This window comes from Rathayibacter sp. AY2B5 (assembly GCF_002931645.1).
Lineage (GTDB): Bacteria > Actinomycetota > Actinomycetes > Actinomycetales > Microbacteriaceae > Rathayibacter.
The window spans coordinates 1-56,150 of the sequence record NZ_PSUE01000016.1; the positions used below are offsets into that span (position 1 = coordinate 1).

The window sequence follows — 56,150 nt, forward strand, 5'->3', positions numbered from 1 at the left end:
GCCCCGGCCGCCGCGCCCGCCGCCCGCCCGACGGCCCCGGCCCGGCCCGCCTCCGTGCCGGCCGCCGCCGCGCTCCCCGTCATCGCGAAGCCGCCGATCCGCAAGCTCGCGAAGGACCTCGACGTCGACCTCCTCGAGGTGCAGGCCACCGGCCTCGCCGGCGAGGTCACCCGCGACGACGTCATCCGCCACGCCTCCCAGGCCAGCGTCTTCCGCAACATCCAGACCCCCGCCTGGGGCGACGACCGCGAGGAGCGCATCCCCGTGCGCGGCGTCCGCAAGGCGATCGCCGCCGCGATGTCGACGAGCGCGTTCACCGCGCCCCACGTCAGCGTCTTCGTCGACGTCGACGCGACCCGCACCATGGAGTTCGTCAAGCGCCTCAAGAACTCGCCCGACTTCGCCGGCGTCAAGGTCTCGCCGCTGCTCATCATGGCCAAGGCCATCATCTGGGCCGTCCGCCGCAACCCCACCGTCAACTCCGCCTGGACCGACACCGAGATCGTCGTCCGCCACTACGTCAACCTCGGCATCGCTGCGGCCACCCCGCGCGGACTGCTCGTCCCCAACGTCAAGGACGCCCAGTCGATGAGCCTCCTCGAACTGGCCCAGGCCCTCGAGAAGCTCACCCTCGACGCCCGCGACGGCAAGACCACCGCCGCCGACATGCAGAACGGCACCATCACCATCACCAACATCGGCGTCTTCGGGATGGACACGGGCACCCCGATCCTGAACCCCGGCGAAGTCGCGATCATCGCCCTCGGCACGATCAAGCAGAAGCCCTGGGTCGTCGACGGCGAGGTCCGCCCCCGCTTCGTCACCACGGTCGGCGGCTCCTTCGACCACCGCGTCGTCGACGGCGACGTCGTCAGCCGCTTCGTCGCCGACGTCGCCAGCGTGCTGGAGGAACCGGCGCTGCTCTTGGATTGAGCGGGCGGTGCTCGATCGAGCGGATTCCTCCTTCGTCGTCATCCGCTCCGCGGTCGGCTGTACGAGGTGGGGGCGTGTCGTGGAGCGGGGAGAGCGGGGGAACGGGGCAGCGGTCAGCGGGGGGAGACGGCGAAGGAGTGCAGGGCGAGGGCGTCGCTCAGGCGGGCGGCGACGCGGGCGCCGCGGACGCTGGTGCCCTGGGGGTCCAGCGGCGGGCTGACGACGGCGGCGCCGAGGCGACCGGGAGCGGAGAGGACGAGGGCGCCCGAGACGCTCGACTTGGCGGGGACGCCGACCGCGCGCATCCAGCGGCCCGAGCCGTCGTAGACACCGCACGTCGCCATGACCGCGACCACGTCGCGCGCGACCGACGCCGGCACGACCCGCTCGCCGGTCCCCGGGTGCACGCCGCCGAACGCGAGGGTCGCGCCCATCGCGGCCAGGTCGCGGACGTCGACCAGCACGGCGCACGCCCGGGCGTACGCGGAGACGGCGTCGTCGGCGCTGCGGTGCAGGGTGCCCTCCGCGCGCATCAGGTGCGCGAGGGCGTGGTTCCGGTCGCCGAGGAGGTGCTCGTCGGCGGCGACGCTCTCGTCGACGGAGAGCGGGCGGCCGGCGAAGGCGGAGAGGCCGCGGAGGATCCGCTCGCTCCGGCCGTCGGCGTCGCCCCCGTCGACAAGGGCGGCGGTCAGCAGCGCTCCCGCGTTGACCATCGGGTTCGGCGGACGCCCGGTGCCGCTCTCGAGCTTGAGGGCGTCGAAGGCCTCGCCGGTGGGCTCGATGCCGACGCGGTCGAGCGCGTCACCGCCGGTGTCGAGGAGCGCGAGCGCGAACAGGAACGGCTTCACGGCCGACTGGATGCTGAACCGCTCCTCCGCGTCGGCGCTCGCGCGGACGGACCCGTCGGGCAGGACGAGCGCGATCGCGCAGAGACCCGGGTCGGCGTCCGCGAGCGCGGGGATGCTGTCGTCGACCTCGCCCCCGTCGTCCGGCAGCACCTCCCGGCGCAGCGCCTCGAGGTCGAAGGCCAGGGGATCGGGGAGGGGGCTCATCCGTCCACTCTGTCAGGGCGGGGAGCCCGTCGCGTCCCGGGCCTCAGACGAGCCCGAACTCCGCGTCCAGCGCGTCCAGCTCCGCGGCGAACGACGCGCGCAGACTCTCCTTCTCATCGGCGGGCAGCCAGGAGGCCTCCGCTCCGGTGAGCGCCATCGCGCGCAGCTGTGCGGCGGTCGCACCGATCGGGCCGGCGGCGAGGCGGTACTCGTCGGCGAGCGTGGTCGGGAACACCCCGGGATCGTCGGAGCAGGGCACGACCCGCAATCCCGCGTCGAGCATCGCCCGGATGGACGCGCGCCGCCAGGGCCGCCAGGAGCGGCGCGAGGTCGTCGAGGCGACGGTGAACACGACGCCCTGCTCGCGGACGCGCTCGACGACGGCGGGGTCCTCGAGGACGAAGTAGCCGTGGTCGATCCGGTCGCAGCCCAGCAGATCGAGGCAGGTCGTCGTGTTGGCCGCGGTCGGGGCGTGCTCGGAGGAGTGGGCGGTCCGGCCCAGGCCGGCCTCCCCGGCGAGGCGGTAGGCGTCGGCGAAGCGCTCGGGCGGACCCGCCGTCTCGAGGTTGTCGAGCCCGATCCCCGCCACGTACTCGTGGGGGTGGCGGACGACCTCGCGGACCAGCTCGAGCGCCTCCTCCCCGCTGTGGCCCGCGGCCTGAGCCGGGACGGTTCGCGACGGGGCCCGCGGGACCGCGCGGCTCCGGGAGGCCGGACGCGGTCCCGCGGGTCGGACGCCGCTATGCCATGAGCGCGACCGCCGTCCACGAGACGGGCGGGAGGGTCAGCGTCAGCACGCCGTCCTCGAGCGTCGCCGGGGCCTCGCGCAGGCGCACGCGGTTCTGGTCGTCACGCGTGTTCTTCGCGTAGGGGTCCTCGTCGAACAGGGCCAGCGCCTCCGCGATGCTCGACACTCCGAGGCCGCTGACGTCGACGGTGACCTCGATCGGCTCCGTCTGCGACCGGTTCACCAGGAAGACGGCCGCGCGGCCCTCGTCGACGGTGGCGACGGAGTCGATGAGCGGAGCGTCGCCGTGACGGGCGGTCGAGTAGGTCCCCACGTCGATCCGGGGGCGCAGCACCGAGCCGGAGGCCAGGCGTGCAGTGGTCGAGAACGGGAAGAACGTGGTCTGGCGCCACGCGGCTCCGCCCGGCTCGGTCATGATCGGCGCGATCACGTTGACGAGCTGCGCGAGGGAGGCGGAGGTGACCCGGTCGGAGTTCTTCAGCAGCGTGATCATCAGGTTGCCGAGGACGACGGCGTCGGCGACGGAGTAGACGTCCTCGAGCAGGCGCGGGGCGTAGGCCCACTCGCGGGTGCTCTGGTCGCCCTCGGCGTCGGCCTTCTCCTTCGCCTGCCACTCCTCGAGGTACCAGACGTTCCACTCGTCGAAGGAGAGCTTGATGTCCTTCGTCTTCTTGAGCTTGAACTTCACGTGGTCCACGGTCGCCGCGACGGTGGCGATGAAGTACTCCATGTCGAGGGAGGAGGCGAGGAAGGAGCCGAGGTCTCCGTCGTACTCCTGGTAGTAGGCGTGGCACGAGACGTACTCGACGTCGTCGTACGCGTGCTCGAGGACCACGCGCTCCCACTCGCCGAAGGTCGGCATCGACGAGCTCGACGAGCCGCAGACGACCAGCTCGAGCGAGGGGTCGGCGATCTTGAGGGCCTTGGCGGTGCGGGAGGCGAGCTTGCCGTAGTCGTCGGCGCTCATGTGGCCGACCTGCCAGGGACCGTCCATCTCGTTCCCGAGGCACCACATGCGGATGTCGTAGGGCTCGGTCCCGCCGTTGGCGATGCGCTGGTCGGCGAGAGCGGTGCCGGCCGGTCCGTTGGCGTACTCGAGGACGTCGAGCGCCTCGAGGACGCCGCGGGTGCCGAGGTTGACGGCGTACATGATCTCGCTGCCGGTCAGCTCCGCCCACTTCGCGAAGTCGTCCAGCCCGACCTCGTTGGTCTCGAGCGAGTGCCAGGCCAGGTCGCGGCGGCGGGGGCGCTCGGAGCGCGGGCCGACGCCGTCCTCCCAGCGGTAGCCCGAGACGAAGTTGCCGCCGGGGTAGCGGATCGTCGTGGTGCCCAGCTCCTTGACCAGCTCGACCACGTCGAGGCGGAAGCCGTCCTCGTTCGAGGCGGGGTGGCCGGGCTCGTAGATGCCGTCGTACACGCAGCGGCCGAGGTGCTCGACGAACGAGCCGAAGAGGCGCGGAGTGACGGGGGCGACGACCGCGGCGGGGTCGAGGCTGATGCGCGCGGTGGCGGCGGTGGCGTCGGTCATGAGGGCCTTTCGGGCTTCGGGCTCCCGCAGCGGGCTCGGCGGCGAGCGGTCTTTCTAACGTTGTACACGATGGTCCGCCCCGGCTCGGCCGCTGTCAAGAGCGGCACGGGGCCCACCCGCCTCGCTGCGTGCCGCTGCCGAGGTCGGCCGACCTCCTCGCGCGTCGGCCCTCCCCGCCGCCGCTCAGCGCACCTGTGCTCGACTGGGCGGGTGCCCTCCTCCGATGCCGTCACCGACGCCTGCTCCGAGCTCGCCGACCGCGCCGACGCCCTCGCGGCATCGCATCCCCGCCCGCGCGCGTTCCTCGCGGCCGTCGCGAAGGACGTCGCCGGCATCCGCAGCGCCCCGCTCGGCGCCCTCGACCTGGCGCACGGCGGCCGCAACCGGGTCCGGGGGAAGGGCTTCCGCCGCCCCTACGACGACGGCACCCGCGGCCAGGCCCGCCACTTCGCCGGCGTCGCGGGCGCCACGCTGTACCTCGGCGGCCCGCTCGCGCACCTGTTCCTCCGGACCGTCGGCGGCGACGTCCGCGGCTCGGCCGACGACCGGCTGACGACGCGGGCCGTGGAGTGGAGTCGGCTCCTCCGCCGCGGCGAGCTGGCCGTCGAGGACGCGGGAGCGTGGATCCGCCGCGAGATCTGCGGCAGCGGGACCTGCGCCTAGGCCCCGGCCGACGCCCGGCCGACCGGCGGGTCCTCCGCGATCGGACGGCCCGCGGTCGACTCCCGGGCGACCACGGTGAACGCCGCCTCGTGGAGCGTCCCCGGGCCGGTGCGGGTGCCCTCGATCCGGGCCTGCAGCACCTCGACCGCGGTCCGCGCGATCTCGTCGCGCCCCGAGTCCACACTGGAGAGGCTGGGGGAGGAGTAGCCCGCCTCGTCGATGTCGTCGAAGCCGATCACCGCCACCTCCTCGGGCACGCGGACCCCCGCCTCCTGGAGCGCGCGGACCGCGCCGAGTGCGAGGGTGTCGTTGAGTGCGAACACGGCGTCGAAGTCGAGCCCGGAGGCGAGCACGCGGCGCATCGCCTCGGCGCCGCCGGAGCGCCGCCACGGGCCCGAGACGCCGATCATCCGCTCGTCGTAGGCGATGCCGGCCTCGGCGAGCGCGGCGCGGTAGCCCTCGAGGCGGAGCGACGCCGAGCTGACGGCGGCGTCGGGGTGCGTCCCGAGCGCCACGATCCGGCGCCTTCCGGAGGCGAGCAGGTGCGCGGTGGCAGCGTGCGCCGCCGCCGTGTTCTGCATGGTGACGTGGTCGACCAGCCCGGTGAAGATCCGCTCGCCGAGCAGCACCAGGGGGAAGCCGACCGCGAGCGCGTCCTCGTCGGCGAGGCCCAGCGGGCTGAAGAGCAGCCCGTCGGTGAGCTGCCGGCGCTCGCTCGCCAGCACGCTCCGCTCGCGCTCGGGGTCGCCGCCGGTCTGCTCGATCAGCACCGTCAGCCCGCGCTCGTCGGCGGCGCGCATCACGCTGTCGGCGAGCTCGGCGAAGTAGGGGAGGCTCAGCTCCGGCAGGGCGAGGCCTATCACGCCTGTACGGCCGCGGCGCAGGCTCCGCGCGGAGAGGTTGGGGCGGTAGCCCAGCTGCGCGATGGCCGCCTGCACCCGGGAGCGGGTGGCCGGGCGCACGTGCGGATAGTCGTTGATCACGTTCGAGACGGTCTTGATCGAGACGTCGGCGGCGCGGGCGACGTCGTGCAGCGTGACGGCCACGGTCCTCCCTCCGCTCGGCCCTCACGCTACCCCGGGGCTCCGCTCCGGCCTGTCGCGGATCGACGCCGGGGCGGCGTGCGGGCGGGGCGCGCCGCCGGAGCAGGACGCGCCCCACGGCCGATCAGGTGTACCAGCTGGGCTCGGGGACGGTGTCGAGCAGGGCGAAGACGCCGACCTCGCGGCGCTTGTAGGGCAGCGGATCGTGCAGGGAGTGGGTGCGGAGGTTCCGCCAGTAGAGGTCGAGTCCGACCGAGCTGGCGGAGGCGCGGGCGCCGGTCAGCTCGAAGACGCGGGTCGCCGTCGCGAGGCCGTCCTCCACGATCCGCGCCTTGGCCGCGGCGATCCGCACGGCGATCTCGCCGCGGCGCCGAGGCGTCAGCTCCTCGCGCGGAGCGTGCAGCGCGGCCGAGAGCGCGGCCCCCGTCGCGTCGATCAGCGCCTCGTCGGCCCAGAGCCGGGACTGCAGGTCGCCGTATCCCTCGAGCACGTACCACTCGTCGCCGGCGCGCTCCTTGTCGTCGCCGCCGTACGGCCAGGCCCGGGTGCGCTCGCGGGTGTACTGCGCCGCGCGCTCGAGCGCTCCCTGCGCGATGCCGAGGTAGAACTCGGCGAAGACCTGCTGGATGACGGGCACGTTGAGGGTGTTGTAGACGAGCGGACGGTAGACCTTGTCGACGAAGCCGGCCGCCGCCGCCCACGGCACGCGGACGCCGCGGATCTCGACGGAGCCGGACTCGGTGAGCCGCTGGCCGAGGCTGTCCCAGTCGCGGCCGAAGACGATCCCCTCCTGATCGGTGGGGACGATCGCGAAGAGGTGGGTGTCCGTCCCCTCGAGCACCCCCTCGAGCACGGTCAGGTCGCTGACCACGCCGCCGGTCGAGAACGACTTGCGGCCGGTGAAGACCAGCTCGTCGCCCTCCTCCCGCACGGTGAGGTCGGAGTCGCGCGGGTTCACCGCGCCTCCGTAGAGGAGGTCCCCCTCGGTCGCGAGCTGCTCGACCGCGATGATCTGCTCAGGGGTCCCCACGAGGCGGGCCGCCCAGGCCCAGAGGTAGTGGTAGCCGAGCAGCTGGCCGATCGAGCCGTCGCCGCGCGCGACGGTGCGGACGACGCGGAGGGCGGTGGTCCACTCCTGGGCACCGCCGCCGTGCTCGGCGGGCCCGAGCAGCGTGACGAGGCCGGCCGCCTTGAGCAGGGCGACCTCGGCGAAGGGGGCGGCGCCGGCGCGGTCGCGCTCGAGGGCGTCGGTCGCGAGCACGGCGGCGACCTCCTCGGCGCGGACGAGCCAGGCGTCAGGGGAGTCGGGCCGGGGTGCGGCCGACCAGTGCTCGGCGGCGGCGCCGATCGTCGTCGCGGCGTCGGCGCCGGCGGTCGTGGGTGCGGTGGTGGTCACGGTGTCCTCGTCTCGTCGGGGGCGGTGTGCAGCGACTGTGCCAGGGGCGAGGTGTCCGGAGCGAGGCGCGTGTCGCCCCGTGTCCGCGTGTGTCCGTGGATGACCGGCGGGCGCCTCTGCACGATTTTGACAATCGTTATCAATAGCCGTTAGCGTGGGGGCACCCGCCCGGCCCCTGACCCAGATCGGCTCACCGTGAAGACCCGCCTCCTCGCCCTCACCGCCCTCCTCGGCGGCACCGCGCTCGCCCTGAGCGGCTGCTCCGGAGCGGGCAGCGCCTCCGACAGCTCCTCCGCCGCCGCCGCGGGCGGGCCCGTGAAGGTCGTCGCGTCGACGAACGTCTACGGCGACCTCGTCTCGAGCATCGGCGGCGACCTGGTCGAGGTGACCAGCATCATCGACAGCCCGGACAAGGACCCGCACGAGTACGAGGCCACCGCCCGCGACCAGCTCGCGGTGTCCGGCGCGACCCTCGTGATCGAGAACGGCGGCGGCTACGACCACTTCCTCGACACCATGATCAGCGCGGCCGGCACCGAGGCCCCCGTCATCACGGCCACCGTGATCGCCGGCCTGGAGGACGTCCACGACCACGCGGAGGAGGAGTCGGAGGGCGGGCACGAGCACGCGGAGTTCAACGAGCACGTCTGGTACGACCTCTCGGTGATGAAGGAGGTCGCGGGGCGGATCGGCGACGAGCTCGCCGCGCTCGACCCCGACAACGCCTCCGCCTACTCCGCCAATCTCGCCACCCTCGACGAGGGGCTCGACGCCCTGATCGCCCGCGAGGGCGAGCTGAAGGGCACGCTCTCCGGCCGCTCCATCGCGATCACCGAGCCCGTCCCGCTGTACATGACCGATGCGCTCGGCCTGACCGACGCGACTCCCGAGGCCTTCAGCGAGGCGGTCGAGGAGGGCACCGACGTCCCCGCGACCACGCTCCAGGAGACGCTGGCGCTGTTCTCCGGCGAGGCCGTGGACGCGCTGATCTACAACGAGCAGACCGAGGGCGCGCAGACGGACGCGGTGCTCGACGCCGCGAAGGCCGCCGGGATCCCGGCCGTCCCCGTCACCGAGACGCTGCCCGAGGGCGACGACTACACCGGCTGGATGACCGCCAACCTCGACGCGATCGAGGGAGCCCTCTCCCAGTGAGCCACGACTCCCCGACCAGGCCCGTCTCCCCGGAGGCGGGCCCTTCGGCGTCCGTGCTGCGGCTGCGCGGCGCCGGCCTCCGCTTCGGCGACCGCGAGCTGTGGAGCGGCGTCGACCTCGACGTGCGCGCCGGCGAGTTCGTCGCGGTGCTCGGCGCGAACGGCTCCGGCAAGACGAGCCTCCTGCGCGCGGTGCTCGGCCAGCAGCAGCTGAGCGCGGGGGAGCTGCAGGTGCTCGGCGAGCCCGTGCACCGCGGCAACCGGCGCATCGGCTACATCCCGCAGCAGAAGCTCGCCGACGAGGGCACTCCGCTGCGCGCCCGCGATCTGCTCGGGCTCGGGATCGACGGCCACCGGTTCGGCCTGCCCCTGCCCTCCCGCTCCCGGCGCGCAGCCGTCGACGCGCTGCTCGAGGCCGTCGGCGCCACCGCCTTCGCCGACGCCCCCATCGGCAGCCTGTCCGGCGGCGAGCAGCAGCGCGTCCGCGTCGGCCAGGCGCTCGCGGGCGACCCGGCGCTCCTGCTCTGCGACGAGCCGCTGATCGCGCTCGACCTCGCCCACCAGCGGGCGGTCAGCGAGCTGATCGACCGGCACCGCCGCGAGCGGAACCTCGGCGTCCTCTTCGTCACGCACGACGTGAATCCGGTGCTCGGCATGGTGGACCGCGTGCTCTACCTCGCCGGCGGCCGGTTCCGGATCGGCACCCCCGACGAGGTCCTGCGCTCGGAGGTGCTCAGCGAGCTCTACGATGCACCCGTCGACGTGATCCGCGCCCGGGGCCGGGTCATCGTGGTCGGCGCACCCGACCACTCGCACGTGCACGAGCACGAGGAGGGGCAGTCGTGACGGACGTCTGGTCGCAGATCTTCGACTTCTCGGACTACGGAGCGCTGCTGTCGCTCCTGATGAACTCGGTGATCGCCGGCGCGGTCCTCGGAGTGGTCGGCGGGCTCATCGGCGTCTTCGTGATGTCGCGCGACATGGCCTTCGCGGTCCACGGCATCAGCGAGCTCTCGTTCGCGGGGGCGTCCGCGGGGCTGCTGCTGGGCGTCGGCGTCGTCGAGGGATCGATCGTCGGCTCGCTGATCGCGGCGGTCCTGATCGGCGTGCTCGGCTCGCGCGCCCGCGACCGCAACTCGATCATCGCGGTTCTGATGCCGTTCGGACTCGGCATCGGCATCCTCTGCCTGGCCCTCTACCCGGGCCGCAGCGCGAACAAGTTCGGCCTGCTCACGGGTCAGATCGTCGCGGTCGACGACCCGCAGCTCGGGTGGCTGATCGGCATCTCGGTGGTCGTCCTCGTCGGTCTCGCGCTGATCTGGCGCCCCCTCACCTTCGCGAGCGTCGACGCCGACGTGGCGGCCGCGCGCGGCATCCCCACCCGGGCGCTCTCGATCGCGTTCATGCTCCTGCTCGGCCTCGCGGTCGCCGTCTCGGTGCAGATCGTCGGCTCGCTGCTCGTGCTCGCGATCCTGGTGACGCCGGCGGCCGCGGCGCTGCGCCTCTCCGCCTCGCCGGTGGTCGTGCCGCTGCTGAGCGTGCTCTTCGCCGTCGGCGCGCTGGTGGGCGGCATCCTGCTCGCGCTGGGTGGATCGATCCCGATCAGCCCCTACGTGACGACGATCTCGTTCGCGATCTACGCGGTCTGCCGGATCATCGGCAGCAAGGGCGTCCGGCGCTCCCGGCTGGCCGTCGGCGGGGGGCGGTAGCGTGGCCCGGGTCGTGCGGAGTGGAGGTGGTCCAGTGGTCAAGCGCAACACGTGGCAGCGCGAGGCGGTGCGCGAGGCCCTCGGGCGTCGCGAGGACTTCGTCAGCGCCCAGGGCCTGCACAGTGCGCTGCACGCCTCCGGCTCGCCGATCGGGCTCGCGACGGTCTACCGCGCGCTCTCGGACCTGGCCGTGGAGGGCGAGGCCGACTCGCTGCAGTCGCCCGAGGGCGAGAGCCTCTACCGCGCCTGCACGCCGGGGACGCACCACCACCACCTGATCTGCCGCCGCTGCGGGCTGACGGTCGAGATCGCGGCCGACGAGGTCGAGGAGTGGGCGCGCTCGGTCGCGTCGCAGAACGGATTCACGGACGCGCACCACGTCGTGGACGTCTTCGGGCTCTGCGCGGCCTGCACCACGGAACTCGCCGAGGCCTGACGCCGGTCGGGCCGGGAGCCCGTCCGCGGGCGCCCCTCGATCCTGGTCCGGCTCAGGCCGGAAGGAACACGCCGATCGACCGGTCCTTCACCACGGAGCCGGCGGGCAGCACCCGCCCGCTCATCGCGAGGTAGACGCCCGGCGGCAGCAGCTGCACGGCGGCCACCGCGGTGCCGAGGTTGAACGCGGCGTCGCTGTCGAGCATCCGTGCGGGCTGCATCGCGCCGGTGAGGACGACCACCCGATCTTGGACGACGCCGAGGGCCTCGGCCGTCGCGGTCATCGTGTCGGTGCCGTGGGTGAGGACGATCCGGTCCTCCTCGGCGGCGAGCACCCGCTCGCGGATGAGGGCCCGATCGGCGTCGTCGAGCTCGAGGCTGTCCTTGGCGAGGACCTCCTCGACGCGGAACTCGAGCGTGGTGAGCACCGGGGCGAGCAGGCGCGGCACCATCGGGGCGCCGATCTCGAGCTCGCCGGCGAGCGAGTACTCCTTGTCGACGGTGCCACCGGTGGTGAGGACGAGGATGCGGTCAGTCACGCGATCAGACTAGGCGCCGCCTCCGACACCGGCACGTTCGTGCGCAGTGGCCGCGCCACGGCGGCGGCGGCGGCCCGCATCGGGAACGATGGGGCGCATGACATCCTCCTCCCCGTCCCTCCTCCGCACCGGCGCCAAGGTGCTCCTCGGCTCCGCCCTCCTCTTCGCGGGGGTGAGCCACCTCACCCGCAAGCGGGAGGAGTTCCAGGCGCAGGTGCCCGAGTGGGTGCCGCTGGACAAGGACGCGGTCGTGCTCGCCTCGGGCGTGGTCGAGATCGGGCTCGGCGCCTCGCTGGTGCTCGCGCGCCGCCGGGCGCCGCTGGTCGGGGCCGCGGCCGCCGCCTTCTTCACCGCGATCTTCCCGGGCAACGTCTCGCAGTGGGTGACGCGGACGAGCGCCTTCGGCCTCGACACCGACCGCAAGCGCGCCGTGCGCCTCGCGTTCCAGCCGCTGCTGGTGGCGTGGGCGCTCTGGTCGACCCGTCGTCCGCGGGGCTGATCCCACTCGGCTGATGCCGCTCGGTGGGCGGCACGGCGCCGGCCGCGAGCGCGTGCCGCCCGCCTCGGAGGATCCTCCTCAGCCGCCGCCCTGCTGCGCCTCGGCCAGCAGCGGCGCGAGCAGCTCCTCGATCCGGCGCCGCGCCCCCTCGGCGTCACCCGCGGCGATCGCCTCGACCAGCTCGGCGTGCTGGCGGGCGTGCACGTCCTCCTCGCCGACGACGTCCTCCTCCAGCACCGACTCGAACATGCCGGTGAGGCCGTCGTAGAGCTCGACGAACAGGTCGTTGTGGGTCGCGACGACGACGGCCCGGTGCAGCGCGGTGTCCGCGGCGATCCGCTCGGCGAGCTCCGGCGCCTCCCACGAGCGGGCCCGGCGGGCCAGCAGGGCGCGGAGGGCGGCGACGTCCTCCCCGGTGCGGCGCTCGGCCGCCAGCGCGGCCGTCGCCCCGTCGATCGCGAACCGCAGCTCGAGGCCCTCCCGGCGGGCGGCGCTCGGGATGCGGCGGCGCAGCGACTCGGCGAGCTGCGAGCGCGCGGTGACGAACGTGCCGCGCCCCTGCTCCCGCCGCACGAGGCCCGCCTGCACGAGGGCCTGGACGGCCTCGCGGACGGAGTTGCGTCCGGCGCCGGTCCAGCGGGCGAGCTCGGCCTCCACCGGGATCCGCTCGCCGACGGCCCAGCGGCCGGAGCGGATCTCCTCGTGGAACAGCGCCGTGACGTGGTCGATCACGCTCTCGCGCTGGAACGGCGCCGCGGGGCTAGACTCGCCAGGATTCATCCCATCATCCTATCTCTCGGGGACTCCATGACCGCAGCACCGACGCTCCGCGCCACCGCCCTCCTGGCCCTCGCCGCCATCGCGATCACCGCGCTGAACCTCCGCACCGCCGTCACCGGCTTCAGCCCGCTGCTCGACACGATCGGCGCCGATCTCGGCTTCGGGCCCTCGCTCTACGGGGCGCTGGGGACGATCGTCACCGCCTCCTTCGCCGTCTTCGGCTTCGTCGCCGCGGCCGTCTCGCGCCGGATCGGCCTGGAGCGCACGCTCGCGATCGCGACGCTGGTGACCACGCTGGGCATCGCCCTCCGCGCGCTGAGCCCGAACCCGGTCGCTCTGGTGCTCTCGACCGTCGTCGCCTTCGCGGGCGTGGGCACCACGAACGTGCTCATCGTGCCGATCGTGAAGCGGTACTTCGCCGAGCGGATCAAGACGGTCAGCTCGCTCTACCTGGCGCTGCTGCAGGTGGGCCAGTTCGTCGCTCCGCTGGTCGCGGTGCCGCTGGCCTCGACGGCGGGGTGGCGCTGGGCGATCGGGATCTGGGCCGTGATGACGGCCGCGGCCTGCCTGCTCTGGGCGGCGCTCGCGGCCCGCGGAGGAGGCGGGGCGGCTCCGGCCGCCGCCGGCGGCCGCGTGGACGGGGCGTGGCGCACGCCGCTGCTCTGGGCGATGGTGCTGATGCTCGGGATGACCGGTCTGCACACCTACGGGATCATCACCTGGCTGCCGACGATCCTCGTCGACGCGGGCGCGGATCCGGCGCAGGGCGGGGCGCTGCTGGCGCTGTTCTCGGTGTTCGGCCTCGCCGCCGCGTTCGTGGTGCCGCCGCTGACGCTGGGCATGCGCAACCCGGTCGTGGTCGTGGTGGTGTGCTGCGCGCTGCTCGCGGTCGGCTACGCCGGCCTCGTCGTCGCTCCGCTGGAGGGAGCCGTGGCGTGGGTGGTCTGCCTCGGGCTCGGCGTCAGCACGTTCCCGATGACGCTGACGCTCGTGAACGCGCGGACGCGGACGACCACCGGCTCCTCGACCCTCTCCGGCGCCACGCAGGGGCTCGGCTACGGGCTCGCCTGCCTCGGTCCGCTGCTGATCGGCGTGCTCTACGAGGCGCAGGGGGACTGGGGCGGCGCGTACGCGCTGCTGTTCGCCGGAGTGGCGGTGCTGCTGGTCAGCGGGATCGTCGCGTGCCGTCCGCGGTTCCTCGAGGACGAGGCGGCGCTCCGCCGGGCCTGAGCGGTGGCGCTCAGCGCGACGCGGCCGGAGCGAGCGCGGAGACGATCCGCGCCAGCCCGAAGCGCCAGGCGCTCTCCACATCGCCGCCGAGGGTGAAGGCGCCGGTGATCTCCATCCCGATGAACCCCGTCGCCCAGGCGGTCAGCATGCGCGCCGCCTCGAGGGCGTCCTCCTCGCCCGCCAGCTGCGCGGCGAGGTCCAGGAGGCGGGCGCTCGCCGCGTCGCGGTACTCCTGGGCGGCGACGGGCATGCCGGGAGCGGGGGCCGTCACGAGGAGGAACGCGGCCGGCCGGTCTCTGGCCGGAGCTCCTGGCCGAGCTGCGCGCGATGGGCCGCACCCTCGACGACGAGCGCGGCGTCGTGCTGACCCACGGCGACTCCGACCACGTGGGCTTCGCCGAGCGCCTGCGCCGCGATCACGGCGTGCCGGTCCACGTGCACGCCGCCGACGCCGAGCGGGCGAAGGGCGGGGCGAAGCCGAGGACCGCGACACCGCGGCTGCGCGTCCTGCCGCTCCTCGGCTTCGCGGCCTACGCGCTGCGGAAGGGCATCGCGACGGTCCCGCCGCTCACCGAGGTCGTCGAGGTGCACGACGGGCAGACGCTCGACCTGCCGGGCGCTCCCCGCGTGATCGCGCTCCCGGGCCACTCCCCGGGGAGCATCGCCGTGCACGTGCCGCTGGCCGACGCGGTCTTCGTCGGCGACGGGCTGACCACCCGCCACGTGCTCACCGGCCGCACGGGTCCGCAGCCCGCGCCGTTCACCGACGAGCCGGAGCAGGCGCTCGCGTCGCTCCGGGTGCTCCTGCCCACCGGGGCGCGCTGGGTGGTCCCGGGACACGGGGCGCCGTGGAGCGGCGGGATCGAGGCGGCGGTCCGGCTGGTCGAGAGCGCCTGAGGCGCGGAGCCGTTCAGGAGGCGGGGACGAGCTTCCAGCGGTCGGCGAGGATCTCGAGGCCCTTGTCGAAGGTCGCCGACCACGCCGTGACGTCGTGGGCGCTGTCCGGCACCTCGAGGTAGGTGGCGCTCATGCCGGCGGCGACGGCCGCGGCGTAGACGGTCTTCGCCCCGGGGAGGAACGAGGTGTCCTCGGCGCCGACTCCGAAGATCGCGACGGTGCCGGTGTAGGGGGCGTTCGCCGCGAGGACGTTCACCGGCTTCGCGGCCTCGTAGGCGGCCTGGTCGCCGCCGAACCCCTGCGCGACCGTCGCCGCCTCGCTGCCGAGGGTCGGCGCGAGCTCGCCCGAGGCGTCGACGATGTTGCCGAAGAGCGACGGGTGGCCGGCGCCGAGCTGGATCGAGCAGGTCCCGCCCTGCGAGAGGCCGCCGATCGCCCAGTGCTGCGCGTCGCCGAGCACCGGCAGGTTGGCGCGGATCCAGTTCGGGACGTCGACGGTGAGGTAGGTGGCCGACTTCCCGAGCGGCGAGTCGACGCACATCGGGTTCCTGTCCGGATCGCCCAGCTGGTCGGGCGACACGACGATCGGCGCGAGGCCGGCGTGCGCGGCGGCGTAGGCGTCGAGGGTCTGCTGGAACTTCTCGGTCGAGAGCGGATCGGAGGGCGACCCCGGCTGCCCCGAGAGCATGATCATCACCGGCAGCAGCGGCGGGGTCGCGGTGAGGGCCGCGGGCGGGAGGTAGACCACGGCGTCGCGGGCCGGGAAGCCCGACGCGGTGGCGGGGATGGCGACCGTCGAGACCGAGCCGACGGCGGGCATCCCGGCCGGGGCCGTCCAGGTCGCGAGGTCCGAGTGCGGTCCGTCCGCGGCGGCGACCGGCACGGAGGAGTCGGAGTACGCGCTGATCCCGAGCGCGCTGCGCACCGTGGGGTACTGGCCGAAGTCGATGTTGACGGTCATCGCGGCCGCCACGACGACGAGCACTCCGGCCGCGAGCGACGCGAGCACCCCGCGCGCGCGCCGGCGGGCGATCGCGTGTCCGAGGACGACCAGGGCGACGCCCAGCCCGCCGATCCCCAGGCCGATCGCGACCCGGGTGACCGGCGTGAAGTCGACGCCGAACGGGCCGTCGGGCCCGTCGACGAGGGCGGCCAGGGCGGCGCCGCCGATCAGGCCCAGGAGGAGGACCGCGACGGCGATCCCGCCGCGCCGGGAGCGCCCGCGGCGGGGAGCGCGGACGTGGGCGGCGAGCAGGAGGAGGAGCGCTCCGATCGCGAGCACGTAGACGGCGACGACGAGGGGGCCGGAGACGAGGCTCAGGTCGAGGAGAGAGGTCATGCGTCGATCCGGTCTGTGGGTGCTCGGGCGGGCGTCAGTCTGGCGGCGGTCTCTGGAGGAGAGCCGGGAGCTGTCGGGAGCGATTCTCCTCCCCGGGCGCGGATCCACCGAGCTCTCCACCGATCGGGCGCAACCCCGCGCGCCGCGCCGCCGCTCCCGCCTAGCGTGGGACTCCCGACGCACACCGCGCCCTCACGAAGGAGCCCGCACCATGACGCAGCACCCCCGCCTCGAGACCTCCTCCCGCGAGGCCCGCGCATGAGCCGCGGAGTCGCCGTCGTCACGGGCGGCACGGCCGGGCTCGGACGCGCCACGGTCCGCGAGCTCGCCTCCCGCGGCTGGGACGTCGCCGTGCTGGCGCGCGGCGAGGACGGACTGGCGGCCACGGTCGCCGAGATCGAGCAGAAGGGCCGGCGCGGGCTGGGCATCCCGACCGACGTGGCCGACCGCGAGGCCGTCGAGTCGGCGGCCGACCGGGTCGAGGCCGAGCTCGGCCCGATCGAGCTGTGGGTCAACGACGCGATGGTCGGCGTCTTCGGCGAGTTCCTCTCGACCGAGCCCGCCGACTTCGAGCGCGCCGTGGGCGTCAACTTCTTCGGCTTCGTCAACGGCACCCGCGCAGCCCTCTCCCGGATGACCCCGCGCGACCGCGGGCACGTCATCCAGGTCGGCTCCGCCCTCGCGCACCGGGGCATCCCGCTTCAGGCCGCGTACTGCGCCTCCAAGTTCGGCGCCCGAGGCTTCAGCGAGGCCGTCACCGCGGAGCTGCTGCACGCGAAGAGCCGCGTGCGCCTGTCCGAGGTCGACATGCCGGCGCTCAACACCATCCAGTTCAACTGGGTGAAGTCGCAGCTGCCGCACCACCCGCAGCCCGTGCCGCCGATCTACGAGCCCGAGGTGGGCGCGATCGCGATCGCCGACGTGGCCGACAAGCCGCGCCGCCGCACCTGGGTCGGCGAGCCGACCGCGGGCACCATCCTCGGCGACCGCTTCGCCGGGCGCTTCATGGACTGGTACCTCGCCCGCAGCGCCTTCGACGGTCAGCAGGCCCCCGACAAGACGGAGCCGATGCTGCCGAACAACGTCTACGAGCCGGTCCCCGGCGATCACGGCGCCCGCGGCCTCTTCAGCGACCGCGCGCACACCATGACGCCCCAGATCTGGATGATCCGCCACCGCGCCCTGAGCTACGCGGGGGCCGCCGCGGCCCTCGCCGCCGGCGCCGCGGGCGTCGTCTCGGCCCTGCGGAGGAAGTGACCGTGGTCGACGCCGTCGTCATCGGGGCGGGGCCCAACGGCCTCGCCGCCGCGGTCACGCTCGCGCGGGCCGGGCTCTCGGTCACCGTGCTCGAGCGCAACGAGACGATCGGCGGCGGCGCGCGCACGGCGGAGCTGACGCTGCCCGGCTTCCACCACGACGTCTGCTCGGCGGTGCACCCGATGGCGCTCGCGTCCGGCTTCTTCCGCGCCTTCGGGCTCGACCGGCGCATCGAGCTGGTCGTCCCCGAGATCTCGTACGCGCATCCTCTCGACGGCGGCCGCGCGGGCATCGCCTACCGCGACCTCGACCGCACGGTCGAGGCGCTGGGGCGCGACGGAGCGGCGTGGCGCGCCCTGATGGGACCTCTCTCCGAGCGGGCCGACCGCGTCGCGGGCTTCACCAACGACGCGCTGCTGCGGATCCCGACGGACCCGAGCGTGCTGATCCGCTTCGGACTGCGGGTGCTCGAGCAGGGCACCCCGGTGTGGAATCTGCGCTTCCGCGAGGACGTCGCCCCGGCGATGTTCTCCGGGGTCGCCGCGCACTCGATCCGCCCGATGCCGAGCCCGTCGACGGCCGCGGCCGCCCTGGCGCTCGGCGCCTACGCCCACGCGCGCGGCTGGCCGGTGCCGATCGGAGGCAGCCAGTCGATCGTCGACGCGCTCGCCGACGACCTCCGGGCGCACGGCGGCACCATCGAGACCGGCGTCGAGGTGACCTCGCTCTCCGAGCTGCCCCCGGCCCGCGCCGTGCTCGTCGACGGCACGCCGACGGCGCTGCTCGCGATGGCGGGGGACCGGCTGCCCCCGGCGTACGCCGCGGCCCTCCAGCGCTTCCGCTACGGCAACGGCGTGGCCAAGGTCGACTTCGCCCTCGACGGGCCGGTGCCGTGGACGAACCCGGAGCTCGCCGGCGCAGGCACGTTGCACGTGGGAGGCAGCCGCGCCGAGATCGCGGCCGCCGAGCGCGACGTGAAGCGCGGCCGGCACAGCCGCAGCCCCTACGTGCTGGTGGCGCAGCCCTCGATCGTCGATCCGACCCGGGCGCCCGAGGGCAAGCACGTCCTCTGGGCGTACACGCACGTCCCCCGGTACTCGCCCGCCGACCAGCAGGAGGCGATCACCGCCCAGATCGAGCGCTTCGCCCCCGGGTTCCGCGACCGCGTGATCGGCGCCTCCTCGATGACCGCCCGCGACATGCAGGCCTACAACCCGAACTACCTGGGCGGCGACATCGCCGCCGGCGCCGCGAGCGTCGCGCAGCTGCTCTCGCGCCCGGTCCCCACGACCGACCCGTGGCGGACGCCCGCGAAGGGGCTCTACCTCTGCTCCTCGTCCACCCCGCCCGGGCCGGGCGTGCACGGCATGGCCGGCTGGCACGCCGCCCGCAGCGCGCTGCGGCACGAGTTCGGGGTGCGCGAGTCGCCCGACCTGTCGCCGGAGGCGCGCCCGGCCTGAGCCGCCGCTGTTGCGCTGCGCCCGTCGCCGCCCCCGGCCTGCCAGGCTGAGGGACGGCGCCGCCACGCGCCCCACCACCACTCGAAGGAGCCCGCGATGTCCCGCACCACCCGCGTCGTCCACTGCCCGCCCGAGTCCGTCTTCGCGGTGCTCGCCTCCGGCTGGCTGTTCCCGAGCTGGGTCGTCGGCGCGTCGCGGATGCGGAAGGTCGACGCCGACTTCCCGCACGTGGGCTCGCAGCTGCACCACTCCTTCGGCCTCTGGCCGCTCGTGATCGACGACCGCACCACGGTCCTCGAGTGGGACCCGCCGCGCCGGATGGTCATCCAGGCCGCCGGCTGGCCGCTCGGCGAGGCCCGGGTGCGCGTCGAGGTCGAGCCGCACGCGCGCGGCGCGAAGGTGCGGATGCACGAGGCGCCCGTGAAGGGCCCGGGCACGCTCGTCCCGAAGCCGCTGATGCACTCGTTCCTCTGGATCCGCAACCGCGAGGCCGTGCGCCGGCTCGCCCACATGGCAGAGGCGGGAGCCGCGGGCCGCACGCTCGCGCCCGCCTCGCTCCCCTCGCCCGCCGACCGCGCCGGGATCGACCGGCCGAAGCACGTCTGGGCGCGCCTGACCGGAGCGATCGGGTCGATCGCGGTCGGAACGCTCGTGGTCCGCGGCGTCCTCGCGGCCGTGCGGCGCGCCCGGAGCTGACGGGCCCGGACCCGACGGCGCCCGGAGTCGGCGGCGCCCCGGAGACGACGGCGCCCGGGTCGGACGCCGCTCGGCTCGGACGCCGCCCGGGTCAGACGATCCGCTCGACCAGCCGCACGTGCTGCACCGCGACGCGCTTCGGCTCGCCCGCGAAGGCGGCGTCGCGCTCGGGCGAGGCCAGGTACGCCCGCTCGACCTCGGCGAACGTGTCGGCGTCGCCGGCCGTGCTGACCGCCCAGACGAACTCGTTCACCTCGCGGTCGGCGTAGGCGAACTCGATCCGGAAGCCGTGGGCCTCGCGCGCCGGCACGATCCGCTCGGGGAACCAGGCGAGGAAGTCGTCCATCACCCCGTCCATCAGCTCGTAGCGTCGGAGTTGGATCGTCCTGGTCTCGGCTGCAGCGCTCATGCTGCGACGGTACCCGCCCGGCGGCCGCGCCGTCGCCGCGCTACGCTCGCCGCCGACAGCCCCACGCCGAGGAGGACAGCACGGACCCCCGCCACCGCTCCCTCGCGCTGCTCGTCGCCGGCTGCTTCTTCATGGAGAACCTCGACGCCACGATCGTGACGACCGCCGCGCCCGCGATCGCCGCCGACCTGGGCGTCGACTCCGCCGCGGTCTCGATCACCGTCACCGCGTTCCTCCTCACCGTCGCCGTCCTCATTCCGGCCTCGGGCTGGCTCAGCGAGCGCTTCGGCGTGCGCCGCGTCTTCACCACCGCGATCGCCGTCTTCACCCTCGCCTCCCTGCTCTGCGCGCTCAGCCCCACGCTGCCGCTTCTGGTCGGCGCCCGGGTCCTGCAGGGCGTCGGCGGCGCGCTGATGGTGCCGGTCGGCCGGCTCGCGGTGCTGCGGGCGACTCCGCGGGAGGGGATCATCCACGCCATCGCGATCCTGGTCTGGCCGGGACTGGTCGCCCCCGTGATCGCGCCGTTCCTCGGCGGGCTGCTCACCACCGTCGCCTCCTGGCACTGGATCTTCCTGATCAACCTGCCCCTCGGGGTCGTCGCGTTCGCGATCGCGCGCCGGATCGTCCCCGCCACCTCCGAGAGCGCGCCGACCCCGCTCGACGTCACGGGGCTGGTGCTCGTCGCGGTCGGGCTCGGCGCGCTGGTCGGAGCGGCGGGGCTCCTCACCGGCTCCGAGCTGGACGGGCGGGCGGTGGCGCCGCTGCTCGTCGGCGCGGTCGTGACGGCGCTCGCCGTGCGGCACCTGCGCCGCGCCGAGCATCCGCTCGTGCGGCTCGACGCCTTCCGCTTCCGCACCTTCCGGGTCGCCAACGCGAGCGGATCGCTCTACCGGGCGACCGTGAACGCGGTGCCGTTCCTGCTCCCGCTGCTGTTCCAGGACGCGTTCGGCTGGAGCCCGGTGCAGGCCGGCTCCGTGGTGCTGGCGCTCTTCGTCGGCAACCTGGCGATCAAGCCGGCCACGACTCCTCTGCTGCGGCGCCTCGGCTTCCGCGGGGTGCTGGTCGCGGCGAGCGCGGTGGGGGCGGCGTGCATGGCGGCGATGGCGTTCCTCGAGCCGGCGACTCCGGTGGCGCTCGTGGTGGCGCTGCTGGTGCTGAGCGGAGTGGCCCGCTCGGCGGGCTTCACGGCCTACAACACCGTCACGTTCGCCGAGGTCCCGCAGGAGGGGATGTCGGGCGCGAACACCCTCAACGCCACCACGCAGCAGATCGCGGCCGGCCTCGGAGTCGCGGTGGGCGCGGTGGCGCTCGCCGTCGGCACCGCGATCGGGCCCGGCCTCGTCCCCTACCGCGTCGCCTTCCTCGCCCTCGCGGTGCTGACCCTCGTGCCGCTCGCCGCCGCCGCCCGGCTCCCGCGCGACTCCGGGAGCGCCCTCACCGCCTGACCCGCGCGGGCGTCAGGCGAGGCCGAGCGCGATGCCGTCGAGGATGTCGTGCGCGGTCGAGTGGACCCGGTCGACGCCCGGCGACGCCTCGTGGACCGCGCGGAGGACCTCGCCCCAGACCAGCGCGCCGGCCGCCAGCACGTCCTCGCGCCCCGGGCGCACCCAGGGGAGGGCCGCCGTCCCCTCCGGAGACAGCGCGGCGAGCTCGTCGCAGGCGGCGAGGACGTCGGAGAGGGGGAGGGACGTCTCGAGCGCGGCGTGGTCGGTGCTGCGGAGGACGTGCGCGGTGATCGTGAGCACGGTCGCGGCGACGCCGACGACGCTCCGGGCCTGCGAGAGGTCGACGGAGGAGGCGGCCAGCGCGGCGGCCACGTCCGCCCGCATCGCCGCGCGCTCGCCCTCCGTCGGTGCGGCGGCCCGGCGGTGGCGCTCGGTCAGGCGGACGCTGCCGACGTCCATCGAGTGCGCCTGCTCCGGCTCCGCTCCGCCGAGCACGAGCTCGGTCGAGCCGCCGCCGAGGTCGACGACCAGCACGGGCCGGGCGGAGTCGACGGCCGAGACCGCGCCGCGGAAGGAGAGCCGCGCCTCCTCCTCGCCGGAGATCGTCTCCGGGGTGACGCCGAGGATCCGCTCGACGGCGGCGAGGAAGTCCTCGCGGTCGGCCGCGTCGCGGGTGGCCGAGGTGGCGACGAAGCGGAGGCGCTCGGCGCCGGCCTCCTGCGCGGCGGCCGCGTACTCGCGGGTGACGGCGAGGGTCCGCTCGAGCGCGGCCGGATCGAAGCGGCCGGTGCGGTCGACCCCGCGGCCCAGCCGCACGAGCTCGGTGCGGCGCTGGACGTCCCGGAGGCGGCCGCCCTCCACGTCGGCGATCAGCAGGCGGAGGGAGTTGGTGCCGCAGTCGAGCGCCGCGACGCGCGTGGGGGAGGACATCCGCCCATTCTGCCCGCGCGGCCCGGGCCGGAGGCGGGCGATAGCCTGGGGGAGAGACGAAGGAGCCGCCCGTGCACGAACACCACGTCCGCGTCCACCGCAGCGACGAGGAGCTCCCGCGACACGGGCAGCTCGCCCACGCGATCGCCGAGGTCGCCGCCGATCCGGTCGAGATCGACGACGAGGTCGCCGAGATGGTGGTCAACCGGGTCATCGACAACGCCGCCGTCGCCACCGCGTCGCTCCTGCGCCGCCCGGTCGTCGCCGCCCGCGCGCAGGCTCTCGCGCACCCCGCCTCCATCGGCGGCCAGGGCTCGGTCGTCCTCGGCGTCGACCCGGCCCGCCGGGTCTCGCCCGAGTGGGCGGCCTGGGCCAACGGGGTCGCCGTGCGCGAGCTCGACTACCACGACACGTTCCTGGCGGCCGAGTACTCGCACCCGGGCGACAACATCCCTCCGCTGATCGCCGTCGCCCAGCACGCGGGCATCGGCGGGGCGCAGCTCGTCCGCGGCATCGTCACCGGATACGAGGTCCAGGTCGACCTGGTGCGCGCGATCAGCCTGCACCGGCACAAGATCGACCACGTCGCGCATCTCGGCCCCTCGGCCGCGGCCGGGATCGGCACGCTGCTCGGCCTCGACGTCGCGACGATCGAGCAGGCCGTCGCGCAGGCCCTGCACACGACGACCGCCACGCGGCAGTCGCGCAAGGGCGAGATCTCGAGCTGGAAGGCGTACGCGCCGGCCTTCGCGGGGAAGATGGCGATCGAGGCGGTCGACCGGGCGATGCGCGGTGAGACCAGCCCGTCGCCGATCTACGAGGGCGAGGACGGCGTCATCGCCTGGATGCTCGACGGCGCCGACGCGAGCTACGACGTCCCGCTGCCCGACCGCGGCGAGGCCAAGCGCGCGATCCTCGACACGTACACGAAGGAGCACTCGGCCGAGTACCAGGCGCAGGCGCTGATCGACCTCGCCCGCCGCCTGCACCGCACGCACCCCGAGGCCGCCGATCCCGAGCGCGTCGAGCGGATCGTCCTGCACACCTCGCACCACACGCACTTCGTGATCGGCTCGGGCGCGAACGACCCGCAGAAGTACGACCCGGCCGCGTCCCGCGAGACGCTGGACCACTCCGTGCCGTACATCTTCACGGTGGCGCTGCAGGACGGCGCCTGGCACCACGTGCACAGCTACGCCCCCGAGCGGGCCGCCCGCGCCGACACGATCGCGCTCTGGCACCGGGTCACGACGCAGGAGGACGCGGAGTGGACGCGCCGCTACCACTCCACCGATCCGGGCGAGAAGGCGTTCGGCGCCCGCGTCGAGATCCTGATGACGGACGGCACGACGATCGTCGACGAGATCGCGGTGGCGGACGCGCACCCGCTGGGCGCGCACCCGTTCAGCCGAGAGCAGTACGTGTCGAAGTTCCGCACGCTCGCCGCCGACGTGCTCGAGGAGTCCGAGATCGAGCGCTTCCTCGACCTCGCGCAGCGCCTGCCCGAGCTGACCCCGGAGGAGGTCGGCCGCCTCAGCGTGATCGCCGCCCCCGGCGTCCTCGCCTCGATCGAGCCCCCGCGCGGCCTGTTCTGATCCCTCCGCGGGAGCGTCGTCCGCACGCACGGTGACGCGCGCACGGACGGCCTCCCGCGGCGGGGAGCGCCGTCGTCAGGCGGTCTGCTCGGCGACCCAGTCCTGGATCTCGGCGATGAAGCGCCGGCGCGAGAAGACCCGGGTGCGAGCCCGGAAGGAGTCGACGTCGAGCGCGAGCGCACGGCGCAGCAGGTCGCTCCAGTCGGGATCGCCCTCGAGGTCGGCGATGACGCCCCCGCCGGCGAGGGACACGCTCTCGCGCACTCCGCCGATGTCGGTCCCGATGACCGGCGTCCCGCACGCCATCGCCTCGACGGGCATGATCCCGAAGTCCTCGACGGCGGGGAAGACGTACACGAGCGCCTGCGCGTAGAGCGCGCGGATCAGCTGGTCGGAGGGCGAGATGACGAAGGTCACGTCGGCCCGGATCTCCTCGGCGTAGGCGCGGAGCCGCGCCTCCCAGGGGCCGTGCCCGGCGATGACGACCGGGAGCCCGGTGCGGGCTCCGGCGTCCATGACCTTCTCGAGGCGCTTGTAGGGGACGAACCGCGAGGCGCCCAGGATGAACGGCCGCGCGAGCGAGTCGAGGAGGCGCAGCTCGTCGTCGTCGAGCGGGGAGCGCCAGTCGGTGATCGTCGAGAGCAGCTCGGTGTTCACGGGCGGGTAGATGACCCGCGACGGCTGGTGCCACGCGTCGCGCACCCGCTGCCCGGTGAAGAGGCTGTTCACGGCGATGGAGGAGGCCTCGGCGGCGCGGAGGCGGTCGATCGGCTTGAGGAGCAGGCTCGCGGTGCGGGCGGCGAGGCTGCTGCCGCGGCCGTCGCGGTCGGGCTCCCAGATGTAGCGGGCCGGGGTGTGCGCGTAGACGAGCTTGCGGGTCGGTCCGCTGGTGCGGACGTGGTGGGCGAAGAGGTGCGAGCTGACCAGCACCCACTCGCGGGAGGCGCCGACCGGGAGCCGCCACGTGGGCAGCATCGCCGGCAGGGCGAGGACCTTGTGGCGGCGCAGCGGCGTGCGCGCCAGCCAGGACTCCGAGACGGGCCTGCCGACGACCTCGGCGCAGTCGCTCCAGAGGACGCGGACGTCGGCGTCGGCGAAGGCCTCGGTCATCGCCTCGAGCACGCGCTCGGCGCCTCCGCGACGCTCGACCCACTCGTGCACGATCAGGCCGGGACCGACCGGCGGGACGGATCGGGAACGGGTGGTCGCGTCGATGACGGCAGTGATGATGGGCCCCTTCCCCCGGGCGTGCGGTGAGGATCGGGCGGCCATCCGGAGACGGGAGCGGCTCCGAATGCTTATCCGTCGTCGGTGACCGATCAGCAGTGCAGTAGAAGCTAACCGGCTCGTGGAGAAGGAATCGAAAGGCGAGTACGAGTCGTCGCAGAACGACGGGGAAAGGAGAGTCCGATGATCCGGATAAGCCGCGAGTGGAATGGCGAGGATCGTCTGGAGTTCGTCGCGGAGGTGCTATTCCCTCGGAGATCACAACGATGGAGGAGAGTCGCGGAGAAGAAGAAGTCACTCTTTCAGTGACGCCGTGCCGGAAGGATCAGGAGACGCCGATGCGCTGCAGGGTCTGCCACCGCCACTGGTCGCGGACGCCCTCGCGGACGGTGCGCACCGCCCGCCAGCCCAGCTCCCGCTCGGCGCGTGCCGGGTCGGCCCAGCTCGCGGCGAGGTCGCCCGGCCGACGCTCCACGACCCGCCACCGGACCGTCTCCCCGCTCGCCCGCTCGACCTCGTCGATCAGCTCGAGGACGCTCGTCGGCGAGCCCGTGCCGAGGTTGTAGACGCGGTGCCCGGGCCGCGCGCGCTCGAGCGCCGCGACGTGCCCGGCCGCGAGATCGCAGACGTGGATGTAGTCGCGCAGCCCCGTGCCGTCGGGGGTCGGGTAGTCGTCGCCGAGGACGTCGACGCACCGGGAGGGGTCGCCCGCGGCCCGCGTCAGCACGGGCAGGAGGCTCCCCGGCGCCGTAGCCGGATCCTCGCCGATGCGCCCCGACGGGTGCGCGCCGATGGGATTGAAGTAGCGGAGGCTGACCGCGCGCAGGAGGGGATCGGCGCGCGCGGCGTCGCCGAGGATCTCCTCGATGACGCGCTTGGTCGCGCCGTAGGGGCTCGCCGCGCTCAGCCCGGCGGGGGAGTCCTCCCCGACCGGCATCGCGCCGCCCGGGCTGTAGACGGCCGCCGAGCTCGAGAACACGACGGTGCGGATCCCCGATTCCGCCGCGACCGAGAACGCCGCGGTGGCGAGCCCGACGTTGACCGTCCAGTACTCGAGGGGCCGCCGCACCGAGTCGCCGACCGACTTGAGCCCGGCGAGCAGGACCAGGGCGTCGACCGGTCCGTGGGCGGCGAGGAAGCGGGTCAGCGCGGCCGTGTCGCGCGCGTCGGCGATCAGGCGGGGGACCACTGAGCCGGTCAGCTCCTCCACCGCGTCGAGGGTCCGCTCGCTCGCGTGCGAGAGGTCGTCCACGACCAGCACCTCGTGGCCGCTCTCGAGGAGCGCGACGGCGGTGTGGCTCCCGATGTAGCCCGCTCCGCCCACCAGAAGGACTCGCATGCGGGGGAGCCTAGATCGGCTCCCGCACGGCGTCGGCGCCGCTGCCGGGCCCGCGGGTCCGTCGATCCGCGCCGCCGTCACCCGTGCGCGGGACGCCCTCTGCCGCGGTCGTAGCCCGCGATCGCCGCAGACTCGACGGCGAGCGCGACCAGCTTCTCGCCGACCGGGCGGGGCACCACTCCGAGCGCGGCGTCCGCGACTCCCGCGACCAGTGCCGTCCGCCGCTCGCTCCCGCCGCGGGCCAGGAGGCGCACGGCCGCGTCCCACGCGCCGGCCGCGGGCACCGCCTCCCGCACCTGCTCGGGGTGCAGCCGCTCGAAGGTGCGGCGGGCCGCCCCCGAGAGGAACGCGCGCCGGCTGCGGACCGCCGCCGAGACGGAGGCGCCGTGGTGCAGGGCCTCGGCGCCGGGCTCGATCCGCACCGGCACTCCCAGGCGGTGCAGCCGGTAGCCCCAGTCGACGTCCTCCCAGCCGTACTCGCGGTAGTCGGTGCTGTAGCCGCCGACCCGGTCGTACGTCGCCCGCGTCACCGAGACGTTGCCGCCCCAGTAGCGCCAGGAGGCGTCGGAACCCGCCGCGTAGGCGCCGCGGCGGAAGCGCTCGCCGGCGGGCCGGCCGTAGGCGCGGGAGTAGGCGGTGCCCGGGTCGACGTCGGGGCAGAGGCCGACGACGCCGGCGACCGCGTCCCGATGGGCCCCGACGTGCGCGGCGGCCCAGCCCGGGCCGGGCTCGAGGTCGTCGTCGCAGCGGATCAGCACGTCGCCCCGCGCGGCGTCGAAGCCGGCGGTGAGCGCGGCGGAGCGCCCCCGGTTCTCGGGGAGCACGACGCGGCGCACGGGCACGGGGGAGGCGTCGAGGGCGCGCTCGCTGGCATCGACGACGCCGTCGAGGACCACGACCACGTCGAGGTCGCGGTGGGTCTGAGCCGCGAGGGCGGCGAGGAGGCGGGGCAGGCGCGCCGCACCCGCGTAGCTGGGGACGACGACGCTCGCGACGCTCATCGGGACTCCTCGCCGCGCGGGCTGCTCTCGACCAGGAGCAGCTCCTCCAGCCCGCTCAGCACGCGCGCCAGGTCGTCGGCGATGGCGCCGGGATCGGTGGAGTGAAGGCGGGCGAGCCGGTCGGCCAGGCCGGAGAAGTCCTGCGGCTCGTCGTCGAGCGCCCGCCAGGTCGCGGCCACGCTCTCGCGCAGCGCGTAGGGGCTGCCCATCGGGGAGACGTCCAGCGGGAGCACCAGGATGCGCCCGTTCAGATCGACGGAGGCCGTGTCCGGGCGGCGCCGCCAGAGAAGGAGCCGGGGGTCCTCTGCCATCTTCTCCGCGTCCTCTCCGCTGATCGCCGCCACTGCGAGTAGAAATCCGCCAGCGCCTCTTATCGCGACGCCTCTCTCGCTATGTTTGCCGCCGACGCGCCAAGGGGTGTACGTCGAGCGACAGCACCGGAGGGCCGCCAATGTCGGAGTCTAATCCGCTCGCATCCAGCGATATCAGCGATAAGAGCGAGAAGAAGAGCGCGAATTCCGCGGGCGTCTTCGCACGGCGGACGGTCGTGGCCGGAGCGGTCTGGTCGGTGCCCGCGGTGATGCTGGCGCAGTCCGCCTCCGCCGTCTCGATCAGCTGCTTCCCGGTGGGCACGGTCTTCCAGGCGGTCGCCCGCGGACGCCTCCTCAGCGGCTTCCTCGGCGGCGTGAACCTCGACAATGTCGCCGGTGTCTCGGGCGTGACGGCGACTGCGCCGGCGTCGGGACCGAATCCGCCCGACCCGGTCGTCGTGACGGGCGGCGTCAACGCCACGGTACTGAACGGCATCGCCGTGAACGCGACCGGGCTGACCGGCACGCTCTCCTCCCTCCTCACGCTGGCGGCTCCCGCCGGCGTCGGCACCCTCAACCAGTACGCGGAGGCGAGCACCACCGGCACCGTCCGCGGAGCCTCCGGTGCGATCACCAATGCCGGCCAGCTGGCGCTGACCCCGACGTCGGGGAGCTACCCCGACTTCGGCACCGTCAACCTGCAGGCGATCCTCGCCGCCGTCGGCGGGCCTGGTCTGTCTGACCTCCTGACCAACGTTGCCGGGCTCACTCTGCAGATCGGCGCCGTCACCGGACGCGCAGCTCTTCAGTCGGCCTGCGTGCCCGGGTCGGACAACCTGCAGCGCGACTACCAGATCACCAGGCTGAACCTGGTGCTCACGTCGACGGCGCTGACAGCTCTCGTCACTCAAGTGACGACCGCCCTGACGACGATCGGCAATATCGGTCTTGTCACCGTCGACACCGCCGCCATCCTCGCGGGGAACCTGCCGGGTGGAGGTCAGCCGATCCAGGCGAGCCTCGGGACGACTCCGGCGACACTGACCATCGATCTCGCCTCCCTCCTCGGGCCGGCTCCCGGGCAGCCCGGGAACACGCAGTTCGGCTCCTACTCCGCCTTCCTCAACAACCTCCCGCCGAACTCGACGCTCCTCGTGGACAGCGGACTCGGCGTTCCGGCGGCGGCCCTGACCGCCTTCACGACGTCGCTGGTCACCGTGCTCACACAGCGGCTGCGCGAGAACATCAGGATCCTCGGGATCCCGCTGAACGGCGCTGGCGTGCTCGCCAGCGTCTTGACCCTGGTCCTGAACGTGCTGAACCCGCTGCTCGCGGCCCTGCCTGCTCTTGTCGGAGCCGTTGTCACCACCGCGATCACCCCGGTCTTCGCCGCCCTGCGGGACGTCATCCAGATCGACGTCAACGCGCAGAACCGCTCGACCAACCCGACCGGGCCCGCCGCCCTCGAGGCGCTCCCCGTCGGCCGCTACGACGTCGCGGCACTCTACATCCGCGCGGTGGGGCTCGTGAACCTGCTCGACCTGTTCATCGCCCGCGGCTCCGTCGGGCCGAACGTCCGCACGGGCTAGCCGCGCTCGGCGCCGTCAGGCGCCGCGGACCACGAGGCCGTGCTCGACCATCGCGTCGAGCACGGCCTCGACGTGCGCCCGGGGGTCGCCCGCGGGCGGGGCGCCGTGCTCGGCGACGACGGCCCCGGTCAGCGCGTCGACCGTCGCGGGCGTCCCGAGAGCACGCCACAGCACCGGGCCGATCCCGGTGAGCGTCTCGACCCGCTCGTCGAGGAGGCAGCTGACCACTCCGTCGCGCTCGACCCACTCGACGCCGGCGGCGCGCGCGAGCAGACCCGGGCCGGGCGCCGCCGCATCGGCCTCGGGCGCGTCGGCGACGACCGGCGACGCCTCCCCGAGGCGCTCCAGGAGCGGCAGCACCGTCTCCGCCTCGCGGTAGCGGAGCACCCGGGCCCCGCCGACGGAGTCGAGCAGCCCCGCGAGGTGGTGCAGCGCCGCGGGCAGCCGTGCGAAGTGGCTCAGCTCGGGCAGCAGCACCGAGAGCGCCTCGTCGAAGGCGATCGGCTCGAGCCGGGGCTCTGCCGGGCCGGACGGGTCGCGGGCGATCAGGAGCAGGGCGGCCAGGCGCAGCGGAGCGTCCGGCAGCGGCTGCAGGCCCATCGCGGCGGGGGAGCGGTGCCGCTTCCAGTCGCCGCCGTCGAGGAGGGCGACGGGCTTCCGGAACGGCAGCACCCGCCCGTCGCGGCGGACGGCGAGCGTCTCGTCGGTCACGTACCCGTACCGCCGAGCGGCGAGGCTCACGAGGGTCGACTTCCCGGCACCGGGCCGGCCGACGAACGCGACGACGCGGCCGTCGGTCAGGGCGACCGCGGAGGCGTGCACGCTGAGCAGCCGGCCCTCGCAGGCGTCGGCCGCCGCGAGGGTGAGCGCGGCGCCGATGTGCTCGGCGAGGGCGTCCTCGGTCGGCTGCGCGATCACTCCCGGCTCCCCGACCGGCTCGGTCAGCGACACCCGGTACTCGGAGCCCGGGCGATCGGCGTCGTCGTCCACGTCGTTCCACGACTCCTCCACCTCCGTCACGAAGCGGTCGGGGACGGTGTCGTCGAAGGTGAAGCGCACGCCGAGCCCGAAGGGGGCGCGGATCAGCCGGCGGGTCATGTCAGGTCCTGTCCGTCCGTCGGAGGTGGCCCCACGCGAGCGGAGCCGTGCGGGCGCCGCGGCGCAGCCGCCGCCACCAGCCGGCCGCCACGTCGATCCGGCGCGGGCCGATGGCGGGGTCGGCGGCACGCAGGGCGTGGGGGGCGGGGAAGACGGCGCGGGCGAGGAGCAGCGGCCGCTGCCGCCAGCCGGCCGCGCGCACGGCCTGCACCCACCCCGCGGAGGCGTGGGGCGAGCTCGCGTTGATCCGCCACGCCCGCAGCTCGGCCGCGGGCACCTCCCCGGCGCGCGCGCGGATGCCGAGCGCGTCGAGGAAGGGCTGCGCGGTCTGGACGGCGCCGAGCTCCTCCGCCGCCGCCCGGAGCGGAGCGTGCAGCTCCGCGCGGGCGGCCACCGCCTCGACGAGCAGGTCGTAGTCGGAGGGCCGCGTGAGGCGCGGGTCGGTGATCTGCCAGGCGTCGCGGAGCGCGTGCAGCGCCAGCACGAGCGCCGAGTCGGCGACGCTCGCGGTCGCGACCGGACGGCCGGCCAGCTCCACGATCCGGTGCCGGCTCCACAGCGCCTCGAAGGCGTCGCGCGGCGGCACGAGGAATCCCGGCCACCGCCAGTGCACGTCGATGTCGACCGGCCACGCGGCGTGCCGGTAGGAGCGCGAGTGCTTGGCCGCGAGCGTCGGTCCGTCCGGCCAGGGCCGCTCGGTCCAGCCGTCGGCGGCCAGGAGGGCCAGGATCCGGGGCAGGTCGTCGGGGGCGACCAGCAGGTCGACGTCGCCGGAGGCGCGGGGCGGCCGGAGCCGGTCGGCGGCGGCGGTCGGTCCCTTGAGCACGAGTGCGCGCAGGCCCGCCGCGTCGGCCCGCCGGTGGACGAACGCCGACACCAGCGGCACGGCCTCGTCGGCCCAGAGAACGCCCACGAGCTCCATCCGGTCAGTATTCCAGCGCTCCTGCGGCCCGCGGAGCCCTGCCGGGCCCGGTGGAGCCGGGCGCTCGTCTCGGTGAGGATGGGCGCGCGGGCCGCGTGGGCGCCGCGCGGAGGCGGCGGGGCGGCGGATGATCCACGGGGGAGCGGGCGGCGCCGGGCGGCCTCCGGTGGCGCTCGCGACCAACAACGGCGACATCGGCGGCGGCGAGGTGATGCTGCTGAGCATCGCGGAGGCGCTCGAGGCGCTCGAGGTCCCGGTCGTGGTCGTCGGCCCCTCGGAGCCGCGTGCGCTCGTCGTCGCCGCCCTCGCCGCCGGCCACCGGGTCGTCGAGCTCGAGGCCACGGGCAGACCCGCCTGGATGCGCGCGCTGCGGCGCTGGGACGCCTCCTCCCGCGAGGGCGTGCTGTGGTGCAACGGGCTGGTGCCGGCCGTCGCGACCGCAGGGCGTCCGCGGCGGATCGTGCATCTGCACCAGCGCCCGTCCGGCCTGCAGCGGCTGCTCGCGCCCGTGGCCCGCCGCGGCGCGCTGGCGACCCTCGTCCCCTCCCGCTACCTGGCGGGGGTCGTCCCCGGGTCGACCGTGCTGCCGAACTGGAGCCGCCGCGTCGACCTGCCGGAGGCGCGGCCGCGGGAGGACGGGACGACCGTCCTCGGCTTCCTCGGGCGTCCCTCGCTCGCGAAGGGGGTGCGGGTCCTCACCGAGGCGCTGGCGCTGCTGGAGGCCGGGGAACCGGGCGCGTATCGCCTGGTGCTGGCGGGCGAGCCCCGGTTCGTGGCGGAGCGGGAGCGTCGCGAGGTGGAGGCGGCCCTCGCTCCGGTCGCCGCTCTGGTGGACCGGCCGGGGTGGATCGAGCCCGGCGACCTCTTCTCGCGGATCGACCTCCTGGTGGTGCCGTCGGTGCAGCCGGAGTCGTTCGGCCTGGTCGTGACGGAGGCGATGTCGGCCGGCGTCCCCGTGGTGGTGAGCGATAGCGGTGCGCTCCCCGAGGTCGTCGGCCCGTCGATCGACGCCACGTTCCGAGCCGGGGATCCGCGGGCTCTGGCCGAGCTGATCAGAGCCCGGAAGAAGAGAGGACTATCGGAGTCGCGGGAGAGGGATCGTGCCCGCTGGAACGATTCCTACTCCCCGTCCTCCGGGAAGTCGGCTATCGACGGACTTCTGGCGCGGATGGCCCTCTCCGATGATTCCTGATCCTCCCGCCAGGAGACCGATCCGCTTTCCGGGGAATGCCGTGGGGAGCCTCTCCTCCTCCCTCGGGAAAGGACGACGATGACCCGCGAACCGGAAGTCCTCAGAGTGCTCGGACTGTTCCTCAAGCACTCGACACTGCGCCTGGCTCCGGGCGAGCCCTTCGCCCGCGGGAGGCTGCCGTACCGGGCCGACCTCCTCCGGGACGACTCGACGCGGCTCCTCGTCCCCGGTCACGCGTCTCGGCCCGCGCACGTGAAGCTCCGCGACGTCGTGGAGCACCGCACGGGGCTGAACGTGGACACGCAGCTGCGCGCGCTCCGGGCGGTCCGCTCGGCCGACGCGGTGCTCTGCGTGCTCGAGCCGGAGGCGGGCCTCCCCGCCCTGCTCCGGCGCGCGCGGCTCGGGCCGTACGGCCGCACGCCGCTCGTGGTCCTCTCCTGCTGGTGGGCGGAGGAGCTGCTCACCGGCTCGCCGGAGCGGCGCCGACAGGTGGTCCGGCTGCTCCAGGGCGTGGACCGGCTCGTCGTGCTCAGCGAGAACCAGCGCGAGGTCTTCGCCCGCCACGGCGTCGACGAGCGGCGGATCGCACCGGTGCTCTTCGGGGTCGACTCCGACTACTACCGGCCCGTTCCGCCGCGTCCGAAGCGGTTCGAGGTGCTCGCCGTCGGTGTCGACCGCGGGCGCGACTTCGACTCGCTGGTCGCCGCCGCCGAGCGCCTGCCGCACCGGCGGTTCGACATCGTGACCACTCCTGCGCGGCGGCCGTCCCGGGCGCTGCCGGCCAACGTCGTCCTGCACGACCCCGTCCCGGTCGATCGGCACCGCGACAACCTGCGCGACGCCGAGCTCGTCGTCGTCACCAGCCACGACCTCGCCTACCCGACGGGCCAGAGCGTCCTGCTGGAGGCCTCCGGCTGCGGGACCTGCACGGCGGTCACCGCGAGCGCCGCGATGACCGGCTACATCCGCGACGGCGAGACGTCCTTCGCGCTGCCCCTGCACGATCCAGCGGGGATCGCGGCGGTGCTGGAGGCGGTGCTGAGCGACGACGGGAAGCGGGCCGAGGTCGCCCGCGCGGGCCGGGAGCGGGTGCTGGCCGGGCTGAACGCGCGGCGCATGTGGGCGGGCGTCCGCGCGGTACTCCGCGACGCGGTCCGCGAGCGCGGCCGCGCCTGAGCGGCGGTCGGCCGGGGCCGCACCGGGCGACCTCCGCCCCACCGGGAAGGGCCCGCCGACCGGGACCTCCGCGCCCCGGATCCGTGGATCCGCGCCGGATCGGGTGGACGCGGGAGGCGCTACTCCGGCGGCAGAGCGCGGGCGCGGGCGGACTGCTCCGCGAGCAGAGCGAGACCCGCGCCGATCACGACGAACGAGATCGGGGCGAAGAACACCTCGCCCAGCTGCGTCGCGCACAGCAGCACCAGGATGCTCGCCGCGCCGACCGCGTGCCCCGGGCGGCTCCCGGCCCCGGCGGCCGTGGTCGCGAAGCCGGCCACGAGCACGGTGCCGACGACGCCGACGAGCAGCACGACGCCGCCCTCGGCCATCAGCGCCAGGTAGGAGTTGTGGAAGAACCAGTCGATCCCGTCGACCCGCGCGGTCGCCTCTCCGAGCCCGGAGCCGGTCCACGGCGAGAGCGCCACCGTGTCGACCGAGGCGTCGAGGATGCGGGCGCGCAGGGCGTCGGAGCCGGCCCGCTCCACCCCGTAGTCGCCGGCCGTCGCCAGGTTCCGCTCGGCCCAGAGGAACAGCAGGACGAGGCCGCCGCCGAGGAGCGCGCGGAAGAGCAGGCGCAGGTACGGCGCCGCGACGAGCCACACGAGCGCGCAGGCGTAGGCCGCCATCGACGTGCGGGAGTCGGTGGCGACGACCGCGGCGGCCCCGAGCGCGAGCACGCCGACCCGCAGCCACAGCCGCGAGCTGAGCGCCGAGACCAGCAGCGCCGCCGCTCCGTAGACGAGACCGGCCACGTTCTTGTCCTGCAGGTAGCCGGTCAGGGCGCCCTGGTAGCTGTCCGGGGCGAGTCCCGCGACGAACAGCACGGCGTTCAGCGACAGCGCCGCGGCGAGTCCTTTGAGCCCCGAGACCACGTCGATCCGCCCGCTCGCGAGGAAGCCCGCGGCGAGCATGACGAGCGCGATGTTCGCCGCCCGGCGCAGGGCGTCGAGGCCGTCGAAGGACGAGCCGGCGAGGACGAAGGCGAGCAGGGCGAGGCACAGCCACGGGTACCAGGCGGCCCGTCCGAGACGGCGGGTGGGCCGCCGGAAGAGGCTGACGAGGACCAGGGCGGCCAGCGCCGTCTGGGCCAGCGGGACGCTCCCCGGGAGGAAGGGGGTGGGGAGCCGGTAGACCAGGAGGCCCATCAGGACGGCATCGAGTATCCGAGCGGAATGTGCTATCGGAAAGGCCTCGTGAACGAGCGGGGAACGCCTCTCGACGACGATCTCTCCCCCTGGCGCGGACATGTCGTCATCCTCGCAGAAAGGGCCTCCCGAGGGGTCGGGGACCGCCTAGGGAAAGGCGCTCCGCATTGCTAGCGTGACCGACACCTCAGCATCGTCGTGCGGCGCATGCGCGGCACGCAGAAAGGTGCGCAGTGACTGTCGTCGATCTCATCGCATTCATCCGGCGGAACTGGCGGACCCTCGTGGGCGCCGTGCTCGTCGGAGCTCTGGCGATGGCCGCCTTCTCGTTCCTCACTCCGAAGGTCTACGAGTCGAGCTCGGCCGGATTCGTGATCGCCGCGAGCGACGGCAGCTCGGCCGATGCGATCAGCGGGTCGCAGACCGCAGTGACCCGGGCCAACGCCTACCTTCCGCTGATCTCGAGCAGCGCCGTCTCCGAGCGGATCGAGGCCGACCCGGAGGCGAACCCCGGCGGGGAGGCCCTGAGCGGCCGCCTCACCGCGAGGGTCGCTCCGGGCAGCACCCTGATCGAGGTCACCGCCGAGGCCGGGACCGCGCAGAACGCCGCAGCACTGGCCAACGGGGCGCTCGCGGCGCTGGCGGCCGTCATCACCGACATCGAGACGCAGTCCACCGCGGACCGCACACCGCAGATCACCGTCGTCCCGCTCGAGAACGCGGAGCCGCCCGCCGCTCCGACGAGCCCCGACTGGGTGCGGAACATCCTGCTCGGCGCCCTGGGCGGGCTCGTTCTCGGCTTCGGTCTCGCCTTCCTCCGCCGGGCCCTCGACATCCGCGTGCGGACCGTCGACGACCTCACCGAGCTCTTCGGCGTCGGCGTCCTCGGCCGCATCCCCAAGGCCGGACGCCCGGGCCGGACCGGCGGCCGCCGCGGCACCGACGCGCTCACCGCGGAGGCGTTCCGCTCGCTCCGGACGGGCCTGCGCTTCTCCAGCGTCGACGAGGAGACGCGCAGCGTCGTGATCACCAGCGCCAACCAGGCCGAGGGCAAGTCCACGATCGCCGCCGGACTGGCCCGCGTCACCGCGGAGTCCGGGCAGCGCACCCTCCTGGTCGACGCGGACCTCCGCCGGCCCTCCGTGGCGCGGATGCTGGACATCGACGGCGCCATCGGCCTCAGCGAGGTCCTCAGCCACCAGATCCCTGTGGACGACGCGATCCGCCCCACCGGTACCGCGGGCCTCTACGCCCTCCCGGCCGGGCACATCCCGCCGAACCCGTCCGAGATGCTCGGCTCCGAGGCGATGCGCGCCCTGGTCGCGCGCCTCTCGAAGGACTACTTCGTCATCATCGACGCGCCGCCCGTGCTGCCCGTCACCGACGCCTCCATCGTCGCGACCGTCGTCGACGGCGTCGTCTTCGTCGTCGCCTCGAACCAGACGCGCCGGCCCGAGGTCGTCGCCGCCCGGCGGATCGTCCAGCAGGTCCGCGCCCGCGTGCTCGGCACCGTGCTCAACATGGTCACCGCCCGCGACGGCGACACCGGGTACTACTACTACGACCGCAAGAACGCGTACTACGCGGAGCCGCAGCCGGCGACGGGGCGCAAGCGCGCGGCGGCGGCACCGCGCCGGTCCGAGCTCGCCCCGGTGGAGTCGCGGGCCCTGCCTCCGCAGACGTCCCGCCGGGCGGCTCGATGAGCGGGCGCCTGCTCCTGCTCTGCCATGCGAACGTGGCCCGGTCGCCCTCGGCCGAGCTGATCGCGGCGCGCCTGCTCGGCGCGGGCTCCGACTGGCGGGTCGAGAGCGCGGGAACGCACGCGGAGGCCGGCCGCGGGCTCGACCCCGAGCTCAGCGATGCGCTGCGGGCCCGCGGGCTCTCCACGGCCGGGCACCGCGCGCGCCAGGCCGACAGCCGGATGCTCGCCGGCACCGACCCCGTGCTCGTGTTCGAGGCGGGCCAGCGGGAGTGGGTCACCCGCCACTTCCCGGCCGCCGCGCGCCGCACCACCACGGTCCGCCGGGCGGCCCGGCTGGCGGGAGCCGCCCCCGGCGTCCCGCTCCTGCGGCTGCTCGCCGACGACACCGCCCCCTACGGCGCCGAGGACGACTTCGCCGACCCGTTCGGGCGCGGACCGGACGTCGCCGCGGCGGCCGTCGAGGACATCGACGCCCTGCTCCGGGTGATCCTCCCCGCTCTCGGCGCTCTGCCCGTCGGCGCGGAGCCCCCGGCCGCCACCGTCCGGAGCACCCGCCGCTCGCTCCGCCGGGACCGCGCCGCCGAGACGGTCGCGAGGTGACCGCCGAGGGGGTGAGCGTCGTGATCCCGCACTACGGCGACCCCGCGCCCGCGCTCGCCCTCGTCGAGCGGCTCCGCAGCCAGGAGTCGCCCTCCGCCCTCGAGATCGTCGTCGTCGACGACGCCTCCCCTATCCCGTTCCCGGCCGGGACCGACGGAGTGGAGGTCGTGCGGCGCGAGCGGAACGGCGGCTTCGGCGCAGCGGTGAACACGGGCGCCGCCCGGGCGCGCCACCCGCTGCTCCTGGTGCTCAACAGCGACCTCGTCGTCGGACCCTCCTTCCTCCGCGACCTGCTCGAGGCGGGACGGCCGTGGCTGCCCGCGGTCGTCGCTCCGGACCTCGTCGACGCGGGCGGGGAGCGGCAGTGGGTCGGCCGGCGCTTCCCGCGGCTGCGCCACTACGTCGTGGAGTGGCTCACTCCGCTCGCGCGCTGGCGCCCGCGGCTGCACGCCGCCGTCGGCCACGACACCCGGTGCGCCCCGGGCGCGACGGTGCCGGTGGACTGGGTGGTGGGCGCCGTGATGCTGCTGCCGGTGGCCGAGTTCCGCGCGGTCGGCGGGTTCGACGAGTCCTTCCACATGAACTGCGAGGAGGTCGACCTCCAGCGCCGGCTGCGCGAGCGCGGCGTGCCCTCGGTCTTCGCCGGCTCCGTCGTCGCCGAGCACACGGGAGGCGGCTCCTCCGACCCCGCGCGCCGGCTGATCTGGCTGGTCGCCTCGCGCCTGCGCTACGCCCGCAAGTGGGGCGGGCGCCCCGCCGCCCTCGCCGCGGCCCTGCGCGCCGCCTCCGCCGTGAACCTCGCCGCCAACGCGGTGCGTGCCGCCGCCGGCAGCGACGTGCGCCCGCTGGCCGTCCTCCGGCGCGAGCTCCGGCTCGTCGCCGCCGCCGAGGCGGCGTCCCGGTGAGCGGGCCCGTGCTCGTGGTGAGCCCGGTCTTCCACGGCTACTGGGAGGCGCTCGAATCGGCGCTGGCCCACCTGGGCGACGACGTGGTCGTCCACCGCTACGACGCCGCGACCGGGCTGGGCCACGTGCGCGACGCACTCGGCCACCGGCTCCCCGGGGGCCGGCTCCGGCGCTCGTCGATGCGCGCCGAGACCGACCGCGCGATCGCGGCGCTGCGGGCCGTCCGGCCCCGGGCCGTCCTCGTGGTGAAGGGCGACTCCCTCGGCGACGCCTGGTGGGAGGAGATCGGCCGCGCCGGCGTCCCCGTGGTGCTCTGGCTCTACGACGAGCTCCGCAACATGGGGCACCCCGTCGACCGTCTGCGCTCCCTCGCCGGGGAGGCGGTGTCGATCGTCAGCTACTCCGTCGCCGACGTCGCCGAGCTCGTCCGCGCGGGGGTTCCGGCCGGGCACCTGCCCGACGCCTTCGACTCCCTCCTCTCCTTCCGCCCCCGCCCCTCCTCCGCGGTGACCTTCGTCGGCGCCCGCTACCCCGAGCGCGAGCGCGTGCTGCGGGAGCTCGCGGCCGGCGGGGTCGCGGTCGAGGCGTACGGGCGGCAGTGGTCGCGCCATCCCTGGGACGTGGCGCGCACCGGCCGCTGGCGCTCGGCCGGCGTCCCCGCCCGCCGCGACGTCCCGCGGGCGGGCTACTACGGAGTGATGGCCGGCTCGACCGCGACCCTGGCGCTGCACGGCGCGGGCCACGGCGGGCTCTCGATGCGCGCCTTCGAGGCCCCGGGCGTCGGGGCGCTGACCCTGATCGACCGCCCCGAGGTGGCGGAGTTCTACGAGGTGGGCAGCGAGGTGCTCGTCTTCGAGGAGCGGGACCAGCTCGTCGAGCACGTGCGGCGGGCGGGCGCGGACCCCTCGTGGGCGCGGCGCATCCGCGAGGCGGGCGCGCGCCGCACCGGCGCCGAGCACACCTTCGTGCACCGGATGCGGGAGGTGAGGGCCCTGTGGCGCTGACGCACCCGACCGACCTGGAGGCCTGGCGCCGCTGGCAGCGCGGCCGCGACCCGCTGCGCACCGCCCGGGCGGCGCTGCGGGGCTCCGAGCCGACCCGCCTGGTGCTGCACGTGCGCGGCGACCGGCCCGCGGTCCTGCTCGCGGTGGAGGCGTCGACGGCGAGCGCCCTCGCCTCGACCGCGGCCTCGCTCGCTCCTCTCGGCGGGGCTCCCGCGGCGGTCCTCGCTCCCTCCGGAGCCGGCGACGCGCTGTCCGGGCTGCTGCCGGGCCGCTGGAGGGCGCACCCGGTCGACCCGGAGGCGGACCCGCCCGCCGAGCTGCGGGGCCTCCGCGCCGTGATCGCCACCGGCCACTTCCTCGCGGCGGGAGCGGCCGCCCACCGCTGGTCCGGAATCCTCGGCGCCCGCTTCCTGGTCGTGCAGCACGGCCTGCTCACCCCCTCCGCCCCGCCGCTCCCGCCCGGAGCGACGCTGCTGGCGTTCTCGGAGGAGGACGCGGCCTTCTGGACCTCCGGCCGCAGCGACGTGGAGACCGAGGTCGTCGGCAGCCAGCTGCTCTGGACCGCGTCGCGCCGCCCGCGCCCCGAGCGGCTCGAGGAGCGGCCCCTGTTCCTCGGCCAGCTGCACGGCGCGGAGCTGCCCCGGCGGACGGCCGCGGCCACCGCCTCCCGCTTCTGCCGCGAGGCGGGCGCCGACTACCGCCCCCACCCCGCCGAGGTCGACCGCCGCTCGCGCTGGCAGCACGCGCGGTGGGAGCGCCGCGGCATCCGGGTGCTCCGCGGCGGCGACCTCGCCGCGCAGGCCCGGCCGGTCGCCTCGATCTTCTCGACCGGGGTCCTCGAGGCCGCGGCCGCCGGGATCCCCGCGTGGGTCGTCTGCGAGGACCCGCCCGCCTGGGTGCTCGAGTTCTGGAGCCGGTACCGGCTCGCGCGCTGGGGCGGGGAGACGCCGACCGCGGCTCCGCCCGTCCCGTCCGTCGAGCCGGCCGTCGCCGTCGCCCGCCGGGCACTCGCCATCGCCGAAGGAGGCACCCCGTGACCGTTCTCTGCGTCATCCCCGTGCGCGGGGGCTCGAAGGGCGTCCCGCGCAAGAACGCCCGCCCCGTCGCGGGCCGCCCGCTGGTGGTCTGGAGCATCGAGCAGGCGCTCGCCGCCGGTCTCGACGTGCTCGTGTCGACCGACGACCCCGAGCTGGCCGCGATCGCGGAGGGGGCGGGAGCGGACGTGCCGTTCCTCCGGCCCGCCGAGCTGGCGCGCGACGAGACGGCGACCGAGCCCGTCGTGCTCCACGCGATCGAGCACCGGGCCGCGCTGGGGCGCCGCCCGGACGCGGTGATGCTCCTCCAGGCGACCTCGCCGATCCGGCTCCCGGGCACCCTCGCCCGCGCGCTCGAGCAGTTCGCCTCGACGGGGGTCGACTCGCTGGTGGGCGTCGTCCCGCAGACGCCGTTCCTCTGGCGGCTGCAGGAGGGCGCCTCCGTGCCGCAGTACGACGTCACGGCCCGGCCGCGGCGCCAGGACCTCGCCGAGGCCGACTTCTTCTACCGCGAGACCGGGTCCCTCTACCTCACCCGCACCGAGGTCTACGAGCGCGAGCGCAACCGGATCGGCGGCCGGGTCGGCCTGTTCGTCATGGACGAGGCGGAGGGCGGGGACATCGACACCGAGGCGGACCTCGCGGTGGTCGAGCAGACCCTCCTCGGCCTGTCGGCGGGAGGCGGCGCATGATCATCGACCGGCACCTCGCCCCGTTCATCGTCTTCGCCGAGGACCCGGTGCTCACCGCGCTGGCCAAGATCAACGCGAACAAGCAGCGGATCGTCTTCTGCGTCGACGGGCACGGGATCCTCCGCGGGTCGGTGTCCGACGGCGACTTCCGCCGCTGGATCATCGCGAACCCGACGGCCTCCCTCGACGTCCCGGCCCTCGCCGTCGCGAACACCGCCGTCCGCACGGCGGGAGCGGACGAGCCGGCCACCGCGATCGCCGCCCGGCTCGGCCGCGACGGGATCAGCCACCTCCCGCTCGTCGACGATCGCGGGCACCTCGTCGCGATCGCGGTCGAGGGCGACCGGGCGCTGCGGATCGGCCGCCACGAGGTGGGCGACGGCCACCCGGCCTTCCTGATCGCGGAGATCGGCAACAACCACAACGGCTCGGTCGATCTGGCGCGGCGGCTGGTCGACCTCGCGGTCGAGGCGGGCGCCGACGCGGTGAAGTTCCAGCTGCGCGACCTCGACTCCCTCTACCGGCGCGCCGGCGGGGCCACCGCGGGGGAGGACCTCGGCGCCCAGTACACGATCGACCTCCTGCGCCGCTTCTCGCTGCCCGCCGAGCCGCTCCTCCGGGTCTTCGACCACGCGGCCGAGGCCGGGATCGACGTCCTCTGCACCCCGTGGGACGCCCCGAGCGTGCAGGCCCTCGTCGACTACGGGATCCCGGGCCTCAAGATCGCCTCGGCGGACCTCACCAACCACGGCCTGATCGAGGACGCCGGCACCCGGGGGCTGCCCCTGCTGCTCAGCACCGGGATGTCCCGCGAGTCCGAGATCCTCGAGTCGGTCGCGCTGCTGCGCTCGCTCGGCACCTCCTTCGCCCTGCTGCACACCCAGTCGACGTACCCGGCGCCCTACCGCGACCTCAACCTCGCCTACCTCGACCGGCTCGCCGAGATCGGCGGCGGCGTCGTCGGCTACTCCGGCCACGAGCGGGGCTGGCACGTCCCCGTCGCCGCGGTCGCCCGCGGGGCCCGCATCGTCGAGAAGCACTTCACGGTCGACCGGGGGATGGAGGGCAACGACCACACGGTGTCCCTGCTCCCGGACGAGTTCCGCCGCATGGTCGGCGAGATCCGCGACATCGAGGACTCGCTCGGCACGCGCGACGCCCGATCGGTCTCGACGGGGGAGTCGATGAACCGCGTCTCGCTCGCGAAGTCGCTGGTCGCCTCCCGCGACCTGTCGATCGGGGACGTGGTGCGCGCCGCCGACGTCGTCGTCCGCAGCCCCGGCCGGGGCCTCCAGCCCAACGAGCTGCCGCAGCTGCTCGGCCGCGCCCTCCACCGCGACGTCGAGGAGGGCGGGTTCTTCTTCGCCGGCGACCTGCGCGAGAGCACGCCGTCCGGCCGGCCGTTCCGGTTCCGCCGCCCCTGGGGCCTGCCGGTGCGGTACCACGACCACGCGGCGCTCGCCGCGGAGTCGAACGCCGACTTCTTCGAGTTCCACTTCTCGTACCGCGACCTCGAGATCGAGCCGGACGACGTGTTCACCCGCCGCCTCGACTCCGGCTTCACCACCCACCTGCCGGACCTGTTCGCGGGCGACTTCCTCGTCGACCTCGCCTCCTTCGACGACGACGTGTGGGAGCGCTCGATCGCGGAGGTGCAGCGCACCGTCGAGACCACCCGGAGCCTCGCGCGCTGGTTCCGCCAGGAGGAGGACCCGATGATGGTCGTCACGATGGGCGGCTTCACCCGGCACGCGCACGTGGCTCCGGATCAGCGCGCTCCCCTCTACGAGCGCGTCGCCGACGCCCTCGAGCGGATCGACGCGAGCGGCGTCCGCGTGCTGGCGCAGACCCTCCCGCCCTACCCGTGGCTCATGGGCGGGCAGCAGTTCCACAACCTCTTCGTGGACCCGCGCGACACCGCGGAGTTCGCGGCCGCGACCGGCACGCCGCTCTGCCTCGACGCCTCGCACACCAAGCTCGCGGCGAACCACCTCGGGCTCGCCTTCTCGGAGGCGGTGGCGCTGCTCGCTCCGCTCAGCGCGCACCTGCACCTCGTCGACGCGACGGGTGTCGACGGCGAGGGGGTGCAGATCGGCGAGGGCGAGATCGACTGGCCGGACTTCGCGGCGTCGCTCGACGAGCTGGCGCCCGGGGTGCCGTTCATCCCCGAGATCTGGCAGGGGCACGTCAACAGCGGCGAGGGCTTCTGGACCGCGCTCGAGCGGCTGGAGGAGTGGCTGTGACCCCGCTCGCGCTCTGGGCGGTGCCGGTCGGCGAGTTCGGCGGGGTGGCCCGCCACGTCCTCGACGCCGCCCGGCACGGGATCCCCGGCCACCGCCTCGTCGTGCTCTGCCCGGAGGGAGCGCTCGCCGAGCGGCTGCGGGAGCAGGGCTCGGCCGTGACGACCGGGCGCTTCGGAGTGTCCGCCGGCGCCCCCGACTCCGTGGCGACCCTGCGCGCGACCGCGGCGGCTCTCCGCCCGGCGATCGTCCACTCCCACCTCGCCCACGCCGACCTCGTGGCCGCGGCGACCCCGCTGCCCCGCGGGGTCCGCCGCGTCACGACGGAGCACGGCATCGCCGGGCCCGACGTCTACCACCGCACCGCCCTGCGGGCGCGGACGACCGCGGCGGCGCACCACGCGCGGCTGCGGTCCTTCGACGGCGCGATCGCCGTCTCGGAGGCCACTCGCCGCACCATGATCGAGAAGTGGCGGCCGAGCCTGCCGGTGCAGGTCGTGCTGAACGGCGTCGACGCCGCGCCCCGCGACCGCGAGCAGGGGGAGCCGGGCTCCCTCCGGGTCCTCTCGCTCGCGCGCCTGGCGCCGGAGAAGCGCCTGGACGCGCTGCTCGAGGCCTTCGCGGTGCTGCGCCGGCGCGTCCCCGGCGCCACGCTGACCGTCGCCGGCGAGGGACCGCTCGACGGCGCCCTGCGCGCCCGGGCCGAGCGGCTCGGCCTCGGCGACGCCGTGTCGTTCCCCGGCTTCGCCGATCCGGAGGCGGCGCTCGCCGCGGCGGACGTCGTCGCCCAGCTCTCGGTCTGGGAGAACTGCTCCTACACGCTGCTCGACGCGGCCGCCCGCGGGATCGGCGTGGTCGCCTCCGCGGTGGGCGGGAACCCCGAGATCGTCGAGCGGGACTCGCTGGTCGACGCCGACGACCCGGAGGCGGTGGCCGCGGCGCTGGAGCGGCAGGCGTCGAGGGCCGCGGCTCCTCGCGCCGTGCGGGACGTCTCCGCCATGTGCGGCGGGATCGCCGCCGTGTACGAGGGGGTGGCGGCGTGAGCGGCGGGTCCCTGCGACCGGGGCTGCGCACCCTCCTCTCGCTGGCCGGCGCCGCCTCTCCGGGCTGGATCACCGCCGCCGTCGCGGGCTCCCTCGCGCTCGCGGTCCTCGACACCCTGGGCGTCGCCGCGATGGTGCCGCTCATGGCGCTGCTCACCGGGACCGACACCACCACGGGCGCGCTCGGCGTCCTCTCCGGCGTCCTCGGCTCGACGGACGTCCAGACCCTCCTCCCGATCATCGCCGGCTTCGTCGCGGTCGTCTTCGTGCTCAAGAGCGCCGGGACGATCGTCTTCCGGTGGTGGCTGCTCGGCCGCACCACGCGGATCTCGGCCGACGCTGCGACGGAGCTGCTGCGGCGGTACGTCCTCGCGCCCTACGCCGTCCACCGCTCCCGGCGCCTCGCCGAGGTGTACCGGACCATCAACGACGCCAGCGCGCAGGCGGCCGGCGTGCTGCTCGGCGTGATCGGCATCGCCTCCGACCTGCTGGTGCTCGTCGCGATCGTGGCGATCCTGCTGGTCGCCTCGCCGGTCGCGACCCTGTTCGCGGCCGTCTTCTTCGCGGTGCTGCTCGGCGGCGTCCAGGCCCTCCTGCGGCGGCGGCAGGGCCGGATCGGCGAGGAGATGGCGGAGGCGGCGCTGGAGTCGTGGCAGTTCCTGCTCCCCTCGCTCGACGGGTTCCGCGAGGCGCGCCTCACGTCGAGCGCGGCGAGCCTGGTCGCCGGCTTCAGCGGGGCCAAGCGCCGCAGCGCCCAGGCTCTGCGCTCCCTCTCGCTCGTCTCGGAGCTGCCGAAGTACCTGCTCGAGATCGGCTTCGTCGTCGCCGTCGTGGGCGTCTCGGGGATCCTCGTCGCCACCGGCTCCGGCGCCGAGGCGCTCTCCGTCCTGGGCGTCTTCGCGGCCGCCTCCCTCCGCGCCCTGCCGACCCTCAACCGCGTCTCGGCCACCTTCGCGATCGTGCGCAGCGGGCAGGCGGGCCTGCGGATCGTCTCCGAGGCGGCCGAGGAGCTCGCCTCCGAGGGGGCGCACGACGAGAGGCCCGGGCCGGGCGGCCGCTACTCCGGCGACATCGCGCTCGAGCACGTCACGTACCGCTACGCCGACTCCGACGTGGACGTGGTGCGGGACGTCTCCCTGGTGATCCTGCGGAACGCCACGACCGCCTTCGTCGGATCCAGCGGCGCCGGCAAGAGCACCCTGCTCGACCTGGTCCTCGGTCTGCTCCCGCCCACGAGCGGCCGGATCCTCTGCGGCGGGCGGCCGATCGACGAGGACCCCGCGGCCTGGTACGCGGGGCTCGGCGTGGTGCCGCAGGACGTGTTCCTCCTGGACGCGACGGTCGCCGCGAACGTCGCCTTCGGGGTGCCGGCGGCCGAGGTCGACCACGAGCGCGTGCGCGAGGTGCTGCGGACGGCGCAGCTCGAGGAGTTCGTCGGCGGGCTGCCGCAGGGTCTGGACACCCGCGTGGGCGAGCGCGGCGTCCGCCTCTCCGGCGGCCAGCGCCAGCGGCTCGGCCTCGCCCGGGCGCTGTACCGGCGCCCCTCCGTCCTCGTCCTCGACGAGGCGACGTCGGCGCTCGACAACCGCACGGAGCACGAGATCTCGCGGGCCGTCGCCGAGCTGCACGGCAGCATGACCGTCCTCGTGGTCGCCCACCGGCTCTCGACCGTGCGCGGCGCCGACCGGCTGCTCTTCCTCGACGGCGGCCGGATCGAGGGGGCCGGCACCTTCGAGGAGGTGCGGGCCGCGCACCCCGGCTTCGCCCAGCTCGTGGCGCTCGGAGAGCTCTCGTGAGCAGGGGAGGCCCGCGGTGGTGACGCTCGGCGACGTCCGCTCCGCGCTGCTGGCGCCCCTCCGCCGACGGGGCACGACGGTGCTGCTGCCCGGCGAGTCGTTCGGGGTCGGGAACCTCGCCTACTTCTGGCTGCAGGCCCACGCCCGCCGGAGCCGCGGGGTGCCGACCGCGGTGCGCGCGACGCGGAGGACCGCGGAGTGGGCGGAGGTCTTCCCGCGGGTCCTCGAGGAGCTCGTGGTGCCCCCGGCGGAGATGTCGTTCTTCAGCCCCCGCGAGCTCGGGAGCGTCCACCAGGAGCTCGGCGTGGAGTTCACGGCGGACGAGCTGGCGGACTTCGTCGCGACGATGCTGCTCCCGCCCGGCGGCCCCTTCACCGCTCTGGCGGCGGCGGCGCGACCGGAGGCGGACCTCACCGTGAACATCCGGCGCGGCGACTACTACAGCGTCCCGGCCTTCCGCGGCCGCTACTCCTTCGACGTGGTCGAGTACGTCGACGCGGCGCTCGCCCTGGCCCGCGAGCGGGAGCCCGTGCGCAGCGTCCTGATCGTGTCGGACGACCTCGACTGGTGCCGGGTGAAGCTGGCCCGCGTCCTCGAGGGCGTCGAGGTGCGCTTCCCGGGGGCGGGGACGCCGGTGCCGCAGCAGCTCGCCCTGCTGGCCGCGTCCCGCCGCCTGGTGCTGACGAACTCGACCTTCTCGTACTGGGGCGCGCATCTCGGCGACCACGTGCACGGCGGCGCCGACGTGATCGCGCCGTGGTTCCACAGCCGCGCGTGGAACGGAGGAGCGGCGACGCAGCTCGACCCGCGCTGGCGGGTGGTCCGCGACCTCCCCGGCGGCTGGGACGGCTGACGCGGCGGGTCGGAGTCCGGCGGCTGCGCGGGGCTCGCGGGTACCGGCGGGGGCTGCGGGCGGGCGGCTCCGGGTGTGGCTGGCTGCGGGCGGGCGGGTGTGCGAGGACGGCCGCGGGCTCGCGGCTCCGTGCTCTCGGCTCGGCTCGGCTCTCGGCCGCGGGCTCTCGGCTCCGGGCTCGCGGCTCCGGGCCTCAGCGCAGGACGTGGCCCTCGACGTCGACGGGAGCCCGGGCGGTGAGGCGCTTCAGCCGCATCGCGGGGCGCTCGACCAGCAGCCAGCTCGCCCACGCGAGGGGGACCGTCGCTGCGACCGAGAGCACGATGTACGCCCAGAGCGGCACGTCGGCTCCGGCTCCGACGATCGCCAGCGAGAGCAGCTGCTGCACGGGGAACGCGTAGATGTACATCCCGTAGGAGACGTCGTGGGTCGCGCCCACCCGGCGGAGGGGGAGCCGGGCGCCGAGCGCGACCATCAGATAGGCGAGGGGGAGGCCGGCGAGCACGCGGTAGAGGCCGGTCGCGATCACGAGGACGAGCAGCACGGCCGCGGCAGCGGTGAGCGCGCCCGTCAGGGGGAGGCGGTCGCGGTACAGGTGCACGAGCGCGCCGGCGAGGAAGTAGCCGACGAGCGTCACCGTCTGGTTGAGGGGCGCCGGGAACGGGACGAGGTCCGTCGCGAGCACCGCCGCGACGAGGGTGAGGCCCGCGAATCCCGCGACCACGAGGGGGCGCACCCAGCGCGCGGGCGCCAGGGAGACGAGCAGGCCGATCACGACGTAGCTGACGAACTCGTAGAACAGGCTCCAGAGCGAGCCGTTCCACGCGCCCGGGTAGGGGACGGAGCCGAGCATCCCCGCGATGCCGTACTCCCGGATGTAGAGGGCCGCATTGGCGACCACGAAGCGCACCGCCCCGGCCGCGCTGTACTCGCCGGCTCCGAGGAGGAGCGACGCGAGCGGTGCGGCGACGAAGGCCACGACCAGGAGCGAGACGAGGAAGGCGGGATAGATGCGGAGGAAGCGCCGCCAGAGGAAGTCGACCAGCGATCGCGAGCGCAGCCGGCTCGCGGTGATCAGGAAGCCGGAGGTGGCGAAGAACCCGCCGACCGCCCAGGCGCCGAGGGTGGAGCCGCCGAGCCCGGGGTCGTCGCCGTAGCCGCCGAGGGGGAAGGAGTGCGACACGATGACGAGGACCGCCAGCCCGAGCCGCAGGGCGTTGATGCTGTTCGACCGCGGGTCGAAGGCGGAGCCGACGGTCGGGCGCGTGCGTGGCGCGCGGGCGGGCGCGGCGGTGCGCCGGCCGTTCTCCTGGCGGGTCATGCGCACATCCTGCTGACCCCGGCCGCCGCCGTCGATCGGGCGTGGGACGCGCCGCGCTCCTCCCGGAGGGCCCGCGCACCAGCAACGACGCGCGCTCCACCCCTGCGGCCCCGTCGCGGAGCTGACGCGGACTGACGTGCGGCCTGCGGCTGATCCCTCTCCGCCCCGTCGTCCCTCCGTCGCCCTCTCCCGCGAGACGCCGCTCCGGTACGCGACACGCCGGAGCGGGCGTACCGGAGCCGCACCTCGCGGCAGCCGGTCGGATCGCGCCGGTCGGATCACGCCGGTCAGAGCAGCCCGTCCGTGAGGTGGTCCGGCGTGCCGAAGCGGTGGGCCGTGATCGACACGGCCTGCTCGCGGAGGAACGGCAGCAGCTCCAGCCGGCCCGCCTCGGTCGCCGGGCCGGCGTAGACCGCGAGGTCGGGGCGCCCGCCCGTCGCGGCCGTCACCGTCGCGGCGGACGCGCCCAGCAGGCGCACCCGTCCGGCGCCGTGCGCGCGCACCCGCGCCTCCCACGCCGCGTCGTCCTCGACCACGACGGCGCCGGCCGCCTCGTCGAGACCGGCGGCGAGCTGCGGAGGCAGCGCCGCGGCGCTCGAGACGACCACGCGTGCCTGCGCGGTCGCCGCCGCGACGGCCACCCGCATGAGCGAGCCCAGCGGCTCCCCGGCGGCCAGGCGCACCAGCACGGCGGAGTCGTAGGGCAGGCGGCGGAAGACGTTGCGCTCCGCCTCCAGCCCCGTCACGTCGCGAGGAGCGCCCGCGGCCCACGCCACTGCGCAGCTGCGCGCCGTCCGCTCCACCGCGGCGTGCTCCTCCGCCGGGAGCTCCGCGCGCGACGCGGCGAGCAGGCGGGCGGCCGGTCCGACGACCGGAGCGGTCGCCTCCGACGGCGCCGCGGTCCAGGAGCCCAGGCCGAGCAGGTGGTCCGGTCCGCCCGCCTTGGTGCCCGGGCCGACCGCCGACTTCTTCCAGCCGCCGAACGGCTGGCGCTGCACGATCGCCCCGGTGATCCCGCGGTTCACGTAGAGGTTGCCCGCCTCGATCCCGTCGAGCCAGGTGCCGATCTCCTCCGGGTCGAGCGCGTGCAGGCCCGAGGTGAGCCCGTAGTCGACCTCGTTGACGATCGCGATCGCCTCGTCGAGGGTCGCCGCCGTCATGATCCCGAGGATCGGCCCGAAGTACTCGGTGCGGTGGAACTCGGAGCCGCGGCGCACGCCGTCGCGGACGCCGGGGCTCCACAGGCGTCCGGAGTCGTCGAGGCTCCGCGGTTGCAGCAGCCAGGTCTCACCGGCGCCGAGCTCGGTCAGGCCGCGCAGCAGCTTGCCCTCGGCGGGTTCGATCACCGGCCCCATCCGCGTCGCGGGGTCGGTCGGGTAGCCGACCGTGAGGGAGGAGACCGCGTCGAGCAGCTGCGCGCGGAACCGCTTCGAGCGCGCGACGGAGCCCACCAGCACGACGAGCGAGGCGGCGGAGCACTTCTGGCCCGCGTGCCCGAAGGCGCTCGCCACCACGTCCTTCACCGCCAGGTCGAGGTCGGCCGAGGGGGTGACCACGATCGCGTTCTTGCCGCTCGTCTCGGCCAGCAGCGGGAGGTCGTTCCGGAAGGAGCGGAACAGCTCCGCCGTCTCGTAGGCGCCGGTGAGGATCACGCGGTCGACCTGCGGGGAGGCGATCAGGTCGCGCCCCAGCTCCTCCTCCGGCAGGCGGAGCAGGCGCAGGGCCTCGCGGGGCACGCCCGCCGCCCACAGCGCCTCGGCCACCACGGCGCCGCAGCGCGCGGTCGGTCCGGCGGGCTTGAGCACCACGGCGGAGCCGGCCGCGAGCGCCGCGAGGACGCCGCCGGCCGGGATCGCGACCGGGAAGTTCCACGGCGGAGCGACCAGGGTCAGCGCGGCCGGGTGGAAGCGGGCGCCGTCGACCGCGTCGAGCTCGAGGGCGCGCTCGGCGTAGTAGTGGGCGAAGTCCACGGCCTCCGAGACCTCGGGGTCGCCCTGGTCGAGGGTCTTGCCGCCCTCGGCCGCCATGACCTCGAGCAGCTCGGCGCGGCGCGCCTCCAGCTCGTCGCCGGCGCGGTGCAGGATGCGGGCGCGCTCCTCGGCCGGGACGTCGCTCCAGCCGCTGCCGCGGGCGCCGGAGAGCACCGACTCCAGCTCGTCGAGGGTGCCGATCGTGGCGGCCTCGATCGCGTCGGCGCCGGCCCGGGAGGAGGGGACGCGCGCGAGGATCGCCTGCGCCCACTCGCGGTTCGCGGCGACGGACGGGTCGGTGTCGGGGGTGCTGCGGAAGTCGCCCGGTCCCGGACGGCCGCTCGCGGCGAACCGGTCGGGCACGCGGTGCGCCGGGGGGACGGCTCCGTCGAGGGCGGCGACGGAGGCGCGGAACCGCTCCTCCTCCCGCGCGAAGAGCGCCGGGTCGGCCTCGAGCTCGAAGACGGCCGACATGAAGTTCTGGCTCGACGCGCCCTCCTCCAGCCGGCGGATCAGGTAGGCGATCGCCACGTCGAACTCGGCCGGCGCGACGACCGGCGTGTAGAGCAGGAGCGAGCCGACCGTGCGGCGCACCGCCTCCGCCTGGCCCTGGGCCATGCCGAGGAGCATCTCGTACTCGATCCCCTCGCGGACGCCGCGGGTGCCGGCGAGCAGCCACGAGTACGCGACGTCGAAGAGGTTGTGCCCGGCGACGCCGACCCGCACGTTGCGGATCCGCTCCGGGTGCAGCGCGTAGTCGACGACGCGCTTGTAGTTCGTGTCGGAGTCCTGCTTGCTGCTCCAGGTCGCCAGCGGCCAGCCGTGGACCGAGGCCTCGACCTGCTCCATCGGCAGGTTCGCGCCCTTGACCAGGCGCACCTTGATGCCGGCGCCACCGCGGGCCCGGCGGGCGGCGCTCCACTCCTGCAGGCGGATCATCGCCGAGAGCGCGTCCGGCAGGTAGGCCTGCAGCACGATGCCGGCCTCGAGGCCGAGGAACTCCGGCCGGTCGAGGATGCGGGTGAAGACCGCGATGGTGAGGTCGAGGTCCTTGTACTCCTCCATGTCGAGGTTGATGAACTTCTGCGGCGAGGACGCGGCGGCTCGGGCGAACAGCGGCGCCAGCTCCTCGACGATGTCGTCGACCGCGGCGTCGAAGGCCCACGGGTTGTGCGGGGCGGTGCTCGAGGAGACCTTGATCGAGACGTAGTCGACGTCGTCGCGGGCGAGGAGCCGGTGCGTCCCCTCCAGGCGGCGGTGGGCCTCCTCGCGGCCGAGGACGGCCTCGCCGAGCAGGTTCATGTTGAGCCGGACGCCGTCGCGGCGGATCGCGGCGATGGCCGGGCCCAGGCGCGAGTCGGTCGCGTCGATGATCAGGTGGCCGACCATCCGTCGCAGCACCCGGCGCGCGATCGGCACCACGACGTCCGGGAGGAGCGGCGCCATGACGCCGCCGAGGGCGACCGCGCCGCGCATCGGAGCAGGGAGGAAGGACGGCACGCCGCCCGCGATCGCCTTCAGCGCCGCCGCCGCGACGCGGGTGTCCTCGGGGCGGACGACGCCGTCGACGAAGCCGACCGTGAAGTCCAGGCCGGCCGGGTCCTTCAGCACGCCCGCCAGCTGCGCCCCGGAGGCGTCGATCGGGATCGCGGACGCCTCGCGCAGCCAGCGCCGCACCAGGGCGACGCTCTCGTCGACCAGGCGGGGATCGATCGAATCGGCGGACGGGCCGTCGGCGGCGGGGCCGGTGGCGAGAGCGGGGCTGGCGAGATCCGTCATGGTGCGGTCCTTCTGCTCTGAGGTGGGTGCCTTCAGTATTCGACCGACTACCGTTGAGCAGAAGCGACCGTTCCTTATCGGTACCGGTCAGCTCAGCTGAACGATCGGAGGGACGCCGTGCTCGATGTCCGCCGCCTGGTCCTGCTCCGCGAGGTGGCCATCCGCGGCACTCTCGCCGCCGCGGCCGAGGCCCTCGCCTACAGTCCCTCCGCCGTCTCGCAGCAGCTCGCCGTGCTCGAGCGCGAGGCCGGCGTCGAGCTGCTGCGGAAGGCGGGCCGGCGCGTGCAGCTCACACCCCAGGCCGAGATCCTGGTCGAGGCGGCCGGCGAGGTGATGGCCCTGCTCGAGCGGGCGGAGGCGGCGCTCGCGGCCTCGGGGGAGTCGGTGACCGGGCGGGTGCGCGTCGCGGTGTTCCAGTCGGCCGCGCTCGCGCTCATGCCGGGCGCGCTCCGGGCCGTCGCCGACCGCTTCCCGGAGGTGCGGATCGAGATGGTGCAGCGCGAGCCGGAGGGCGCTCTGCACGAGACGTCGTGGGCGCGGGAGTTCGACCTCGTCGTCGCCGAGCAGTACCCCGGCCACTCGACCTCCTGGCTGCCCGGACTGGTGCGCAGCGACCTGACGTCCGACGCGATCCGCCTCGCCGTGAGCCGCGACTCCGCCGTCGTCGACCTCGCCTCGGCCCGCGACTCCGCCTGGGTGATGGAGCCGCGCGGTACCGCGAGCCGCCACTTCGCCGAGCAGACCTGCCGGGTCGCGGGCTTCGAGCCGGACGTCCGCTTCGAGACCGCCGACCTGCAGGCGCAGATCCGACTCGCCGCCTCCGGCCACGCCGTCGCCCTGATGCCCGACCTGGTCTGGGCGGGCGAGGCGCCGGACTGCCGCCTCCTCGAGCTGCCCGGCACGCCCCGCCGCACGATCTTCACCGCCCAGCGCGAGGCGCAGCTGGCGTCGCCGGCCGTGCGGGTGTTCCGGGAGTGCCTGGCGGAGGTGGCGGGGCGTTTCGCGTGAGGCTGCGGGCGTGCGGGGGTGCGTGAGGCGGGGCGGTTCGGGTGAGCGGGGGCGTGTGGCGGTGCGGTTCGGGTGAGCGGGTGCGTGTGGCGGTGCGGTTCGGGTGAGCGGGGGCGTGTGGCGCGGTGCGGTTCGGGTGAGCGGGTGCGTGTGGCGGTCCGGTTCGGGTGAGCGGGTGCGTGTGGCGGTGCGGTTCGGGTGAGCGGGTGCGTGTGGCGGTGCGGTTCGCGTGAGCGGGGGGCGTGTGGCGGTGCGTGTGGCGGGGTGTTGCGCCGGTGTCCTGCGCGCGCCGCCCCGAGGACGGCGGGGATGTGCGGCGTCGGCTGCGGTGATCCCTCCCTCCACAGGAGGGCCTCACGCCGGTTCTCCACGGATGTGACGATCCGTCGCTTCCGTGTCGGTGGTCGCTGATTGAATACACGTATGACGATGATCAGCAGGTCGACAGCAGCGGAGGCGGTGCTCAGCGAGGCGCGTGCTCGCGGCGACCGAGCCGCGGCGCTGGCCCGCTCGGCGTCCCCGCTGCTCCTGGCCGCGGCCGAGGAACTGCACGCCGGGCACCGGGCAGCGCTCGAGCATCCGGAGTCGTTCGCCCGCGGCTCGGCGCCCCACGCGTCGAGCGACCTCGCCGAGCGGTCGATCCGCGCGGAGTTCGCGGTCGCCCTCGGAGTCTCCGAGCGGGTCGCCTCCCGCGAGCTCGACCACGCGCGCCTCCTCGTCGAGGACCTGCCGACCACCCGCGCCGCCCTCGCCGGGGCGCGCCTGCGGTGGGAGGCGGGCCAGGTCGTCTGCGCCGTCGCGGCCACCCTGCCTCCGGGCTCCCGCGCCGCGTTCGATACGCGGGCGGCCGAGCTCGCGGCCCGCACCACGCCGACCCAGCTGCGGCGCGCTCTGGCCCGACTGCGGGAGGAGCTCCACGAGCAGCCCCTCGCCGAGCGCCACCGACGTGCCCGCGAGGACCGCGCGGTCTGGCTGACCCCCGAGGTCGACGGCATGGCGACGCTCTGCGCCCTCCTCCCCGCCCCGGTCGCCGTGGGGGCGTACAGCCGCCTCGACCGGATCGCCCGGATCCTCCGCGACGGCGCCGAGGGGCCGGCGGGGGCGGAGCCGCCTGCCGCCACGGATGCGGGCTCCTGCGGGGCGGAGTCGAGCGGGACGACCGGGGCGGAGCCGACCGGAATCACCGGGGCGTGCGACGTCGATGCGATCTCCCGAGCGGGCGACGCGCGGACCCTCGCCCAGCTGAGAGCCGACGCTCTCGCCGACCTCCTCTGCGATGCGGACGTCATCGGCACGGTGCCCGACCCGGTCGGCGCCGATCGGCCCGTTCCGACCCTCGTCACCGGCGTGCGCGCCGAGGTGCGGGTCACCCTGTCGGCGAGCACCGCGTCCGGCGCCGACGACGCCTCCGCCGAGCTCGACGGCTACGGCCCGATCCCGGCAGACGTCGCCCGGAGCCTCGTCCCCGCGACCGTCACCCGCGTGCTGACCGAGCCCCGGACGGGCGCCGTCCTCTCTGTCGGGCGCACACGCCGACTGCCTCACCGCGAGCTGCGGCTCCTCCTCCAGCTCCGCGACGTGACCTGCCGCTTCCCCGGCTGCACCCGCTCCGCCGCGAGCGCCGAGGCCGACCACGTCGTCGAGTGGCGCAACGGCGGCGGCACCGACCCCGGCAACCTCGCCAGCCTCTGCGTCGCCCATCACCACGTGCGGCACGGCGACCGCTGGACCTACGTCCTCCACCCCGACGGCACCGCCGACTGGACCACCCCCACCGGCCGCCGCATCACCACGCGCCCGCCAGGCCTCGAGGCACGGCTCCGTCCAGGCCCACCCGCGACCCCGAGGTTCGCGGACCGGCCGCCGCCGTTCCGACACGCTGCCGTGCTGCCGTGCTGCCGTGCTGCCGTGCTGCCGTGCTGCCGTGCTGACGTGCTGCCGTGCACCCCTGAGGGAATCGGCTGTCGGGCGGGTTCGGCCCGTTGCGCGGGTTCGCACTGGTGATCGGGCCGTGCTGTCGCTCGGAGGCGAGTGCTCAGCGACCTACCGCCGCGCCGCTGACGCTCGGATCTGCGCCTTCGCTCGGGTTCACGCGGCCGCACCGTCGCACCACCGCCGCACCACTGCCGCTGAGGCGCGGACCGTCACCGGGGCCGCACCGTCGCCTGACACCGTGCCGACACCAGGGCCGTGCCGCCGCCTGACACCGTGCCGACACCAGGGCCGTGCCGCCGCCGTTCGCCATGCCGCCGTTCAGCCACCACGATGCAGCACCTCGGCAGCTCAGCACCTCGGCAGCTCAGCGCGCGCCTAACCGCCGTCACATGCCGTCGCGTCGGCCCGCCGTTCGGGCAGCGTGTCTCGGGACTGCGCTGGCGCCCCGCACCGCCCCTCGGCTGCTCCGGCGGGGTGCGCAGTCCGGGCGAGCAGTCCGGGCGGGCACGCGCGGTCAGTCGGCGACGCGGAGGAGCACCTCGCCCGTCGTCCCGCCCCGCAGCCGTCCCGCCGCCGCGACGCTACGCCACCAGGAAGCGGTCCGCCGTCCGCAGCGAGAGCGCCATCGTCGCGAGCGCCGGGTTCGCGATCAGCGCGCTCGGGAACACCGAGTTGTCGCACACCCAGAGGTTCGGCACGTCGAAGCTGCGGCCGTCCGCGTCGATCACGGCGTCGCCCGCGTCGGTGCCCATCCGCACGGTGCCGAGCGTGTGCGCCGTGCGCGCCATCACCCGCGTGCTCGTCGCGCCGGCCGCCTCCACGATCGCGGTCATCGTCCGGATCGCGTGCCGGTCGATCGCCTCCTCGTTGGCGCCCGCCGAGAACGTGATGCGCGCCTTCGGCACCCCGTGCTCGTCCAGCTCGTCGGTCAGCTCCAGCCGATTGCCGTCGGCGGGCAGGCACTCCGCGTTGATCCCGACGCCCGCCGCGAAGCGGTAGCCGTCGAGCGCGTCCATCAGATCCCTGCCCCAGAGGCCCGCGCCGCGGGCGAGCGTCGTCGCGTAGGTCAGCGGCATCACTCCGAGGCTCTGGATCAGGTAGCCGCCCGCGAAGTCCGCGTCGGCCGGGCGGACGGTGTCCTCGGTGATCACCGAGGAGGGGTAGCCGCGGTAACCGCGCATCTCGTTCTCGAAGGTGCCCCAGACCTGGGTCGCCCCGTGCGCCAGGAAGTTGCGGCCCACCTGGCCGCTGCTGTTCGCGATGCCGGTGTGCAGGAGGAGCCGGGGCGTCTCGACGCCGCCCGCGCAGAGGAACAGGGCGGAGCAGCGCTGCCGGTGCTCCACTCCGCCGCTCGTGTAGACCACGGCGCACACGCGGCCCGCGGCGTCCAGCTCGATCCCGTGCACGAACGAGTCGGCCCGGATCTCGGCACCGGCCCGCACCGCCTCCGGCAGGTAGGTCACGTCCATGCTCGTCTTCGCGCCGGTCC

49 protein-coding genes and 1 pseudogene (1 of these 50 running past the window's edge) are annotated in these 56,150 nt (G+C 74.9%); 29 read left to right on the forward strand and 21 right to left on the reverse strand.

Annotated elements, in window-relative coordinates:
* Positions 1–933 (forward strand): dihydrolipoamide acetyltransferase family protein (locus C5C30_RS11000; protein ID WP_104333720.1); only part of this gene is annotated, 933 nt, incomplete at its 5' end.
* Between the two features lie 113 nt (positions 934–1,046).
* On the opposite strand, the gene glsA is transcribed toward C5C30_RS11000, so the two are convergent.
* The 3 genes and pseudogenes from glsA to C5C30_RS11015 form a co-directional block, all read right to left on the reverse strand.
* Entirely contained in the window at positions 1,047–1,985 is a 939-nt protein-coding gene (gene glsA, locus C5C30_RS11005; protein ID WP_104333721.1) for a glutaminase A, read from the reverse strand.
* Between the two features lie 43 nt (positions 1,986–2,028).
* Positions 2,029–2,616: pseudogene (locus tag C5C30_RS11010) on the reverse strand (adenosine deaminase); the annotation flags it as partial.
* A 109-nt stretch (positions 2,617–2,725) separates the two neighbouring features.
* Entirely contained in the window at positions 2,726–4,261 is a 1,536-nt protein-coding gene (locus C5C30_RS11015; protein WP_104333722.1) for an alpha-N-arabinofuranosidase, read from the reverse strand.
* Between the two features lie 210 nt (positions 4,262–4,471).
* Here C5C30_RS11015 and C5C30_RS11020 point away from each other — a divergent pair, with 210 nt between their 5' ends.
* Positions 4,472–4,924 carry a hypothetical protein gene (locus C5C30_RS11020; protein ID WP_104269549.1) on the forward strand — a complete coding sequence of 151 codons (453 nt, stop codon included), beginning with the start codon at positions 4,472–4,474 and terminating at the stop codon, positions 4,922–4,924.
* On the opposite strand, the gene C5C30_RS11025 is transcribed toward C5C30_RS11020, so the two are convergent.
* A complete protein-coding gene (locus C5C30_RS11025) occupies positions 4,921–5,970 on the reverse strand; it encodes a LacI family DNA-binding transcriptional regulator (RefSeq protein WP_104224545.1) in 1,050 nt (349 codons plus the stop codon). The genes C5C30_RS11020 and C5C30_RS11025 overlap by 4 nt on opposite strands.
* Before the next feature lie 121 nt (positions 5,971–6,091).
* On the reverse strand, positions 6,092–7,363 hold the full coding sequence (locus tag C5C30_RS11030) for an acyl-CoA dehydrogenase family protein (RefSeq protein WP_258059521.1): 1,272 nt from the start codon (positions 7,361–7,363) through the stop codon (positions 6,092–6,094).
* A 195-nt stretch (positions 7,364–7,558) separates the two neighbouring features.
* Here C5C30_RS11030 and C5C30_RS11035 point away from each other — a divergent pair, with 195 nt between their 5' ends.
* Genes C5C30_RS11035 through C5C30_RS11050 form a run of 4 tightly spaced genes read left to right on the forward strand, consistent with a single transcriptional unit; the run spans position 7,559 to position 10,662 of the window.
* Positions 7,559–8,518 carry a metal ABC transporter solute-binding protein, Zn/Mn family gene (locus C5C30_RS11035; RefSeq protein WP_104269548.1) on the forward strand — a complete coding sequence of 320 codons (960 nt, stop codon included), beginning with the start codon at positions 7,559–7,561 and terminating at the stop codon, positions 8,516–8,518.
* Positions 8,515–9,363 (forward strand): metal ABC transporter ATP-binding protein, encoded by an 849-nt coding sequence (locus C5C30_RS11040; RefSeq protein ID WP_104227225.1) that lies wholly within the window; start codon positions 8,515–8,517, stop codon positions 9,361–9,363. The genes C5C30_RS11035 and C5C30_RS11040 overlap by 4 nt, the downstream gene beginning before the upstream one ends.
* 59 nt (positions 9,364–9,422) lie before the next feature.
* Positions 9,423–10,226, forward strand: a complete 804-nt coding sequence (locus C5C30_RS11045; RefSeq protein ID WP_104333757.1) for a metal ABC transporter permease — start codon at positions 9,423–9,425, stop codon at positions 10,224–10,226.
* Positions 10,227–10,260: 34 nt separating this feature from the next.
* Positions 10,261–10,662 carry a Fur family transcriptional regulator gene (locus tag C5C30_RS11050; RefSeq protein WP_104296046.1) on the forward strand — a complete coding sequence of 134 codons (402 nt, stop codon included), beginning with the start codon at positions 10,261–10,263 and terminating at the stop codon, positions 10,660–10,662.
* A 52-nt stretch (positions 10,663–10,714) separates the two neighbouring features.
* On the opposite strand, the gene C5C30_RS11055 is transcribed toward C5C30_RS11050, so the two are convergent.
* Entirely contained in the window at positions 10,715–11,200 is a 486-nt protein-coding gene (locus C5C30_RS11055) for an asparaginase domain-containing protein (protein WP_104315539.1), read from the reverse strand.
* An 88-nt stretch (positions 11,201–11,288) separates the two neighbouring features.
* On the opposite strand from C5C30_RS11055, the gene C5C30_RS11060 reads away from it, so the two are divergent.
* Positions 11,289–11,699, forward strand: a complete 411-nt coding sequence (locus C5C30_RS11060; protein ID WP_374955304.1) for a hypothetical protein — start codon at positions 11,289–11,291, stop codon at positions 11,697–11,699.
* Positions 11,700–11,777: 78 nt separating this feature from the next.
* On the opposite strand, the gene C5C30_RS11065 is transcribed toward C5C30_RS11060, so the two are convergent.
* Entirely contained in the window at positions 11,778–12,479 is a 702-nt protein-coding gene (locus C5C30_RS11065; protein WP_104292768.1) for a FadR/GntR family transcriptional regulator, read from the reverse strand.
* A gap of 27 nt (positions 12,480–12,506) precedes the next feature.
* Between C5C30_RS11065 and C5C30_RS11070 the strand changes: the two genes are divergently transcribed.
* The gene (locus C5C30_RS11070) at positions 12,507–13,709 is read left to right on the forward strand and encodes an MFS transporter (protein ID WP_104333723.1); all 1,203 of its coding nucleotides are present in this window, start codon (positions 12,507–12,509) and stop codon (positions 13,707–13,709) included.
* Between the two features lie 10 nt (positions 13,710–13,719).
* Here C5C30_RS11070 and C5C30_RS11075 read toward each other — a convergent pair whose 3' ends face one another.
* A complete protein-coding gene (locus C5C30_RS11075; RefSeq protein ID WP_146081516.1) occupies positions 13,720–13,959 on the reverse strand; it encodes a TetR-like C-terminal domain-containing protein in 240 nt (79 codons plus the stop codon).
* A 59-nt stretch (positions 13,960–14,018) separates the two neighbouring features.
* Here C5C30_RS11075 and C5C30_RS11080 point away from each other — a divergent pair, with 59 nt between their 5' ends.
* Complete coding sequence (locus C5C30_RS11080; protein WP_258065912.1) at positions 14,019–14,606, forward strand: MBL fold metallo-hydrolase; 588 nt, start codon at positions 14,019–14,021, stop codon at positions 14,604–14,606.
* 13 nt (positions 14,607–14,619) lie between these two features.
* Here the strand turns inward: C5C30_RS11080 and C5C30_RS11085 are convergent, their stop codons facing one another.
* Entirely contained in the window at positions 14,620–15,945 is a 1,326-nt protein-coding gene (locus tag C5C30_RS11085; RefSeq protein ID WP_104333726.1) for an esterase family protein, read from the reverse strand.
* A 258-nt stretch (positions 15,946–16,203) separates the two neighbouring features.
* Between C5C30_RS11085 and C5C30_RS11090 the strand changes: the two genes are divergently transcribed.
* The 3 genes from C5C30_RS11090 to C5C30_RS11100 all read left to right on the forward strand — a co-directional run bounded on the left by C5C30_RS11090 (position 16,204) and on the right by C5C30_RS11100 (position 19,358).
* Complete coding sequence (locus tag C5C30_RS11090; RefSeq protein WP_104333727.1) at positions 16,204–17,202, forward strand: SDR family oxidoreductase; 999 nt, start codon at positions 16,204–16,206, stop codon at positions 17,200–17,202.
* 2 nt (positions 17,203–17,204) lie between these two features.
* Positions 17,205–18,662 (forward strand): phytoene desaturase family protein, encoded by a 1,458-nt coding sequence (locus C5C30_RS11095; protein WP_374953736.1) that lies wholly within the window; start codon positions 17,205–17,207, stop codon positions 18,660–18,662.
* A gap of 96 nt (positions 18,663–18,758) precedes the next feature.
* Entirely contained in the window at positions 18,759–19,358 is a 600-nt protein-coding gene (locus C5C30_RS11100) for an SRPBCC domain-containing protein (RefSeq protein WP_104233566.1), read from the forward strand.
* Positions 19,359–19,449: 91 nt separating this feature from the next.
* On the opposite strand, the gene C5C30_RS11105 is transcribed toward C5C30_RS11100, so the two are convergent.
* On the reverse strand, positions 19,450–19,767 hold the full coding sequence (locus tag C5C30_RS11105) for an NIPSNAP family protein (protein ID WP_104333728.1): 318 nt from the start codon (positions 19,765–19,767) through the stop codon (positions 19,450–19,452).
* Between the two features lie 131 nt (positions 19,768–19,898).
* Here C5C30_RS11105 and C5C30_RS11110 point away from each other — a divergent pair, with 131 nt between their 5' ends.
* A complete protein-coding gene (locus tag C5C30_RS11110) occupies positions 19,899–21,212 on the forward strand; it encodes an MFS transporter (protein ID WP_104333729.1) in 1,314 nt (437 codons plus the stop codon).
* A gap of 12 nt (positions 21,213–21,224) precedes the next feature.
* Here the strand turns inward: C5C30_RS11110 and C5C30_RS11115 are convergent, their stop codons facing one another.
* On the reverse strand, positions 21,225–22,142 hold the full coding sequence (locus C5C30_RS11115; RefSeq protein ID WP_104333730.1) for an exopolyphosphatase: 918 nt from the start codon (positions 22,140–22,142) through the stop codon (positions 21,225–21,227).
* Positions 22,143–22,213: 71 nt separating this feature from the next.
* Here C5C30_RS11115 and C5C30_RS11120 point away from each other — a divergent pair, with 71 nt between their 5' ends.
* The gene (locus C5C30_RS11120) at positions 22,214–23,737 is read left to right on the forward strand and encodes an MmgE/PrpD family protein (RefSeq protein ID WP_104227214.1); all 1,524 of its coding nucleotides are present in this window, start codon (positions 22,214–22,216) and stop codon (positions 23,735–23,737) included.
* A gap of 75 nt (positions 23,738–23,812) precedes the next feature.
* Here C5C30_RS11120 and C5C30_RS11125 read toward each other — a convergent pair whose 3' ends face one another.
* The 4 genes from C5C30_RS11125 to C5C30_RS11140 all read right to left on the reverse strand — a co-directional run bounded on the left by C5C30_RS11125 (position 23,813) and on the right by C5C30_RS11140 (position 27,615).
* Positions 23,813–25,009, reverse strand: a complete 1,197-nt coding sequence (locus C5C30_RS11125; protein ID WP_104269539.1) for a glycosyltransferase — start codon at positions 25,007–25,009, stop codon at positions 23,813–23,815.
* A 280-nt stretch (positions 25,010–25,289) separates the two neighbouring features.
* Positions 25,290–26,303, reverse strand: a complete 1,014-nt coding sequence (gene galE, locus C5C30_RS11130; protein WP_104333731.1) for a UDP-glucose 4-epimerase GalE — start codon at positions 26,301–26,303, stop codon at positions 25,290–25,292.
* Between the two features lie 77 nt (positions 26,304–26,380).
* Entirely contained in the window at positions 26,381–27,304 is a 924-nt protein-coding gene (locus C5C30_RS11135) for a glycosyltransferase family 2 protein (RefSeq protein WP_104248009.1), read from the reverse strand.
* The gene (locus C5C30_RS11140) at positions 27,301–27,615 is read right to left on the reverse strand and encodes a hypothetical protein (protein WP_146081517.1); all 315 of its coding nucleotides are present in this window, start codon (positions 27,613–27,615) and stop codon (positions 27,301–27,303) included. The genes C5C30_RS11135 and C5C30_RS11140 overlap by 4 nt, the downstream gene beginning before the upstream one ends.
* Before the next feature lie 140 nt (positions 27,616–27,755).
* Here C5C30_RS11140 and C5C30_RS11150 point away from each other — a divergent pair, with 140 nt between their 5' ends.
* A complete protein-coding gene (locus C5C30_RS11150) occupies positions 27,756–29,204 on the forward strand; it encodes a choice-of-anchor G family protein (RefSeq protein WP_146081518.1) in 1,449 nt (482 codons plus the stop codon).
* Between the two features lie 15 nt (positions 29,205–29,219).
* On the opposite strand, the gene C5C30_RS11155 is transcribed toward C5C30_RS11150, so the two are convergent.
* Both C5C30_RS11155 and C5C30_RS11160 read right to left on the reverse strand, forming a co-directional pair.
* The gene (locus tag C5C30_RS11155; protein WP_104333733.1) at positions 29,220–30,302 is read right to left on the reverse strand and encodes a PqqD family protein; all 1,083 of its coding nucleotides are present in this window, start codon (positions 30,300–30,302) and stop codon (positions 29,220–29,222) included.
* A 1-nt stretch (position 30,303) separates the two neighbouring features.
* Positions 30,304–31,224 (reverse strand): nucleotidyltransferase family protein, encoded by a 921-nt coding sequence (locus C5C30_RS11160; RefSeq protein ID WP_181131550.1) that lies wholly within the window; start codon positions 31,222–31,224, stop codon positions 30,304–30,306.
* 127 nt (positions 31,225–31,351) lie between these two features.
* Between C5C30_RS11160 and C5C30_RS11165 the strand changes: the two genes are divergently transcribed.
* The gene (locus tag C5C30_RS11165; protein ID WP_104247944.1) at positions 31,352–32,416 is read left to right on the forward strand and encodes a glycosyltransferase family 4 protein; all 1,065 of its coding nucleotides are present in this window, start codon (positions 31,352–31,354) and stop codon (positions 32,414–32,416) included.
* Positions 32,417–32,494: 78 nt separating this feature from the next.
* Positions 32,495–33,592 (forward strand): glycosyltransferase family 4 protein, encoded by a 1,098-nt coding sequence (locus C5C30_RS11170; RefSeq protein ID WP_104333735.1) that lies wholly within the window; start codon positions 32,495–32,497, stop codon positions 33,590–33,592.
* Between the two features lie 119 nt (positions 33,593–33,711).
* On the opposite strand, the gene C5C30_RS11175 is transcribed toward C5C30_RS11170, so the two are convergent.
* Positions 33,712–34,779 (reverse strand): O-antigen ligase family protein, encoded by a 1,068-nt coding sequence (locus C5C30_RS11175; protein ID WP_104333736.1) that lies wholly within the window; start codon positions 34,777–34,779, stop codon positions 33,712–33,714.
* A gap of 233 nt (positions 34,780–35,012) precedes the next feature.
* Between C5C30_RS11175 and C5C30_RS11180 the strand changes: the two genes are divergently transcribed.
* From C5C30_RS11180 to C5C30_RS18170, 10 genes are read left to right on the forward strand one after another with little or no spacing between them, the layout of a single operon-like run.
* Positions 35,013–36,482 carry a polysaccharide biosynthesis tyrosine autokinase gene (locus C5C30_RS11180; protein ID WP_104333737.1) on the forward strand — a complete coding sequence of 490 codons (1,470 nt, stop codon included), beginning with the start codon at positions 35,013–35,015 and terminating at the stop codon, positions 36,480–36,482.
* Positions 36,479–37,081 carry a low molecular weight phosphatase family protein gene (locus C5C30_RS11185; RefSeq protein ID WP_104333738.1) on the forward strand — a complete coding sequence of 201 codons (603 nt, stop codon included), beginning with the start codon at positions 36,479–36,481 and terminating at the stop codon, positions 37,079–37,081. Before C5C30_RS11180 ends, C5C30_RS11185 begins: the two co-directional genes overlap by 4 nt.
* Complete coding sequence (locus C5C30_RS11190; RefSeq protein ID WP_104333739.1) at positions 37,078–37,986, forward strand: glycosyltransferase family 2 protein; 909 nt, start codon at positions 37,078–37,080, stop codon at positions 37,984–37,986. Before C5C30_RS11185 ends, C5C30_RS11190 begins: the two co-directional genes overlap by 4 nt.
* Positions 37,983–38,990, forward strand: a complete 1,008-nt coding sequence (locus tag C5C30_RS11195; RefSeq protein WP_104263340.1) for a glycosyltransferase — start codon at positions 37,983–37,985, stop codon at positions 38,988–38,990. The genes C5C30_RS11190 and C5C30_RS11195 overlap by 4 nt, the downstream gene beginning before the upstream one ends.
* On the forward strand, positions 38,981–40,027 hold the full coding sequence (locus C5C30_RS11200; protein WP_104273572.1) for a hypothetical protein: 1,047 nt from the start codon (positions 38,981–38,983) through the stop codon (positions 40,025–40,027). The genes C5C30_RS11195 and C5C30_RS11200 overlap by 10 nt, the downstream gene beginning before the upstream one ends.
* Positions 40,024–40,716 (forward strand): cytidylyltransferase domain-containing protein, encoded by a 693-nt coding sequence (locus C5C30_RS11205; protein ID WP_104273571.1) that lies wholly within the window; start codon positions 40,024–40,026, stop codon positions 40,714–40,716. Before C5C30_RS11200 ends, C5C30_RS11205 begins: the two co-directional genes overlap by 4 nt.
* Positions 40,713–42,959 (forward strand): N-acetylneuraminate synthase family protein, encoded by a 2,247-nt coding sequence (locus C5C30_RS11210; protein WP_104333740.1) that lies wholly within the window; start codon positions 40,713–40,715, stop codon positions 42,957–42,959. Before C5C30_RS11205 ends, C5C30_RS11210 begins: the two co-directional genes overlap by 4 nt.
* Entirely contained in the window at positions 42,956–43,999 is a 1,044-nt protein-coding gene (locus C5C30_RS11215) for a glycosyltransferase family 4 protein (RefSeq protein WP_104333741.1), read from the forward strand. The genes C5C30_RS11210 and C5C30_RS11215 overlap by 4 nt, the downstream gene beginning before the upstream one ends.
* Positions 43,996–45,795 (forward strand): ABC transporter ATP-binding protein, encoded by a 1,800-nt coding sequence (locus C5C30_RS11220; protein WP_104333742.1) that lies wholly within the window; start codon positions 43,996–43,998, stop codon positions 45,793–45,795. Before C5C30_RS11215 ends, C5C30_RS11220 begins: the two co-directional genes overlap by 4 nt.
* Before the next feature lie 16 nt (positions 45,796–45,811).
* Entirely contained in the window at positions 45,812–46,648 is an 837-nt protein-coding gene (locus tag C5C30_RS18170) for an alpha-1,2-fucosyltransferase (RefSeq protein ID WP_104333743.1), read from the forward strand.
* A 193-nt stretch (positions 46,649–46,841) separates the two neighbouring features.
* Here C5C30_RS18170 and C5C30_RS11230 read toward each other — a convergent pair whose 3' ends face one another.
* Positions 46,842–47,969: an acyltransferase gene (locus tag C5C30_RS11230; protein WP_104333744.1), complete on the reverse strand. Its 1,128-nt coding sequence runs from the start codon at positions 47,967–47,969 to the stop codon at positions 46,842–46,844.
* A gap of 287 nt (positions 47,970–48,256) precedes the next feature.
* On the reverse strand, positions 48,257–51,718 hold the full coding sequence (locus C5C30_RS11235; protein ID WP_104333745.1) for a bifunctional proline dehydrogenase/L-glutamate gamma-semialdehyde dehydrogenase: 3,462 nt from the start codon (positions 51,716–51,718) through the stop codon (positions 48,257–48,259).
* A gap of 117 nt (positions 51,719–51,835) precedes the next feature.
* Between C5C30_RS11235 and C5C30_RS11240 the strand changes: the two genes are divergently transcribed.
* Positions 51,836–52,726 (forward strand): LysR family transcriptional regulator, encoded by an 891-nt coding sequence (locus C5C30_RS11240; RefSeq protein WP_104269522.1) that lies wholly within the window; start codon positions 51,836–51,838, stop codon positions 52,724–52,726.
* Between the two features lie 429 nt (positions 52,727–53,155).
* Positions 53,156–54,730, forward strand: coding sequence for an HNH endonuclease signature motif containing protein (locus C5C30_RS11245; RefSeq protein WP_181131551.1), 1,575 nt, complete (start codon positions 53,156–53,158; stop codon positions 54,728–54,730).
* 512 nt (positions 54,731–55,242) lie between these two features.
* Here C5C30_RS11245 and C5C30_RS11250 read toward each other — a convergent pair.
* Positions 55,243–56,150: the 3' portion of a GMC family oxidoreductase gene (locus C5C30_RS11250; protein WP_104333747.1), read on the reverse strand. The gene runs 625 nt beyond the window's last position; the window shows 908 of its 1,533 coding nt (coding positions 626–1,533); its start codon lies off the right edge, out of view; the stop codon is at positions 55,243–55,245.

Excerpts from the sequence above, each read along its gene's own strand:
- glsA (WP_104333721.1), bottom strand. The coding sequence starts at position 1,985 with ATGAGCCCCCTCCCCGATCCCCTGGCCTTCGACCTCGAGGCGCTGCGC.
- C5C30_RS11015 (WP_104333722.1), bottom strand. The coding sequence starts at position 4,261 with ATGACCGACGCCACCGCCGCCACCGCGCGCATCAGCCTCGACCCCGCC.
- C5C30_RS11045 (WP_104333757.1), top strand. The coding sequence starts at position 9,423 with ATGAACTCGGTGATCGCCGGCGCGGTCCTCGGAGTGGTCGGCGGGCTC.
- C5C30_RS11060 (WP_374955304.1), top strand. The coding sequence starts at position 11,289 with ATGGGGCGCATGACATCCTCCTCCCCGTCCCTCCTCCGCACCGGCGCC.
- C5C30_RS11065 (WP_104292768.1), bottom strand. The coding sequence starts at position 12,479 with ATGAATCCTGGCGAGTCTAGCCCCGCGGCGCCGTTCCAGCGCGAGAGC.
- C5C30_RS11070 (WP_104333723.1), top strand. The coding sequence starts at position 12,507 with ATGACCGCAGCACCGACGCTCCGCGCCACCGCCCTCCTGGCCCTCGCC.
- C5C30_RS11075 (WP_146081516.1), bottom strand. The coding sequence starts at position 13,959 with ATGCCCGTCGCCGCCCAGGAGTACCGCGACGCGGCGAGCGCCCGCCTC.
- C5C30_RS11085 (WP_104333726.1), bottom strand. The coding sequence starts at position 15,945 with ATGACCTCTCTCCTCGACCTGAGCCTCGTCTCCGGCCCCCTCGTCGTC.
- C5C30_RS11090 (WP_104333727.1), top strand. The coding sequence starts at position 16,204 with ATGAGCCGCGGAGTCGCCGTCGTCACGGGCGGCACGGCCGGGCTCGGA.
- C5C30_RS11100 (WP_104233566.1), top strand. The coding sequence starts at position 18,759 with ATGTCCCGCACCACCCGCGTCGTCCACTGCCCGCCCGAGTCCGTCTTC.
- C5C30_RS11105 (WP_104333728.1), bottom strand. The coding sequence starts at position 19,767 with ATGAGCGCTGCAGCCGAGACCAGGACGATCCAACTCCGACGCTACGAG.
- C5C30_RS11110 (WP_104333729.1), top strand. The coding sequence starts at position 19,899 with ATGGAGAACCTCGACGCCACGATCGTGACGACCGCCGCGCCCGCGATC.
- C5C30_RS11115 (WP_104333730.1), bottom strand. The coding sequence starts at position 22,142 with ATGTCCTCCCCCACGCGCGTCGCGGCGCTCGACTGCGGCACCAACTCC.
- C5C30_RS11125 (WP_104269539.1), bottom strand. The coding sequence starts at position 25,009 with ATGGCCGCCCGATCCTCACCGCACGCCCGGGGGAAGGGGCCCATCATC.
- galE (WP_104333731.1), bottom strand. The coding sequence starts at position 26,303 with ATGCGAGTCCTTCTGGTGGGCGGAGCGGGCTACATCGGGAGCCACACC.
- C5C30_RS11135 (WP_104248009.1), bottom strand. The coding sequence starts at position 27,304 with ATGAGCGTCGCGAGCGTCGTCGTCCCCAGCTACGCGGGTGCGGCGCGC.
- C5C30_RS11140 (WP_146081517.1), bottom strand. The coding sequence starts at position 27,615 with ATGGCAGAGGACCCCCGGCTCCTTCTCTGGCGGCGCCGCCCGGACACG.
- C5C30_RS11150 (WP_146081518.1), top strand. The coding sequence starts at position 27,756 with ATGTCGGAGTCTAATCCGCTCGCATCCAGCGATATCAGCGATAAGAGC.
- C5C30_RS11155 (WP_104333733.1), bottom strand. The coding sequence starts at position 30,302 with ATGACCCGCCGGCTGATCCGCGCCCCCTTCGGGCTCGGCGTGCGCTTC.
- C5C30_RS11160 (WP_181131550.1), bottom strand. The coding sequence starts at position 31,224 with ATGGAGCTCGTGGGCGTTCTCTGGGCCGACGAGGCCGTGCCGCTGGTG.
- C5C30_RS11165 (WP_104247944.1), top strand. The coding sequence starts at position 31,352 with ATGATCCACGGGGGAGCGGGCGGCGCCGGGCGGCCTCCGGTGGCGCTC.
- C5C30_RS11170 (WP_104333735.1), top strand. The coding sequence starts at position 32,495 with ATGACCCGCGAACCGGAAGTCCTCAGAGTGCTCGGACTGTTCCTCAAG.
- C5C30_RS11175 (WP_104333736.1), bottom strand. The coding sequence starts at position 34,779 with ATGGGCCTCCTGGTCTACCGGCTCCCCACCCCCTTCCTCCCGGGGAGC.
- C5C30_RS11185 (WP_104333738.1), top strand. The coding sequence starts at position 36,479 with ATGAGCGGGCGCCTGCTCCTGCTCTGCCATGCGAACGTGGCCCGGTCG.
- C5C30_RS11210 (WP_104333740.1), top strand. The coding sequence starts at position 40,713 with ATGATCATCGACCGGCACCTCGCCCCGTTCATCGTCTTCGCCGAGGAC.
- C5C30_RS11230 (WP_104333744.1), bottom strand. The coding sequence starts at position 47,969 with ATGACCCGCCAGGAGAACGGCCGGCGCACCGCCGCGCCCGCCCGCGCG.
- C5C30_RS11235 (WP_104333745.1), bottom strand. The coding sequence starts at position 51,718 with ATGACGGATCTCGCCAGCCCCGCTCTCGCCACCGGCCCCGCCGCCGAC.
- C5C30_RS11245 (WP_181131551.1), top strand. The coding sequence starts at position 53,156 with ATGATCAGCAGGTCGACAGCAGCGGAGGCGGTGCTCAGCGAGGCGCGT.